The 40,973-nt window shown below is 31.3% G+C and carries 37 protein-coding genes, 1 tRNA gene and 1 pseudogene; 28 read left to right on the top strand and 11 right to left on the bottom strand.

The genetic code is table 11. The features are described 5' to 3' along the window. Positions 1-14 precede the first annotated feature (14 nt). Both ybaK and RH98_RS05230 read right to left on the bottom strand, forming a co-directional pair. Entirely contained in the window at positions 15-506 is a 492-nt protein-coding gene (gene ybaK / locus RH98_RS05235) for a Cys-tRNA(Pro) deacylase (protein ID WP_010251300.1), read from the bottom strand. Positions 507-541: 35 nt separating this feature from the next. After that, positions 542-778 (bottom strand): hypothetical protein, encoded by a 237-nt coding sequence (locus RH98_RS05230; RefSeq protein ID WP_010251298.1) that lies wholly within the window; start codon positions 776-778, stop codon positions 542-544. Positions 779-1,816: 1,038 nt separating this feature from the next. Between RH98_RS05230 and RH98_RS05225 the strand changes: the two genes are divergently transcribed. The 12 genes from RH98_RS05225 (at position 1,817) to RH98_RS05170 (ending at position 13,216) form a co-directional block, all read left to right on the top strand. Next, the gene (locus RH98_RS05225) at positions 1,817-2,764 is read left to right on the top strand and encodes an isopenicillin N synthase family dioxygenase (protein ID WP_010251297.1); all 948 of its coding nucleotides are present in this window, start codon (positions 1,817-1,819) and stop codon (positions 2,762-2,764) included. Between the two features lie 190 nt (positions 2,765-2,954). Continuing rightward, positions 2,955-3,302: a translation initiation factor gene (locus tag RH98_RS05220; protein WP_010251295.1), complete on the top strand. Its 348-nt coding sequence runs from the start codon at positions 2,955-2,957 to the stop codon at positions 3,300-3,302. A 16-nt stretch (positions 3,303-3,318) separates the two neighbouring features. Beyond that, positions 3,319-4,188: a nucleoside phosphorylase gene (locus RH98_RS05215; protein WP_010251293.1), complete on the top strand. Its 870-nt coding sequence runs from the start codon at positions 3,319-3,321 to the stop codon at positions 4,186-4,188. Between the two features lie 370 nt (positions 4,189-4,558). Continuing rightward, entirely contained in the window at positions 4,559-6,070 is a 1,512-nt protein-coding gene (scpC, locus tag RH98_RS05210; protein WP_010251291.1) for a succinyl-CoA:acetate CoA-transferase ScpC, read from the top strand. A gap of 114 nt (positions 6,071-6,184) precedes the next feature. Beyond that, complete coding sequence (locus RH98_RS05205; RefSeq protein WP_010251289.1) at positions 6,185-7,030, top strand: substrate-binding domain-containing protein; 846 nt, start codon at positions 6,185-6,187, stop codon at positions 7,028-7,030. Positions 7,031-7,062: 32 nt separating this feature from the next. Further along, a complete protein-coding gene (locus tag RH98_RS05200; protein WP_010251286.1) occupies positions 7,063-7,995 on the top strand; it encodes a transglutaminase-like domain-containing protein in 933 nt (310 codons plus the stop codon). Positions 7,996-8,000: 5 nt separating this feature from the next. After that, positions 8,001-8,384, top strand: coding sequence for a DUF423 domain-containing protein (locus RH98_RS05195; RefSeq protein ID WP_010251284.1), 384 nt, complete (start codon positions 8,001-8,003; stop codon positions 8,382-8,384). Between the two features lie 138 nt (positions 8,385-8,522). Then, a complete protein-coding gene (locus RH98_RS05190; protein WP_010251282.1) occupies positions 8,523-9,650 on the top strand; it encodes a redoxin domain-containing protein in 1,128 nt (375 codons plus the stop codon). A 149-nt stretch (positions 9,651-9,799) separates the two neighbouring features. Next, entirely contained in the window at positions 9,800-10,906 is a 1,107-nt protein-coding gene (locus tag RH98_RS05185) for a redoxin domain-containing protein (protein WP_010251280.1), read from the top strand. Positions 10,907-11,107: 201 nt separating this feature from the next. After that, complete coding sequence (locus RH98_RS05180; RefSeq protein WP_010251278.1) at positions 11,108-11,602, top strand: RNA polymerase sigma factor; 495 nt, start codon at positions 11,108-11,110, stop codon at positions 11,600-11,602. A gap of 13 nt (positions 11,603-11,615) precedes the next feature. Beyond that, a complete protein-coding gene (locus RH98_RS05175) occupies positions 11,616-12,224 on the top strand; it encodes a DUF8845 family protein (protein WP_010251276.1) in 609 nt (202 codons plus the stop codon). A 56-nt stretch (positions 12,225-12,280) separates the two neighbouring features. Then, on the top strand, positions 12,281-13,216 hold the full coding sequence (locus tag RH98_RS05170; RefSeq protein ID WP_010251274.1) for a LysR family transcriptional regulator: 936 nt from the start codon (positions 12,281-12,283) through the stop codon (positions 13,214-13,216). A 66-nt stretch (positions 13,217-13,282) separates the two neighbouring features. Here RH98_RS05170 and RH98_RS05165 read toward each other — a convergent pair whose 3' ends face one another. The 4 genes from RH98_RS05165 to RH98_RS05150 form a co-directional block, all read right to left on the bottom strand. Beyond that, on the bottom strand, positions 13,283-14,005 hold the full coding sequence (locus RH98_RS05165) for a response regulator transcription factor (RefSeq protein WP_010251272.1): 723 nt from the start codon (positions 14,003-14,005) through the stop codon (positions 13,283-13,285). A gap of 10 nt (positions 14,006-14,015) precedes the next feature. Further along, entirely contained in the window at positions 14,016-15,578 is a 1,563-nt protein-coding gene (locus RH98_RS05160) for a sensor histidine kinase (protein ID WP_010251270.1), read from the bottom strand. Positions 15,579-15,661: 83 nt separating this feature from the next. Beyond that, positions 15,662-16,267, bottom strand: a complete 606-nt coding sequence (coaE, locus tag RH98_RS05155; RefSeq protein WP_036495478.1) for a dephospho-CoA kinase — start codon at positions 16,265-16,267, stop codon at positions 15,662-15,664. A gap of 5 nt (positions 16,268-16,272) precedes the next feature. Next, positions 16,273-17,268 carry a glycosyltransferase family 2 protein gene (locus RH98_RS05150; RefSeq protein ID WP_010251266.1) on the bottom strand — a complete coding sequence of 332 codons (996 nt, stop codon included), beginning with the start codon at positions 17,266-17,268 and terminating at the stop codon, positions 16,273-16,275. Positions 17,269-17,406: 138 nt separating this feature from the next. On the opposite strand from RH98_RS05150, the gene porX reads away from it, so the two are divergent. The 5 genes from porX (at position 17,407) to RH98_RS05125 (ending at position 21,168) form a co-directional block, all read left to right on the top strand. Continuing rightward, a complete protein-coding gene (gene porX / locus RH98_RS05145; protein ID WP_010251264.1) occupies positions 17,407-18,960 on the top strand; it encodes a T9SS response regulator signal transducer PorX in 1,554 nt (517 codons plus the stop codon). 2 nt (positions 18,961-18,962) lie between these two features. Continuing rightward, positions 18,963-19,379, top strand: coding sequence for a tRNA (adenosine(37)-N6)-threonylcarbamoyltransferase complex ATPase subunit type 1 TsaE (tsaE, locus tag RH98_RS05140; RefSeq protein ID WP_010251262.1), 417 nt, complete (start codon positions 18,963-18,965; stop codon positions 19,377-19,379). Between the two features lie 20 nt (positions 19,380-19,399). Further along, complete coding sequence (locus tag RH98_RS05135; protein ID WP_010251260.1) at positions 19,400-20,596, top strand: alanine dehydrogenase; 1,197 nt, start codon at positions 19,400-19,402, stop codon at positions 20,594-20,596. Positions 20,597-20,658: 62 nt separating this feature from the next. Next, complete coding sequence (locus RH98_RS05130) at positions 20,659-21,039, top strand: DUF4258 domain-containing protein (RefSeq protein ID WP_010251258.1); 381 nt, start codon at positions 20,659-20,661, stop codon at positions 21,037-21,039. Positions 21,040-21,093: 54 nt separating this feature from the next. Next, positions 21,094-21,168, top strand: a tRNA-Val gene (locus RH98_RS05125). 75 nt (positions 21,169-21,243) lie between these two features. Here RH98_RS05125 and RH98_RS05120 read toward each other — a convergent pair. After that, positions 21,244-21,468 (bottom strand): DUF2798 domain-containing protein, encoded by a 225-nt coding sequence (locus RH98_RS05120; protein ID WP_010251256.1) that lies wholly within the window; start codon positions 21,466-21,468, stop codon positions 21,244-21,246. Between the two features lie 843 nt (positions 21,469-22,311). Between RH98_RS05120 and recG the strand changes: the two genes are divergently transcribed. The 7 genes and pseudogenes from recG (at position 22,312) to RH98_RS05085 (ending at position 30,428) form a co-directional block, all read left to right on the top strand. Continuing rightward, the gene (gene recG, locus RH98_RS05115) at positions 22,312-24,414 is read left to right on the top strand and encodes an ATP-dependent DNA helicase RecG (protein ID WP_010251254.1); all 2,103 of its coding nucleotides are present in this window, start codon (positions 22,312-22,314) and stop codon (positions 24,412-24,414) included. A 26-nt stretch (positions 24,415-24,440) separates the two neighbouring features. Continuing rightward, positions 24,441-25,015, top strand: a pseudogene (locus tag RH98_RS05110) (non-canonical purine NTP diphosphatase). A 341-nt stretch (positions 25,016-25,356) separates the two neighbouring features. Then, the gene (locus tag RH98_RS05105) at positions 25,357-27,216 is read left to right on the top strand and encodes a DEAD/DEAH box helicase (protein WP_010251247.1); all 1,860 of its coding nucleotides are present in this window, start codon (positions 25,357-25,359) and stop codon (positions 27,214-27,216) included. Positions 27,217-27,285: 69 nt separating this feature from the next. Further along, positions 27,286-28,044, top strand: a complete 759-nt coding sequence (locus RH98_RS05100; protein ID WP_010251245.1) for a carboxypeptidase-like regulatory domain-containing protein — start codon at positions 27,286-27,288, stop codon at positions 28,042-28,044. Positions 28,045-28,152: 108 nt separating this feature from the next. Next, positions 28,153-29,409, top strand: a complete 1,257-nt coding sequence (locus RH98_RS05095) for a dihydroorotase (RefSeq protein ID WP_010251243.1) — start codon at positions 28,153-28,155, stop codon at positions 29,407-29,409. A gap of 17 nt (positions 29,410-29,426) precedes the next feature. Next, entirely contained in the window at positions 29,427-29,771 is a 345-nt protein-coding gene (locus RH98_RS05090) for a hypothetical protein (RefSeq protein WP_010251241.1), read from the top strand. Positions 29,772-29,777: 6 nt separating this feature from the next. Then, positions 29,778-30,428, top strand: a complete 651-nt coding sequence (locus RH98_RS05085) for an alpha/beta hydrolase (RefSeq protein ID WP_010251239.1) — start codon at positions 29,778-29,780, stop codon at positions 30,426-30,428. Between the two features lie 76 nt (positions 30,429-30,504). Here the strand turns inward: RH98_RS05085 and RH98_RS05080 are convergent, their stop codons facing one another. The 3 genes from RH98_RS05080 to RH98_RS05070 form a co-directional block, all read right to left on the bottom strand. Further along, positions 30,505-31,032 carry a hypothetical protein gene (locus RH98_RS05080; RefSeq protein WP_010251237.1) on the bottom strand — a complete coding sequence of 176 codons (528 nt, stop codon included), beginning with the start codon at positions 31,030-31,032 and terminating at the stop codon, positions 30,505-30,507. 27 nt (positions 31,033-31,059) lie between these two features. Continuing rightward, complete coding sequence (locus RH98_RS05075; RefSeq protein WP_010251235.1) at positions 31,060-31,476, bottom strand: hypothetical protein; 417 nt, start codon at positions 31,474-31,476, stop codon at positions 31,060-31,062. Between the two features lie 92 nt (positions 31,477-31,568). Then, positions 31,569-32,333: an MBL fold metallo-hydrolase gene (locus RH98_RS05070; RefSeq protein ID WP_010251232.1), complete on the bottom strand. Its 765-nt coding sequence runs from the start codon at positions 32,331-32,333 to the stop codon at positions 31,569-31,571. 81 nt (positions 32,334-32,414) lie between these two features. Between RH98_RS05070 and RH98_RS05065 the strand changes: the two genes are divergently transcribed. Next, positions 32,415-33,863: a hypothetical protein gene (locus tag RH98_RS05065; protein ID WP_010251230.1), complete on the top strand. Its 1,449-nt coding sequence runs from the start codon at positions 32,415-32,417 to the stop codon at positions 33,861-33,863. Between the two features lie 65 nt (positions 33,864-33,928). On the opposite strand, the gene RH98_RS05060 is transcribed toward RH98_RS05065, so the two are convergent. Further along, complete coding sequence (locus tag RH98_RS05060; protein ID WP_010251228.1) at positions 33,929-35,197, bottom strand: acetyl-CoA hydrolase/transferase family protein; 1,269 nt, start codon at positions 35,195-35,197, stop codon at positions 33,929-33,931. Positions 35,198-35,852: 655 nt separating this feature from the next. Between RH98_RS05060 and RH98_RS05055 the strand changes: the two genes are divergently transcribed. From RH98_RS05055 to pheT, 3 genes are all read left to right on the top strand, one after another. Continuing rightward, the gene (locus RH98_RS05055; RefSeq protein WP_010251226.1) at positions 35,853-38,024 is read left to right on the top strand and encodes an endonuclease MutS2; all 2,172 of its coding nucleotides are present in this window, start codon (positions 35,853-35,855) and stop codon (positions 38,022-38,024) included. Further along, entirely contained in the window at positions 38,024-38,437 is a 414-nt protein-coding gene (locus tag RH98_RS05050) for a thiol-disulfide oxidoreductase DCC family protein (RefSeq protein WP_010251224.1), read from the top strand. Before RH98_RS05055 ends, RH98_RS05050 begins: the two co-directional genes overlap by 1 nt. A 98-nt stretch (positions 38,438-38,535) precedes the next feature. Continuing rightward, entirely contained in the window at positions 38,536-40,971 is a 2,436-nt protein-coding gene (gene pheT / locus RH98_RS05045) for a phenylalanine--tRNA ligase subunit beta (protein WP_010251222.1), read from the top strand. Positions 40,972-40,973 lie beyond the last annotated feature (2 nt).

Raw genomic sequence — 40,973 nt, 5'->3', positions numbered from 1 at the left:
AGTTTCACTTTCTGCTATAATACTATCTCAAAAACTTTTGCATTTGTAATTTTAATTAAATCTTGGGGTGTAATACCAATAGTCAATCCCTTTCTTCCTCCACTCACATAAACTTTTTCTAATAACATTACCTTCTCATCTATTAAAGTAGGTAACAATTTTTTCATTCCTATCGGAGAACATCCACCTCTAATATATCCTGTCACCTCCAATAAATCCTTTACCGCGAGCATTTCTATCTTCTTTTCGCCACATGCTTTCGCTGCTTTCTTTAGATCTAATTCATCTTCTATTGGTATAACAAATACATACTTATCACTACCCTTACCATGAGCTACTAAAGTTTTATAAGAAACATGAGCTGATAATCCAAGTTTATTACAAACCGACAAACCATCTATCAGTCCATCATCTACATCGTACTCATGTACCTCATATATCACCTTCTTACTATCTAAAAGCCGTAATGCATTCGTTTTCTCAATCTTATTTGCTTTTTTACCCATTCTTAATTTTTCTACAAATATACCGAGACTTGGTTTTATAATAAAGTTGTTTTATAACCAGTCTGTCTTAGACAAAACATAAAGTCATCCTCATTATCACATACGCAGTATACTCTAAGTGTAGAACCTACAGTTTTCTTAAAAATAGGCTTAAAACTTTTGGGTAATGTTCCGTAAAATTCATCCAAATTAGATATTGTATACTTAGGATCTACATCTATTGTTACTAAAACAATAAATTCATTTGCCTTTAATTCTATTGGTAGCTTCATAGTTTTCAATTTTTAATATTCTCCTGACAATTTATAAAAAAAAACTATACCATAAAACACATGAATAAAATAAATTCTATCAATTTTAATTAAATATTCACTAGTATTGAAAAGTTTAGCAAGAAAAATTAAGAATATAAGTTGACAAGAAATAATCTTATTTGGAGTATATAAATGAGTCTATTATAATAGTAAAACATTGTTCCAAAATTATTTTATAAACTCAATACTTATTTCATATTTGAATTGTATACAAATACTCCCCTCCCTATACCTCTTAAATATACGCTATACAAGAAACCATTTTATCTATTTACTGATAAGGTAACAAAGTGCACAAAATTACTGTTATTTGCCATTTACAACGTTAGCGTTTTCTTACAAAACCTAGCAAACACAAGACCTACAAGCAATTCAAAAAGTTAAAATCAGGAATTGTTCGGGTACTGTTCGAGATTCGTTGGGGTAAGCATTGCAAAACCGGGGGTCTTCCCGAACAAGACTGCAACCGTCCCCGAACTACACTGGGACTAAACCTGAATAAAATTTTGAAGAATCATAAAAAAATGCAAAAAAAAATTGACTTTTTTACAGTCAATTTAGCAGAAAAACTATACTTTGATTTGTGTAATTTTATTTTTATCTATCAGTTAGTACACTGATTAACAGTACAAAGTTACAATTTATTTCATTATCTATACTATTGTTTTCACACTAGTGTATTAAATAAATATAGAATATTGACTTTTATGAGATTAAAGAGTTTGCTACTCCTCTACTAAGTATACAAGTGAGTATAATTTATAAATTTTATAAAAATTTTCTTTTTATTACTAAAAATATTAAAAAAGCTATTTTTATACTTATTTCTACTATTTACAATATTAATAACTTTAGTAATATTCTCACTCTTATTCATATTTATAACTGCACACTATCAGACCTAAGTTTATATTTTAGATTCACTCCTATTTTTTTACATAAAAAAATATACTTTTGCTTGAAATTATTCAAGTAAGCATATATAACAATTAGAAAATGCAAAACATTCCTAGTGTTGACTTACGTGATTTCCTATCGGATGACCCGGTACGTAAACAAAAGTTTGTAAATGAAATCGGCAAAGCCTACGAAGAGATTGGATTCGTAGCATTAAAAGGACACTTCTTAGATGATCAACTAGTTGGTAATCTTTATGAAGAAGTTAAAAACTTTTTTAACCTCCCTTTAGAAACTAAAGAGAAATATGAAGTTCCAGGCATTGGAGGACAAAGAGGTTATGTAGCCTTTGGAAAAGAAAGTGCTAAAGGTAGAAAAGAAGGGGATTTAAAAGAGTTTTGGCATTTTGGACAATACGTTGAAAACAATCCAGAACTAGAAGCATCTTACCCTGCTAATGTAACTGTAGAAGAATTACCTAATTTTAATGCAATCGGTAAAGAAACATACAAAATGCTAGAAAAAACTGGTGTTTATGTTCTTAGAGCATTAGCTTTATTTTTAGGATTAGACGAATTCTACTTTGACAATTTTGTTAAAAACGGAAACAGTATCTTAAGACCTATCCACTACCCTCCTATTAAAGAAGAACCTAAAAATGCTGTAAGAGCAGCAGCACATGGTGATATCAATTTAATTACCCTATTAATGGGTGCTCAAGGTAAAGGACTTCAAGTACAAAACCACAATGGCGAATGGATTGATGCTATTGCTGCAGATGATGAATTAGTTATTAATGTCGGAGATATGCTTTCTAGACATTCTAACAATCGTTTAAAATCCACCATCCACCAAGTAGTAAATCCACCAAGAGAGTTATGGGGAACATCTCGTTACTCTATTCCATTTTTTATGCACCCAGTGAGCACTATGCCATTGAACTGTTTAGAAAACTGTGTAGATGATGAAAATCCAAAACTTTATGAAGATATTACTTCTGGTGAATTCTTACATCAAAGACTTGTAGAATTGGGCTTAATAAAATAATAACCTAATTCAAAAACAGATTATATTTAAAGAGGGAGCTATTTTACTCCCTCTTTACATTTTATATAATTTCATTGTAATTATTATAACTCTTTTTTAAGGTTTAAATATTTTAAAGCTTTAACATATTTTGTACCTTTGAGAGACACCATTTTAAAGAAAACATTACCTTCATTATCAATTTTAATATATGAGTAAAAAAATAAGTAGTTTAGAAGACTTAGGAGGCTTTGTATTTTCAACTAATAAAGACTTCGAGTTTGAACAGGGAGAAGAAATACAAACATTAGCTCCTCAACACCAAAAACTAGAGGCACATCTAGATAAAAAAAATAGAGGTGGAAAAATTGCAACTATTATTAAAGGTTTTGAAGGTGCTGAAGAAGATTTAAAAACTCTTGCAAAAAAATTAAAAACTCTTTGCGGAGTTGGAGGCAGTGCAAAAGATGGGGAGATTATCATACAAGGTAATTTTCGAGATAAAATAATGGATTATTTAACTAAAGAAGGCTACAAAGTAAAACGTGTAGGCGGCTAATTAAAATTTAAAGATTATGAAAATTAAATCATCTGAATTAATTCTAAATCCTGACGGAAGTATTTATCACTTAAACTTGCGACCTGAAAATGTAGCAAAAGATATCATTTTTGTAGGGGATCAGAATCGCGTAGACCGTATTACAAAACATTTCGATACTATCGAATTTACTACTCAAAAAAGAGAGTTCAAAACGACTACTGGTACATATAAAGGAAAAAGATTAACTGTTATTTCTACTGGTATTGGTCCAGACAATATAGATATTGCTGTAAATGAAATCGATGCATTATTTAATATTGACCTTGAAACAAGAGAAGTAAAAAAAGATCTTACATCTGTAAATATTGTACGTATTGGTACTTCTGGATCACTTCAATCAGACATCCCAGTAAATAGTTTTGTATTATCACAATATGGATTAGGATTGGACAACGTAATGCGTTCTTATGTCATCGATAAAATCGAAGATAAGGAAATGGAAGATGCTTTCATTAAACATACAAATTGGGATCCTAAAAAAGGGAAACCATATATCATACAAAATAGTCCAGAACTAGAAGCAAAACTTGAAAGTGAATTAACGCATAAAGGAATCACAGGTACAGCAGGTGGTTTCTATGGTCCACAAGGACGTGTGTTGCGTTTACCTCTTCAAGATCCAGATTTGAATCATAAAATTGATTCTTTCAAATATGGTGAACATAGAATTACAAACTTTGAAATGGAAACATCTGCAATCTATGGACTATGTAAATTGCTAGGTCATCACGCCGTTTCTTTAAATACTATTATCGCTAATAGAGCAAATGGTACATTCTCAGAGGATCCATATGCTGCAGTAGATAAATTAATTATCTATACATTAGACAAATTAAGTGCTTAAGATTTTAATCACGTTAAAATAAAATAAGAGGTGTTTTTTCATAAAAAGACACCTCTTATTATTTTATTAAATAGATTACTCTGCAAAAAGAAATTGTCAATCATACTGTTATTCAAAACGATAAATTCCACAATACTATCTACATTTAAAAACGCTTAAAACAGTCCAAATACACTAGAATAATGTAGTAAATTCAGTAAAAAGTAAAAATTACAATACTTCATTTTCTTTTTACTAAAATTTAGAATAAAAAAACACTCTTTTTTTATAATTATACAAAAAAATCACATAAATTACATATAATCTCATTTTATTTGCCTTATATAAATAAATATCCTTAGATTTAAGGTGCTTAAAATTTTTATTTGAAATGACGAAAGAAGACTCGAAATTAGAGAGAATAAAGTATGCTCCTTATAGAGAACGTATACTATCTGCTGAAGAAGCAGCTCTCTTAATTCATGATCAAGCTGTTGTCGGAGCCAGTGGCTTTACAAAAGCAGGAGATAGTAAATCAGTATTACCCGCTTTTGCACAACGCGCAGCTAAAGAAAATGTTGCAATCACCTTAATTACAGGCGCTTCATTAGGACAAACTACAGATGCCGATTTAGCAACTAACAATGCTCTTATTCGTAGAATGCCTTTTCAGGCAGACGCCGTTTTAAGAAAATCAATTAACAGTGGTCAAGTAAAGTACATCGATCAACACTTAAGTGAAACCATTGAGCAATTACAAGAGAAACACATTCCACAAGTTGATATCGCTATTATAGAAGCAACCTATATTAATGAAGATGGATTCATCATTCCTACTACATCTATAGGTAATTCAGCATACTTCGCTAGTGTAGCAAAAAAAATAATTATAGAAGTTAATCACGCAATACCTTTAAGTGTAGAAGGTATTCACGATAACTGCGTACCAAAAAAACAACCAAGAAGAGAAATTATCCCTATTCATGGTGTAGAAGATAGAATCGGTGAAACATTTATTCGCCTTAACCCAGATAATGTCGTAGGTGTTGTATTCTCTAGTATAGAAGACACTCCGGCACTGTTACCAGAACCAGATGTAAAAACTACTGCGATCTCAAAGCATTTATTAAAATTCTTTGAAGAAGAAGTAAACAAAGGAAAACTGCCAAGTTCTTTACTTCCTATACAAGCAGGAATTGGTAAAGTTGCTAATGCCGTATTAACAGGTTTTATCGATGGTCCTTTTCACGATCTAACAATGTATTCAGAAGTACTACAAGATAGTACATTCGACTTGATTGACTCTGGTAAAATGACATTTGCTTCAGGATCTTCAATTACAGTGACGGAAGAATGCTATAATAAATTAATCAACAATTTTGATCAATATAAAGATAAGTTAATACTGAGACCTCAGAATATCTCTAATGCACCAGAAGTTATTAGAAGATTAGGGATCATAGCTATTAATACTGCAATAGAGTTCGATATCTATGGTAACGTAAACTCTACTCATATTGGTGGAACTAAGATGATGAATGGTATTGGTGGGTCAGGAGACTTTGCAAGAAATGCTTATTTAAGTATTTTTGTAACCCAAGCTGCATCAAAAGAGAACAATGCTATTTCGCATGTCCTTCCTATGGTATCTCACGTTGACCATACAGAACATGATGTAGATATTCTAGTAACAGATATAGGTCTTGCTGACTTAAGAGGTCTATCTCCTCGAGAGCGCGCAGAAGTGATTATAGAAAACTGTGTACACCCAGACTATAAACAGGAATTAAGAGACTATTACGAACGCGCTAAACAAAATGGAGGTCACACTCCTCACCTATTAGACGAAGCTTTTAAATTCCATATTCGCTTTAAAGAAAACGGTTCAATGAAACCTTTATAATAATAAAATCTCTGCATTAAAACGCAGAGATTTTTTTTTATGATATTCTTAAATGACGGCTAAAAAACTCGCATTTTTACTATCTTAGCATAGGTATTAAAGAAAAGTTTAAGAATGAAAAAAGTTACTATCGTTGGAGTACCTGAACACTTCAATTTTCCTTGGAATTTATGCATTGATAATGGTGAGTTTGCAGAACATGGAATAGAGTTAGAATGGCAAGATATACCAGAGGGAACTGGCAGAATGTGCACAATGTTGCGCAATGGTGAAGCTGATTTAGCAGTTATCTTGTCAGAAGGCATAATTAAAGACATTTCACAAGGAAATCAAGTACAAATACTTCAGGAATATGTATCTTCTCCTCTACGCTGGGGAATTCACGTTGCTAATCAATCTGCGTTTAAAAACATAGAAGACTTAAAAGGCAAAAGAATAGCAATAAGTCGTTATGGATCAGGATCTCATTTAATGGCGATTGTACATGCAAAACAGATGAATTGGGACTTAAATCAATTAGAATTTGTAGTAATTAATACGCTAGACGGTGCTATAGCAGCCTTACATAATAATGAAGCGGATTACTTCATGTGGGAAAGATTTATGACGCAACCAATTGTCGATCAGAAAATTTTCAGAAGGATTGGTGAGTGTCCTACTCCATGGCCTTCTTTTGTTGTAGTAGCAAGAAAAGAATTTGCAGAGCAAAATAATGCTTTAATAAAACATTTACTCGAAATAATAAATACTACTACTTCTGAGTTTAAACATATACCAAGTATAGATCGCACGCTTGCTACAAAATACAATCAAAAATTAGAAGACATTCAAGCTTGGTTAAAACTTACTCAATGGTCTCAAAAACAGTTACCTGAAAGTAAATACCAAAAAATAACAGAGGAATTAAAAGCTTTGGATCTATTAGAAGAAGTAAAACCTTATAAAGAGGTAATTCTATAGTTATAAATAATAACTACTGCTATAATTACAAAATGAAAGAAGATAAAATTAGTAATGCTAAAAAATGGTATCATTACCTTAAGGTTCCACATCCTTGGGATAATCTTATCATACTATTACTTAATATTCTTCTTACTATCCCTATCTTCATTATTGCTCATCAGAATCTAATTGATCCAGAATGGGCATATCACGCAGATAGAATTATTTTATTTTTGTTAATTATAATAGCGGTTCAATTTTTGTTACAAAAGTTAAAAACCTTGCTTTTTATATTAATAATAATATATTTAGGAGTATTGACATGGGCTAGCATTGCAGGAGGCTATGGCTATCAAGCAATATTTGACGACTATCGTGCAATGATTTATACCATGGCAGAAAACCCTGCACCTCAAGATATTATTATATCTAAACTATTGCCTTTTCCTAATAAAACTAAAATAATAAAAGCGATTGAATATGATAATCCTTCTGTGCGAAACTTTGCATTACTTGCTACGACAAAGCATTTTACAAAGACAAAAGGCTATTATGAAAATCGCCGACTAATTCAGTCTATGGCAGTATTTAAGGAGATACGCACTAGATGGAATTATGTTAATGATCCCAAAGGAAGGGAGTATATTGCTACTGCATCAGAATCATTAATTCACTTTTCAGGTGATTGCGATGATTATTCTATTTTAATGGCAGCGGCAATTCGTGCTATCGGTGGAACTCCCCGACTTATTCATACAAAAGAACATATGTATCCTGAAATGCTAATAGACAATAAGGGAGATCTAGAACAGGCAATTTATCTTATAAAAGAACTACTTTTCAAAGAAGAAAGTAAAGGAAAAGAAATACATTACCATATCGATGAAAGAGGTCAAATATGGCTAAATCTAGACTATACTGCTAGATACCCAGGAGGTCCTTTTATGTCAGAAGAAATTTTAGGACAATTAACTTTAAATTAAAAATTATGATTATCACAAACTCAACCCCACTAATTGCTGGCTGTATCTTTGGTGCGCTAGCAGTTATATTTGGCGCATTTGGCGCACATGCTTTAAAAAAACGTATGAAAGCAGAGCATCTAACTAGTTTTGAAACTGGTGTAAAATACCAAATGTATCATGCTATCTTATTAGTTGCACTAGGATTAATGCCACATGTGGAAAAAATAACACACGCTGCTAACATAATAATTATTGGTACTATATTATTCTCATTTAGTATTTATGGGCTTACTTTAAGCGCAACTTTCGGCAAGAAAATAAAAGTTTTAGGTCCTATTACTCCTATTGGCGGCTTATGTTTAGTAATTGGATGGTGCATGCTATTGTTCTACTCAATAACTATTTAATTTTTTAACAAATATAAAAGGTAAAAATACCAAAAATATGGTATTTTCAATGTAATCAACAAGTACAAACAACTATCATATCAATTTTTATTTATATTTGTTTTAATAAGCAAGAATAATAATTAACACAATACTTTAATGAGAAAAATTTTAAGTGTAATAGGTGCAGTTGCTTTATTAGCATCTTGTAACCAAGAGAAAGGATATGAAATACAAGGAGAACTTACTGGTATTCCAGACGGTACTACAGTGTATTTAGAGAAAATTAACCAAGAGAGCAAACAGCTACAAGCAGTTGACTCAACTATAGTAAAAGATAACACTTTTGTACTTAAAGGTAAAGAAGAGTTTCCTGACTATAGTTTTATTGCCTTTAAAGATATTGAAGGTAGAGTGCCATTTATTTTAGAGAATGGAAAGATTCAATTAAAATACTATGCTGATAAAATTGAAGAAAGTGCTGCAACAGGAACTAAGAACAATGATGAATTTGCAACTTTCAATAAAAAACGCAATGAGTTTACAAAGAAATTAGTTGCATTTAGAGCTGCTAACCAAGAAGCATATGAAAAAGCTCAAGCTGAAAAAAATGAAGCTGAGATGGAGAAAATTTTCAATGCTTATAATGAGTTAGCAGAAGAAAGTAATAATTATGTTGATAATTACTTAGAAGAGAACCCTCAATCTATTGTAACTTTAGTAACAATGAATGAATATACTCAAAGAGGTTATTTAGGGAAAGAAGAAGTATTAGAAACATATAATAACTTAAATGATGAGCTTAAAGAATCAATGATTGCAAAATCAATGAAAAATTATGCTGACCAAATGGCTGATCCTAAAGTTAAAATCGGTGATAAAGCACCAGATTTCAGTGCAAAAACACCTGAAGGAACTGAGTTATCATTAAAAGATGCATTGGGAAAAGTTACAATTATAGATTTCTGGGCTTCATGGTGTGGTCCTTGTAGAGCAGAAAACCCAAAAGTAGTAGCTCTTTATGAGGATTATCATGACAAAGGACTAAATATCATAGGTGTATCTTTAGACAAAGAAGAAAATAAATGGAAAGAAGCAATTAAAAAAGACGGATTAACATGGTATCAAATTTCTAACTTAGCATATTGGCAAGATCCTATTGCACAAGAATATGAAGTTAAAGGGATACCAGCTACATTTATCTTAGATGAAAATGGAGTTGTAATTGCTAAAAATTTAAGAGGTAAAAAACTAAGAGAAAAAATTAGTTCTATCCTAGATAAATAAGACATAATTAAAGAAAAAGAGGAGGTTACTGCGTTCAGAAACCTCCTCTTTTTTATTTATTACAATATATTTTAATTAAATTGCTATAAATTAAGCTTTATGTAAAAGTAGAGCATAGATCATTTACCATTTATTAAAACAAATACTTTATGACCCGCAATATAATTTTAATGCTTTCAGTATTATTATTTATGAGTTTTAATACTCCCAAGAGCCCTTATCATATAAAGGGGAATACTATTAACGTAAAAGAAGGTACAAAAATATACCTCAATGTTTTAGATCCTAATACAAATGATTTTATTAAAATTGACTCAGCATTAGTGAGAAATAATTCATTCGAATTAAAAGGTAAAAACGTTTTAACTGGATATGCAAGTATAGACTTACCAGAATTTTCTGAACTTTTGATTCTAGAGCCTGGAACAATTCAAATTGAGTATAATGCTGAAAAACCATTAGAAACATTTACAAAGGGAACTGCAAATAATAATGCTTTATATAACTTTACAAAAGAAGTAAGAAATAGACAAATGAAAGCAGATGCATTTAGAGTAGATAATAAAGAACTAATTGATAAAGCTTTTGAAGAGAATGATGGTAAAACATTAGATTCATTATCTAATGAATTTTCAAAATTATTAGATAGTATTTCGCAATATATAGTTACGCAAACAAAAGAACATCCTGACTCTTATACTTCACTGGTTGTATTATATCAACGCTTATATAATAATATAGACCGAAATGAGGCTTTAATCAATTATACGTTATTGAGCAAAGAACTTCAATCAACAAATTTAGGAATAGCTTGTAAAAAAATGCTTGATAATTTTAATGAAATTAAAGTAAAAAAAGGAGAAATAGCTCCAAACTTTATACTTAAAGATTTAGACGGTAATGAAATAAATCTAAAAACAAGCTTAGGTAAATTAACCTTAATACATTTTTGGGAACCTTGGTGCCCAGTTTGCAAAGAGCGATTACCTATTGTGAAAGATCTCTATAAAAAATACCATGATAAAGGTTTAAATATAATTAGCATTACATCAGATAATTCTATTCCTGAAATTAAAGAGATAGTCAAAGAACAAAATATGACATGGCCACAAATTTCTGACTTCCAAACAACAAGTGTAATCTATGGCATTCGTGTAGTCCCAACTGTCATTTTACTCGATAGTGAAGGAAAAATATTAACCATTGATCATCTGGATGGAGATATAGAAGATATTATTTCATCCCATATCAAATAATTAATAATTTGACTAAAAAAAGCCTCTATAAGTTTATATTTATAGAGGCTTTTTTTATATACCCACAACACTAGCTGATTTACAAGCATTTATATTGAAAATTCTTATATTGAAAATATGTGTAAAGAATCTATTTCAATTTTTTTATTAAATATTACTCATTACATTGTAACAAAAAATTAAAGGCTGCGTCATATAGCTATGAACAAAAAGTTGGAACAAGAGTTTGTAGAATTATTGGATAAGAATCAAAATCTTCTCCATAAAATTTGTAGGCTATATACTACAGATGATGCTGCACATAAAGACTTGTTTCAAGAAATTTCTATTCAATTATGGAAAGCATATCCTAAATTTAAAGGAGAATCTAAATTTACTACCTGGGCTTATAGGGTAGCATTAAATACTGCCATATCTTTGTACAGAAAACAAACTAGAAGCCTAACCACTACTTCAATTGACTTAGCTAATTATAGATTCGAATACACAGAGTATAATCACCAAGAGGAAGAACAATTAACGTTGTTATACAATGCTCTGCATCACTTAAACGATATCGAAAAGGCTCTTATATTCATGTATTTAGAAGATAAAAACTATGAAGAAATAGCCGAAACATTAGGAATATCAGAAGTAAATGCAAGAGTAAAAATGAATAGAATAAAAACTAAACTCAAAAAAATATTAAATCCTTAGAAGAACGACAATTATGAAGGAGCTAGATTTATTAAAAAAACATTGGAATAGTACGCAGAATTTTCCTAAAATTACTGCAGATGAAATAAGAAAAATGATACATAAGAAGTCTTCATCTATAGTGATGTGGATTTTTATAATAAGTATAATTGAATTTACATGTCTTAACCTTGCAAGTTACTTTTTTATCAATAATGATGTTGATGATGATACACCAAAAGGGACAGCATTTACCTTTATGATAGACTATATCGATTACGTATCGATTAGCATATCTATAATTTTCATAATCTTATTTTACAATAACTATCGAAAAATTTGTACTAAGGATTCAACCAAATCTTTGATGAAGCAAATAATTAAAACCAAAAAGACTGTGAATTACTATATCTACTGTAATTTAGTCGTAATACTAGTAGGTCTATTAGTAACTATTTTTGATATTATTACTAATCAAGGACAAGTTAACCTAGCAGTTACATTGATTAGTATTGGGATAGTTTTAATCATCTGCTCTTTATTTTTATTTATTATTTGGTTATATTACAAAGTCATATATGGTTTCTTAATTAAGAAGCTTATGAATAACTACAAAGAGCTCGAAAAAATAGACTTTGAATAATATTATTCATATATTTTATCTAACTTACACACTAGAATAAGTAAGTTTTCAACACTATGACAATTACACAATTAATATACGCTTTAGCAGTAGCTGAGCACAAAAACTTCACTCTAGCTGCAGAAAAAATATTTGTTACCCAGCCTACATTAAGTATGCAAATTCAAAAACTTGAAGAAGAACTTGGTGTACTTATTTTTGATAGAAGTATAAAACCTATACAATTAACATCAGTAGGAGAAATCATAATAAAACAAGCAAAGAAAATAGTTGATGAATCAGAGCGTATAAAAGATTTAGTAGATCAGGAGAAAGGATTTATTGGAGGTATTTTTAAATTAGGTATTATACCTACTGTAGCTCCTACTTTACTGCCTATGTTCTTAAAAACGTTTCTAAACAAATATAACAAAGTAAACCTAGTTATAGAAGAATATACAACTGAAGAAATCATCGCTAAATTAAGAATGGGATATTTGGATGCAGCAATTGTAGCTACTCCATTAGAAGAACAAGATATAGTAGAAAAAGTCTTGTATTACGAACCATTTGTAGGATATATACCTAGTAATTTTAGACAAAATCTAGACAAAGAGATTACCCCAGAAAGCTTGGATTTAAAAAACCTTTTACTCTTACAAGATGGTCACTGTTTTAGAGATGGTATAATCAATATCTGTAAAAGTAGTATTCCTGATGACAAGAATTTCAAACTTGAAAGTGGTAGTTTCGAGACGCTTATTAACCTGTCTAAGGAAGGCTTAGGATATACTTTACTTCCATATCTACACACACTTAATTTAAATAGCGATGACAAAGCAAATTTAGTTGCTTTTAAAGATCCTAAACCAGCACGAGAAATTAGTCTTATCTACACCAAGAATGAACTTAAACTGCAAATAGCTAATGCACTCTACGAAGTGATATTAAGTGTTATAAGAGGAGCTATCGCCTTCCAAGATGTAAAAATAATCAGTCCAAAAAAGAAATAAAAAAACTAATATAAATAAAAAAGGCAACCATAATGGTTGCCTTTTTCTATACTACTATATGCAGTCTTATTTTTGTTCTTCTTTGTCTTTAACTACAAGTCTGAACCCTTCACCGTGAATATTTAAAATTTCAACTGCTTCGTCTTTTTTCAAATATTTTCTCAATTTAGCAATATAAACATCCATACTACGAGAAGTAAAGTAATTATCATCTCTCCATATTTTTGTTAAAGCTACCTCACGAGGCATTAAGTCATTCTCATAAATTGCTAACATTTTAAGCAATTCATTTTCTTTTGGTGAAAGTTTAATTGGCTCATCATTTTCAAAAGTAAGGAATCTTAATTTTGAATTTAAATGGAATTTACCAATTTGGAATTCAAATTTAGTGTTATCTGTTTTAATCTCAGATGATTTTCTATGAATGATTGCTTTAATTTTCATTAAAAGCACTTCTGAATCAAAAGGTTTATTTAAGTAGTCGTCTGCTCCCACTTTATATCCTTTTAATACGTCTTCTTTCATTGATTTTGCAGTTAAGAAGATGATTGGCACCTCTTTGTTTTTATCACGAATTTCCTTGGCTAGAGTAAATCCGTCTTTATAAGGCATCATAACATCTAAAATGCATAAATTAAATGTATCACGTTTGAATTTTTCAAACCCTTCCATTCCATTTTTTGCAAGTGTAACTTCAAAATCATTGATGGCTAAATAATCTTTTAAAATTGCTCCGAAATTTGGATCATCTTCTACTAATAAAATTTTTTTGTTGTTTGTTGTTTCCATGTTATATGTATTAATTTATTAATGGCATTTTTATAATAAACGTACTTCCTTTTCCCTTCTCACTTTCCACATACACTTGAGAATTATGGACTTCCACAATTTGCTGCACATAAGCCAATCCTAATCCATGACCTTTTACATTGTGCAAATCTCCTGTATGTTCTCGATAGAACTTGTCGAATATACGTTTTTGAGCATGTTTACTCATTCCTATTCCATTGTCTTTGATCTTAATTAATATAAAATCTTTGACATTCTCAGTGTATATATCAATAATTGGCTTTTCCTGTGAATACTTAATAGCATTATCAAGAATATTGACTATGACACTAGTGAAATGGAAATCATTTCCTAACACGTCAGTTCTTCGAGCGTCTAAGTGTAAATTAATCTCTCCTTCTCTATCCTGAATTATCAATCCTACGTGATCTACCGCATTTTCAATAATTTCATGAACATCCATTTGATCTTTATCTACATCGAACTCTCTTCTTTCTAATTTTGAAATTCTTAAAACATTTTCTACTTGAGCATGCATTCGCTTATTTTCATCGCGAATCATTTTTAAGTAACGATCTACCTTTTCAGCATCATTTATCACCTTTGGATTTTTTATAGCATCCAGGGCTAAATTAATCGTTGCTATAGGTGTTTTAAACTCATGGGTCATATTATTAATAAAGTCTGTCTTTATCTCTGAAATTTGTTTTTGTTTAATCAATTGATTTATTGCATTCAAATATGCCGCAATAATAACAATCGTAAACAAAATAGACAAAAACGTAATTCCTAATAACGATGAAAATAGATACTTACTTTTCTCTGGAAAAGTTAAGTACAATTGATATTTCGTCTTTCCATCATTATCTGTTAAGATTGGAACCCCATAGGTTGATCCATCTTCATAGACAAATTCATCTGACTTTATCTTTGTCGCTAACCCTTTGTTATATACACCGTATTCAAACTTTGCATTAACTCCATATTGTTTTAATTCCTTTCTAAGCAAGTCTTGTAACTTATCTTTAGAAATTCGTTCATCAATACTTCGCAATGCAACAATATCTTTAAAGTATATTTCAAATTGCGCTTTATCTAGTATGTCTAAGTTACCCGACTGCTCTTTTACCTCATCAGGATAGTTTTGTCTAATCGCATTGCGATCAAAACCATCACCTTTGTAAATCTCAGTCTTGCGTTTAGATACTAAATTTTTTACTTTTAAACTATCTGAAACCTTGCTGTCAAAGAACGAACCTTTTATATTATAATCTTCTAATATTAATGTATTAGAATACAATATTTCTTCATTCGTCTGTGGATTGCGCTCTATATACAAGTATTGCTTTAACTCACTTGTTTTGGGCGCAGTCCCTATACTATCTTTAAGTTTATTATAAAACTTATAAAACTCTGTGGCCTCATTCTGCTGCATCGAATTAGCAACATTTCCTAACACCTGTTGAACATGATACTTAAATTGTTCTTCATTATTATTATATGAACTTATAATCCAATAAAGCTGTACCACAATGATACCTATCAATGAAAAACTCATGATAGCTACCAACATTCTAAACTTAAATTTATTCATGAACTTTCAAAATTAACATTAAAAAAAACAACCATCCCATCGATTAACATAAAATTAACTAATTAAAATGAGCTTTTTATCTCTTTAATGTTATTAATAATACATTTTACTTCGTGTTTAACCTTTTTTATATCAATATTCTCAATAACATAATTGCTAAATTGTTTTTTATACTCATCAGATAGCTGATTATTCATAATTTGTCGAATATTGTCATTTGAGACGTTATCTCGTTTTTTAATCCGCTCTATTCGCAATTCGTCAGGAGCAGTTACTAAAATAACAAGATCACATTGCTTGTCTAACTTCTTTTCAAAAAGTATAGCTGTTTCTTTAATCACAAATGGTTTATCTAAATGACTTGCCACCCATTGTTCAAAATCTTTTTTGACCTCGGGATGTACTATATCATTTAGTTTTTCCAATAGTTCCTTATTTTCAAAGACCGTTTCTCTAATTACCTTACGATCTAATTTATAGTCGTCAGTAATTACATTTATCGGGAATATGTCCTGCACCCTGTCTACGATGTCCTTTCTATCCATAATAATCTTTGCACGATCATCAGCTATATATATAGGAATACCTTCCTCTTCAAACATCTTTGCGACAGTAGTCTTTCCACTACCTATTCCCCCCGTTAAACCAGCTATTAATGTTTTTCCCATAATTCTCATTTAAAGAACATTTCTGGCAATGCAACTTCTGGTTTTTGGTTAAGTATAAATACTTTGTACACTGATTTAACAAATCCCGTGCCATAACCATAAAATTGTATAAAAACTGCCAAAATTGATAAAAATCCTATTTTTATACTTCTATTTTTTATCGATGATATTACAAAAATTAATAAAAAATAGAATATATAAATATTAATTAACAAATAAACCCCCTTGAAAGCTGCTATTATACTAAATATCAACCCTATCAAAAACAAAAGGGGAAACCAATATGTTAATTTTGAATATTTTGGGTATCTCTTGTTCAATATGGGTCTTGCCTTTCCAAATTTATTTACCTGAGTATAAAACTTTTTCCAATCAATTCTACGCTTGTGATAGACATAAGCTTTGGGAAATAATTCAGACTCAAAACCTAACTCCCACAAACGTATTGTTAAATCTGGATCTTCACCAGGATGTATCTTCCCAAAACCTTTTGATGCTTCAAAAGCTTTCTTAGATATCCCCATATTGAAACTTCTTGGCTGAAATTTACTTAAACGCTCACTTCCTCCACGAATACCTCCTGTTGTTAAAAACGATGTCATTGAAAAATTTATTGCCTTTTGTACTGCACTAAAACTATCCAAAGCTGCATCTGGTCCTCCAAAACAATCTACGTATTTGCTATCTAAGTAAGTATTCACCTCTAATAAATAATTCTCTGGAATAATGCAGTCTGAATCCAGTATGATGTAATAATCTCCTTTAGCTCTCTGCATTCCATAATTCCTAGAGTCACCTGGACCCGAATTATCTTTATAATAATAACTTATATTTAAGCGATTACTATATTTTAAGACAATTTCTCGTGAATCTATTTTTGATCCATCCTCTACAACTACCACCTCAAATTCCCCACTATACTTTTGGCGACATAAACTTTCTAAAAGCTCATCTATTTCATCTGGGCGATTGTAAACAGGAATAATGAATGAATAGTACATTTATAGTTTTTTTTATAATACGGTCACAAAAATATCGTTAAGTATTGTAATACGAAAATTGATTGGTATATTTAACCGTACTAATTTAAATGATTTCAAATAAATTAGGAATACACACAATACAAAACATGACAAATTATGAATAAAATTAATATACTCTGGGTGGATGATGAAGTGGATTTATTAAAACCTCACATTTTATTTCTTGAAAAGAAAAACTACAATATCACTACGTGCACAAACGGTCAAGACGCTATAGAATTATTTGCAAAAGAAGATTTTGACATCGTATTCCTAGACGAAAATATGCCTGGCCTTACAGGATTAGAAACCTTAAACGAAATTAAAACCATAAAAAACAATATTCCTATCATCATGATTACCAAAAGTGAAGAGGAATATATTATGGAAGAGGCTATCGGTGCTAAAATATCTGATTATTTAATCAAACCTGTCAATCCAAATCAAATTTTACTGAGTTTAAAAAAGAATCTTGATGACTCTAGATTAATTTCAGAAAAATCAACACTAAGTTATCAAAAGGAATTTAGAAATATTTCATTGGACTTAATGGATGCGAGAACCTATGAAGATTGGATTTCTATCTATAGAAAACTTCTTTATTGGGAACAAAAACTCGAAAACATTGAGGATCAAAACCTCATCAACATTCTAGAAGGACAACGTAATGAAGCAAATTCTCTATTTGGTAAATTTATAGAGAAGAATTACGAGTATTGGATTAATAATCCTGAAGATAGTCCTGTTTTATCTCACCAGATATTTAGAAAATGGGTCGCTCCAGAGCTTAAAAAAGAAGATGCAAAAGTACTTTTTATTGTAATCGACAATTTGAGATATGATCAATGGAGAGCTTTTGAACCTATTATTACTAATCATTACAAAGTAGAGTCAGAATACAGCTTCTTCTCTATCTTACCATCTGCAACCCAATATGCACGTAATGCTATATTTTCGGGACTTACACCACTTGAAATGGCTACTCAACTTCCACAATATTGGAAAAATGATACAGACGAAGGTGGAAAAAACCTATTTGAAAATGAATTCCTTCAAGATCAATTAAAACGTCTGCGATTAGATGTCAAAAATGAATATCACAAGATTGTTAGTCAAAAAGACGGCAGAAAACTAGTAGAGAACTTCAAAAGTCTAAAAAACAACAAACTAATTACATTAGTTTACAATTTTGTAGATATGCTTTCGCATGCAAAAACAGAAATGGAAGTAATTAAAGAACTGGCGTCTAATGACAAAGCTTACCGATCATTGACTGTCAGTTGGTTTAAGAATTCACCTTTACTCGAAGTGATTCAACAAGCTCAACAACTTGGTTATAAAATTATTATAACTACTGACCACGGGACAATCAATTGCAAAAACCCATCTAAAGTAATCGGTGATAAAAATACCAGTCTTAATTTGAGATATAAAACTGGTAAAAGTCTCACTTTTGAAGCTAAGGATGTCTATCATGTTAAAGACCCTAAAAAGATTCAATTACCAAGTATTAATTTAAGTAGTTCGTTTATTTTTGCAAAGAATGATTTCTTCTTAGCATACCAAAACAATTTTAATTACTATGCTTCTTATTTTAAAAATACTTATCAGCATGGTGGTATATCATTAGAGGAGTTAATCGTTCCATTTATTGTATTAAACCCTAAATAAACATGGAAATTATTTTTTCAATTAGCGACATTGAGAAAACTGCTGAAATAGTTTTAAAAAATATAAAACACAAAATTGTACTTTTTGATGCACCAATGGGTACAGGAAAAACCACATTCATTAAAGCCTTGTCAAAACAACTAGGAATTACAGATATGACGAGCAGTCCTACATTTTCTATTGTAAATGAATACTACTCTGATACTATTAATCAACGCGTATATCATTTTGACCTATATCGTTTAGAGCAAGAAGAAGAAGCTTATGATATGGGGATGGATGAATACTTAGATTCGAATAACTGGTGTTTCATTGAATGGCCTGAAAAAACTCCTACTATTATTCCAGACGATCATTCTCTTATACAATTATCTGTATTAGAAAATGGCGATCGAAAACTAATATTAGTAAACAACTAACAAAATAAACGACTTTCAATATGGCAATTACTACTCCTTTTTCACAAAAAGATTTAATCCCACAAGAAGAATGTCTAATGATTGAGCGTCAAAAGAGCAGTCTTTTTGTAGGTGTTCCCAAAGAGAATTTCTCACAAGAGAAAAGAATCTGTATTACACCTGAAGCCGTTCAGACATTAAGTTCTTATGGGCATCGAGTCCTGATTGAAAAAGGAGCTGGAGAAGCCGCAAGTTATACTGATCTAGAATATAGTAAGGCAGGTGCAGAATTAACCTCTGATACAAAAAAAGTATTCAGTTGTCCTATTATTGTGAAAGTTGCCGCACCTACACTTGAGGAGATAAAAATGATGGCACCTTATACAGTAGTCTGGTCTACTGTTCAGCTAAAAACCTTGCAAAGTCAGTTCTTTGAAGCATTAGCCAAAAAGAAAATATCTGCGATAGGAATAGATTTCATTCACGAAAAAAACGGTTCTTATCTTACATCAAGTTCATTAAGTGAGATCGCAGGAATCTCTTCCATATTAATCGCGGCAGAACTAATGACTACAACAAATAATGGAAAAGGATTATTATTTGGTAATATTACAGGAGTAATACCTACAGAAGTAGTAATTTTAGGAGCAGGAATAGTAGCTGAATATGCAGCTAGAACAGCTTTAAGCATGGGGGCAAACGTAAGAGTATTCGATAATTCCATCCAAAAACTAAAACGATTACAAAAAAATCTCCCATCACTTGTTTCTACTTCTACCATACAAGACAAAATATTGCTTAAAGCACTAATGCGATGTGATGTAGCTATTGGAGCCATCAGAGGTAAAAACAGATCCCCTATTGTAGTTACTGAAACGATGGTAGAGAATATGAAAAAAGGAGCTGTCATAATTGATGTTGCCATTGATAACGGAGGATGTTTTGAAACTTCAGAACTTACTTCTCATGAAAATCCAACTATAGTTAAGAATGGCGTAATCCATTATTGTGTTCCTAATATCACTTCTCGTTATTGCAAAACAGCCTCTATGGCATTGAGCAATATCATTACGCCTATGCTTATTGATTATGCAGAAAATGGCGACTTAGACGGTGCTGTACATGGCGATACAATTATAAAAACAGGAATCTATAGTTATAAAGGATTAGTTACAAACAGAAGTGTAGCAAATTGGTTTAACTTAGAATATAAAGACATCTTATTATTTACTTTTTAAATTTTTACTAAATGACTAGTTTTCCAATGTCTTATTAGTATTTTTGCACAAAATCATAAAAAATGAAGTTTACCCAACGCTTAGCTTATTATCTATTTGGATTATTGATTGGATGTATGTTCTTGATCTATTTCTTTGGTGAAAAAAAGACAAAATTTTGTTACTTACCAAACTGTAGAGTTTTAAAAGACATTAGAAGCAAACCAGTAAAATATTCTGCGGAGGCAGATGAAATTTTAAAACAAGGTTGGGTCAATGAAGAAGATATTAGAAACACACTTACCTATGGCAAAGTAGATTTTTCTAATAGTAATGTAGAATTCGAAAACGGTAAGATCTATGTTATCAAAGGACAAAACACTAACAAAGAACAATTTACAATCGAAATTGTAAACTACACTGATAAAGCCGAATTAAAAAACATAATAAAAACAGAAAAATAAGTCATTTTCTGTTTTACTTTCAAATATAAATTCTATATTTGCAATCCAATTGAAGGGCGATTAGCTCAGTTGGTTCAGAGCATCTCGTTTACACCGAGAGGGTCGGGGGTTCGAATCCCTCATCGCCCACTACAAAAAAACATAAAATCTCTAGTATATCACTAGAGATTTTTTTATTTAATCACTTTTCTTATAAAGACATATTTAATTAATTTTTGTGATCTTCTCAGCCAATTTACGAGCATTTGGAATAATTAAAAATGCCGATACATAAGCCACAGGTAGCATAGCTGACCAAGCTTTAAAAAACTTAAATATCCATTCACTGTCAAATTCATGCGTCCTAGATACTCCAATTGTTGCCATAATCATTGTCATTGGAATAACCACAAACAATGTGTTTAAATACTTGTAATACTTTTTATTCATCTTTTTCTATTTTGATTTAATAAGACAAAACTAGTCTTACTACTATTCAACAGCATTGACACAAATCAAAAAAAGATTCCTCAAGCAACTTCTTAATTGCAGAATATACAAATCTCTTGCTCAAACAACTTTACTACATATGCAATAACTCTTCTTCTCCCCTATTTTCATCCCCATATTACATATTTGATTATTATACAATTATCTCTATCCATTTCTATATTATAGAGCATCGATATACAAAACCACTATAACTATTTACAGATAGGGCAAATAATGTCCAAAAATTGTCCTTTTTTACCATTCACAAAACAGAAATATCTTCTCAAAACCCAATGTTTATAATGCTTTAAGCAAACTTTAAAAATAAAAAATTAGATTTGTCTAGGTAGTGTGCGAGAATTACTGGTGTAAGCATTGCAAAAACAGGGGTGCACCCAAACAATACCCATGCCGTCCCCGATAAACACTAGGATAAAATGTAAACTAAATTTGAAAAAATAAGAAAAAAGGTGAAGTTAAAATTGACTTTTTTACAGTCATTTTTAGATAAAAATACAAAATTTGATTTGTGTAGTTTTATTTAAAATATACCAGTTAGTACACTGATTAACACTGCAAAATTACAAAAAAATAAAACAACTACTTGATATAAACGCAAAAGAAATAATTTAAAAAATACTTCACTTTCCTGCTATTAATTAAATTCAAAACAGTAACCAATTTATTAATGGACTAACTAGTATTAATCTTTTCTACTCTAAAATTAAACACGAATGCAAATCTTCATTTCTTCATAATTTTTAAAAAACCCTTATCTTAGTGCAGTATTTATTTAATGACATGTCTAACAATTTACTCGATACGCCAATTGAATATTTAAAAGGTGTTGGCCCACAGCGTGCTGACCTATTAAAAAAAGAATTGGGGATATTTAAATATAGAGATTTACTTCATCTATATCCTAACAGGTATATAGATCGCACACGCTTTTATAAAATAAACGAACTATCAAATACAAATAGTGAAGTACAAATCATAGGTAAAATCATCCATCTTAAAACAGTAGAGCAGAAAAGAGGAAAACGATTAGTAGCCACCTTTACAGATGGCACAGGAGAAATAGAACTTGTATGGTTTCAAGGTTTCAAATGGATTCAAGAAAATTTAAAGATAAATACACCTTATGTTGCATTTGGAAAATTAAATAGCTTTAATCACACTTTTTCTATTCCACATCCTGAATTAGAATTAGTAGAAGACAGAAATAAAAATGTCGCATCAGCAATGCAGGCAGTCTACCCTTCTACAGAAAAATTAGGAGCGCGAATTTCTAATAAACATATGCTTAAGATGATGGCTCAGCTGCTACAAGAGACACATCTTTTATTCACAGATACCCTACCACAAGAGCTAAGATCAAAATTAGGAATGATTAGTATGCAAGAAGCACTGATTAATATTCACTTTCCTAAAAATATGGAGATCTTAAATCGTGCAGAATTTCGCCTAAAATTTGAAGAGTTATTTTATATACAATTACAATTACTCATAAAAAACATTGCACGAAAAGGCAAGATTAAAGGGTTTCCATTTGAAAAAGTGGGAGAAAATTTTAATACTTTTTATACAGATCATCTGCCCTTTCCTTTGACCAATGCTCAAAAAAGAGTAATTAAAGAAATACGCAATGATGTAGGTCAGCCAGCTCAGATGAATCGCCTATTACAAGGTGATGTAGGTTCAGGTAAGACGATCGTTGCATTCATGAGTTGTCTCTTAGCGATAGACAATGGATTTCAGGCATGTATAGTAGCACCTACTGAAATCTTAGCTACACAACACTTTATCGGAATTTCAGAATTAGCCGAGCCATTGGGTTTAAATATCAAATTACTCACTGGTTCAACAAAAATAGCCGAAAGAAGGATAATTCATGAAGAATTAGAAAATGGAGAACTACAGATTCTCATCGGTACGCATGCTTTATTTGAAGATAAAGTTATCTTTAAGAATTTAGGGTTAGCTGTAATAGATGAACAACATCGTTTTGGTGTAGAACAACGTTCTAAACTTTGGCGAAAAAATGTTATTCCTCCTCATATATTAGTAATGACAGCTACTCCTATTCCCCGTACTCTAGCTATGACTCTTTATGGTGATCTAGAAGTTTCCGTTATTGATGAATTACCTCCTGGTCGGAAACCAATTCAGACGTTGCACTTCTTTGAAGGGAAAAGACTATCTGTATGGCATTTTATCAAAACTGAAATTGCTAAAGGACGACAAGTTTACATTGTTTATCCTTTAATTGATGAAAGCGAAACATTAGATTACAAAAACCTAATGGAGGGTTATGAAGGGATTTCAAGAGACTTTCCGCTTCCTGAATATAGCGTAAGTATTGTACACGGTCAAATGACACCAGCAGAAAAAGATAGAGAAATGGAGCGATTTGCTAAAGGTGAGACTAATATAATGGTTGCTACTACAGTGATTGAAGTAGGTGTAAATGTTCCTAATGCTTCTGTGATGATTATAGAGAGCGCAGAGCGTTTTGGATTATCTCAATTACATCAGTTAAGGGGGCGTGTAGGTCGAGGAGCAGAACAAAGTTACTGCATCTTAATGACTGGTGATAAATTAAGCAACGATTCTAAAATCAGAATGGAAACGATGTGTCGTACAAATGATGGTTTTGAAATATCAGAAGTAGATTTGAAACTTCGCGGTCCTGGAGATATTATGGGAAAACAACAAAGTGGGACACTTCCTTTAAAAATTGCTGACCTTATTAAAGATCAAGACATTTTACACTATGCGAGGCATCAGGCAGTACTTTTATTAAAAGAAGATCCAGAATTAAACAATCCAGAACATCAAAACATAAAAGCAAAACTAGCAATTCTCAATAGTAATACAACCATTTGGAATTATATAAGCTAATCAATAATATATACACAACAATAAAGATGAAATTAGTATTCGCATCAAACAACAAAAACAAAATAAAAGAAATTAAAAACCAATTACCCGATACAATAGAGATTTTAAGTCTTGAGGATATCGGTTGCATGGTAGATATCCCTGAAACAGCAGATACTATAGAAGGTAATGCACTCTTAAAAGCTGACTATATTAAAAGACATTATGGATATGACTGCTTTGCAGACGATTCAGGACTAGAAGTAGATGCATTAAATGGTGCTCCTGGTGTGTATTCTGCCCGCTATGCAGGAGAAAAAAAAATGACGACGCTAATATTGATAAACTCCTAGCTACATTAAATAAGGAAGAAAACAGAAAAGCTAATTTTAAAACTGTTATTACCCTGCATTTTCAAGGAGAGACTTATCATTTTACAGGAATCGTAAACGGCAGTATCTTAAAAGATAGACAAGGCAATGAAGGTTTTGGTTATGATCCCATTTTTATAGCAGATGGCATGGATAAATCATTTGCCGAGATAGGTATTAACGAAAAGAATGCTATAAGTCATAGAGGTAAAGCAGTAAAGCAATTGGTAGATTTTCTGCTATCAAAATAAATTTCCCTTTTAAAAGCTAATGTCTCTGCATTAGCTTTTATTCATTATGACTAATTCACAATCGATCAAAATATACAAATAAATCTCCCCCTATCTCATAAATTGAACGAATAGCTAAAAAATATATTGATTGTAAAACAAGACACAATTGTCATAAGATAAAGAATTAAAAACATTAAAAAAACAAATATAAAGAATTTTGATATTCTTAGTAATCAAAGACTTTCCCCCCTATGATGATGACAAGAACGTACTAAAATTAACTTATTTTTAAAAAATAACAAAAAAATAGCATTTCATCAAAAAGAATAACTTATATTTGTACCTATTTTAATATTTATATGAACAATTTCGAACAATTAGGATTAAACGAATCTCTTTTATCAGCGATTAATGATTTAGGTTTTACAGATCCATCAGAAATCCAACAAAAGGCGATTCCTTTACTATTAGAAAAAAAAACCGATATTGTTGCGTTAGCCCAAACGGGAACTGGGAAAACCGCAGCATTTGGTTTTCCTTTGATCCAGAAGATAGATGTGTCTAATAAGAACACACAAGCGCTTATCTTATCGCCGACTAGAGAGTTATGTTTGCAAATAGCAAACGAAATTAAACAGTACTCTAAGTACGTTAAAGGTCTTCATACTGTTGCTATATACGGTGGTGCTAGTATCACTGAACAAGCAAGAGAAATAAAACGTGGTGCTCAAATCATTGTAGCTACTCCTGGTAGAATGCAAGATATGATCAACAGAGGTATGGTTAATATCAAGAATATCGAATACCTTGTTTTAGATGAAGCAGACGAAATGCTTAACATGGGCTTCTACGAAGATATCACAGCTATTTTAGCTGATACTCCAGAAGAAAAAGACACTTGGTTATTCTCTGCTACAATGCCTGCTGAAGTGGCAACTATAGCAAGAGAATTCATGAAAACACCTGAAGAAATTACAGTTGGACACAAAAATCAAGGATCTACAACAGTTAGCCATGAGTTTTATGTAGTTGGTGCGAGAGATCGTTACTTAGCTTTAAAACGTTTAGCTGATGCTAGTCCGGACATTTTCTCTGTAGTATTCTGTAGAACAAAAAGAGATACGCAAGCAATTGCTGAAAAGTTAATTGAAGATGGTTACAATGCCGCTGCATTGCACGGAGATTTATCTCAAGCGCAACGTGATGCTGTAATGAAATCATTCAGAAGTAAACAAATTCAGCTTCTTGTAGCAACTGACGTTGCTGCACGTGGTATTGACGTAGACAGTATTACTCACGTAATCAACTACCAACTACCTGACGAGATCGAGACATACACTCACCGTAGTGGACGTACTGGTCGTGCTGGTAAATCTGGAGTTTCAATGGTGATTATTACCAAGAGTGAAATCAGAAAGATTAACCAAATCGAACGAATCATTAAAACAAAATTTGAAGAGAAACAAATTCCTTCAGGTATTGAGATTTGTGCGATTCAATTATATCACTTAGCTAACAAAATCAAAGATGTAGAAGTAAATCCAGCTATTGAGACTTACTTACCTGCTATCTCTGAATTATTAGCTGACTTTGACAAAGATGAAATTATTAGAAAAGTAGTTTCTGTTGAATTTAATCGTTTCTTGGATTACTATCAAAAACCTGCTAATAATCTAACAGCTATAGCTTCAGGTCGCGGGGAGTCTCGTGAATTACCTAAAGACGGTGCTGTACGTTTCTTTATTAACTTAGGTTCAAAAGACAACTTAGATTGGATGTCTTTAAAAGACTATTTAAGAGAAACGTTAGATTTAGGACGTGATGATTTATTTAAAGTTGACGTTAAAGAGGGATTCTCTTTCTTTAATATTGAAGCAGAACACGCTGAAAAAGTAATGTCGATTTTGAATAATGAAACTTATGAAGGTCGTCGTGTAAACGTTGAAATCTCTAATAATGACGGAGGAAGAAACGCTGGAAGACGTGATCATAATAGAAGAAGTGGTGGTGGTAGTCGCAGCTTTGGGGGTGATAGAAATGACAGAGGTGGTGATAGAAGATCATCTAGCAATAGATCAGGTTCTGGAGAAAGAAGAAGCGAAGGACGCGGAGAAAGAAGAAGTAGTGATAGCGGAAGCAGAGCTCCACGTAATGAGAGAGGTTCTAGAAGAAGTAGCGAAGGAGGATCATCTAGACGTACAAACACTAGAAGAAACTAATTTGTTAATTTTTTTAAAATAACACTTAAAACTGTAAAATATCTTTTATTTTTAGGCAATCTTAAGAATATGAGAAATTTTACAGTTTTTTTGTTTTTACTCCTTTCTACATTCTGTGCAACTGCGCAAGATAAAAAAGAAGTAAAAGGAACAATAATGAATGACAAATCATTCCTACCTGTGGATGATGTTAATATTATAAACCTTACTAAAGTTAAAGCTACTGTTAGTAAAAGGGATGGTACCTTTACTATTGAAGCTGCTTTAAACGATTCTATTCACTTTTCGTCGCCAGGATATACACCTATCAAACTGAAAGTAACTAATGACTGGCTTAGCAACGAGAATTTAAAAGTTTACTTAAACGAGCAATCAATTGAATTAGATGAGATATTCATCAAAAAATTCAATTTGACAGGTTATCTACAAGTAGACACAAAATTAATTGAGCTTAATGATAAGATGCAGTTTGATTTCTACAAGCGTAATCAAACTCCCTATTACGGAACATCAATGGGCAATTTCTTTAGTCCAGTGGATTTAGTCTATAATTTATTTAAAGGAAAAGACAAGAAACTAAAAAAGATTGAAGCTATTAAGGAAGATCAAAATATGATTGCTTTAATGCAGACAAGGTATGATCGTGAAATAGTCTGCGGTCTATTAGATATTACTAGAGAAGATATAGTCAAATCTTTACAGAATTGTAGTTATAGCGATAAATTTATTTATACAGCGACAGACTTTCAAATCTATCAAGCTTTAAATGACTGTTTCAACAATTCAAAGGTATTGACCTCACAGAAAAAGAATACATCCTCTAATTAGGATGTATTTTTTTGTTTATCCCCTACTCTTTCTTTTAGAAATTTTAGAAAATAAAAGTATTTTTGTACAACATAACAACACATCAATTTTTAAACTACTTCACGAAAAATGAACATCATTTTAAAATCCGCAAAAGTCATTGATGCAACAAGTGCATTTAACAACAAAACTGTTGATCTATTAATTGAAAATGGTATCATTAAAAGTATAGCTGACAAGATTGAAACACCTGCAGGTTTTCAAGAGTTATCATTTGATGATTTACACCTATCACAAGGATGGATTGATAGTTCAGTTTGTTTAGGCGAACCAGGATATGAAGACAGAGAAACCATCGCACACGGTTTACAAGTCGCTGCAAAAAGTGGTTTTACACAAGTAGCGGTGGAGCCTAATAATCACCCACTAACCGACAATCAAAGTATTGTAAGTTTTATAAAGCAAAAAGCTTTTGGGGCTACTACCCAAGTTTTTCCTATAGGTGCATTAACCGTTAAATCTGAAGGAAATGATTTAGCTGAGTTATATGATATGAAAAATGCAGGAGCAGTTGCTTTTGGAGATTATAAAAAATCAATAGACAATGCTAATGTTCTTAAAATAGCCTTACAATATGTACAAGATTTTGACGGGCTTGTTATTGCCTTTTCACAAGATAAAAGCATCAAAGGAAAAGGAGTTGCTAATGAAGGCATAGAAGCCACTAAATTAGGTTTAAAAGGTATTCCTGCATTAGCCGAAGACTTACAAGTAGCAAGAAACTTATTCCTTCTTGAATATACTGGAGGAAAAATGCATATCCCTACTATTTCTACTGCAGCCTCAGTGGATTTAATTAGACAAGCTAAACAGAAAGGCTTAAATGTAACATGCAGCGTTACTGTACACCATTTAACGATGACTGATGAAGTCTTAAACGATTTCGATACACGTCACAAAGTTCTACCACCTCTACGAGATGAAGCAAATAGACAAGCTTTAATAAATGGCGTTATTGACGGAACTATAGATTGCATTACTTCAGAACACAATCCTCTTGATATTGAACACAAAAAACTAGAATTTGATCAAGCTACTTTTGGTACAATTGGTCTAGAATCAGCTTTCGGAGCATTAGCAACAGTGTTACCACTAGAAGTGATTATTGATAAACTAACTAAAGCAAGAGAAATTCTTAATATAGAAACTACTTCTATTGCTGAAGGTAATAAAGCTAATATTACTCTATTTTCACCTAAAAATGAATGGGTGTTTAAGAAAAACAATATATTGTCTAAATCTAAAAACTCTGCTTTTTTAAACCATAAAATGAAAGGAAGAGTTTACGGGACTCTTAATGGTGATAAAGCAACCATTAACGAATAAAAATAATTAATTTTAATATGCTGAAGACTTTTAACGAAAGAGAAATTGAGACAGGAAAAACAATGGCAATCCTATCTCACCTAACAATCATTGGTTGTTTAGTTGCCATATTTATGAATCTAGATCCTAAAAATAAATTTGCAGGTTTTTATATTAAACAAACCTTTGGTATACATATCTTATTTTATATGCTAGCTTATTTTATTGGGATAACTGATACTTGGTTAGTAACTATACCATTTTACATTTGTTTCTTTATTCTATGGATCTATAGTTTTTTGGGTGCAGTAAATGGAGAAATAAAACCATTACCAAAAATTGGCGTATATTTCCAAAAATGGTTTGACAAAATATCAGCTTAATAAATTATGGAAACATCATTATCACTTTCGTATTTAATACAAGAGCCTAAAGTAATTAAAGACAAAAATCCCTTAATATTACTACTTCATGGATATGGTAGTAATGAAGAGGATTTATTCTCTTTTGCTTCAGAATTATCAGATGAATATTATATTGTATCAGTTCAAGCTCCCTACACCGTACCACCTTATGGATATGCATGGTATGCAATACACTTTGATGCTGATGCAAATAAATTCTCAGACGATAATCAAGCAATAGAATCAAGAGAACTAATTGTTAAGTTTATTGACGAATTAATCAAGAAATATCCAATTGATCCAGATAATATAAACTTAGTTGGTTTTAGTCAAGGAGCGATACTTAGTTATGCAATAGCATTATCTTATCCTGAAAAAGTTAATAAAGTAGTAGCTCTAAGCGGTTATTTCAATGATAAAATAATTGCAGAAAATTACAATCAAAATGACTTTTCAAAACTTAAAATGTTTGCTTCTCACGGAACTGTTGACCAAGTTATACCAGTAGATTGGGCAAGACAAACACCTACTATTCTAAAAAGTTTAAATATTGAACATGAGTATAAAGAATACCCTGTCGGTCATGGAGTCCACCCTCTTAACTTTAGAGATTTCAAACTGTTTTTAGAAAAATAGTTATACAACAACTATTACATATAGAAAAGGGGCTGTCAAAATTGACAGCCCCTTTTCTATATACTTGTGTAAAATACTATTCTTCATCAGTCATTTCTTGATCAGAGTTAATTATCCTTAGATCAATGGCTCTTGCAGCCGTATATGCAACTTCTCCCTTACGTTTCAAAACAAAGTCTTTACGAATATCTAATTCCCAACCTTCATTACTTAAAACACCTTTTAAATTCTTTTTCTCAAGTAAGATACTTTCATCTTTATTAGGTAAGAATATTTCAGCCTTTTTTTCATCTCCTGAAAGAATTACAAAACAACTTATCCCATTACTATCAATATCATTTTGTTCTTCAAAAGAATCTATACTGTTTATTGGGTTTAATCGAAAGCCTTCTTCAAACGGACGTATGCACGCTGATTTTAATTTACTCCAACGATATCCAGCGGAAATAGTGCATCCAAAGTTATCTTCTTCTCCTACTATCGTAGTACTTCCGTCAGTGGTAACGATATCAGTATCCTTGCCCTTTACATTATCTTTTAATATAAAATCACAAGAGCTAAAAAACAAAGCTATTATGACTAAAAAGCTAACTAACTTACTCATAGAGTATCTATATTAAATTAAAAAATATTATTTCTTAGGATACAATACTGTATCTAGCGTTTTAAATTCTGTAGCCTTATCACCATAATAGAAATACTTAATCAATACTTCTCCATGAATATCGCCAGCATAGAAATCTGCAATTATCCAACGATGATTTAAGATTTCAATCTTATTAATAATACATTTATCTCCATTGATAACGCCATAAGGTACTAGCGAATTTCCTTCTGCTTGATGGTTTAATGCCAAAATCTCTTCGCGAATACGCTTTACATCTGCATCAATTGTTTTGTAATCAAAATATTCTTGTGCATCGTCGTTATAATCCAATGTAAAGTATTGTGCTTCTCTTAAATCTGCCACAGCACTTTTTAAAGAATCTCTTACAACTTCTATTCTCTTGTGGGCTACTGCTACCTTCTTCTCTTCCACTTTATACATATTATTATTACTCGCATATAGTAACACAAGAATCAAAAGTGAAAATAAAAATAAGTAAAAAAAAGCTTTATGTCTCATATTTTGGGGTAAAATTAAAATTCTATTCGCAAATTATCGTACGCCAAATATACGTCTTTCGGTAAGATTTTTTCTATTTCTGCATGAAAACCTAAATCTTGAGCAATATGAATAAGATAAGATTGCTCAGGTTTTATTTCTTCAATGAAATCAAGTGCTTCCTGTAACGTAAAATGTGTAGGATGATCTTTAATTCTCAATGCATTAACTATTAAAACCTTACATCCTTTTATTTTCTCTTTTTGCTCTGGGCTTATTGTTTTTGCATCCGTGATATAAACCAAATCTCCCATGCGGTAACCAAAAATTGGCAACTTCCCATGCATTATATCTATCGGTTCAATTACCTTACCTTTTATCTCAAATTTTTTGTTTGACTCAATAATATGAGGATCTACTGCTGGCGCGCCAGGATATCTATTCTCTTTAGTAAAAATATATTCATATCGCTTTTCTAAAGCTGTCATTACTTGCTCTGATGCATAAATTGGAAGTGGTCCATGCAACATACTAAGTGGTCGTATCTCGTCGAGTCCTGCAATGTGATCAGCATGTTCATGAGTAAACAAGATAGCATCTAAATAACTACAATTATTAGATAGCATCTGCTGTCTAAAATCGGGACCACAATCAATTAATAAAGTCAAATCATCCCACTCAATCAGAACAGAAGTACGCAATCTTTTATCGCGAGGATCTTCACTTGATGCTACGGGGTGATCAATTCCAATAATAGGGATTCCTTGAGAGGTACCTGTTCCTAAAAAATATACTTTCAAAACATTTAAATTTATTACAAAAGTAGCGTTTATCTTTTTTTCTTGTACGATATTTGTTAGGTTTGTTTAAAATAGCTAACAATGGAAAAATTTGCAGAAGATTTAGTATTAGAAGGGGATAGATTTATAGAACATCAACCTGCTATTTCAGATAAAGCACTGCGTATCAACTTAAATAATGATATTTATGGTACGTTTGCAGAAATTGGAGCAGGGCAAGAAACTGTTCGTCACTTTTTTAGAGCAGGAGGTTCATCTAGAACTGTAGCAAAAGCAATGTCTGCCTATGATAAAGCATTTAGTGATGCCATCTACACAGTTGAAGACGACAACAGATATGTAACTGAGAGTAGGCTTATTAAAATGCTGGAATACGAAACTCGTAAAATTGAAGCACGTATAGTACGTGAAAGCAATCCTACCAAAACATTTTTTAGTTATGCCAATACAGTAGCGACAATTGACTATGCTAAAAAGAATAAAGGTCATGGATGGGTAGGAATACAGTTTCAGTCAAAACCAAATGAAGAATACAGCATGATTGTGCTTCATATTCAATTTAAAGAAACTGATTCTAAACTACAACAAGAAACTTTAGGAATATTAGGGGTTAACTTAATATATGGTGCTTACTACCAACATCACGATCCTAAAAAAATTATTAGTAGTTTATACGACCACCTTGATAAAGATCAAATAGAAATAGATAGTATTAATTTTTCTGGTCCTCTTTTCGAAAAAGTAGATAACAGATTAATGAGCTTATATTTAGTTAGAAATGGACTAACTGATGCTGTTATGTTTGGCCCAGACGGGCAAAGTAAATTACCTGCAAATGTACTTTATAGACAAAACATATTAGCACTTCGTGGTAGTTTCAGACCGGTAACGATTGTAAATATGAACATTTACAAAGAATCTATAGAAATGTTCATGCGTGAAAACAATCTTAAAAAAGAAGAAACAACAGTAATTTTTGAAGTTACACTTTCTAATTTAATTAGTGAAGGATGTATTGATGAAATAGACTTCTTACACCGTGCAGATTTATTATCTTCTCTTGGGCAAACTGTAATGATTTCTAATTTCCAAGAGTATTATAAACTAACGGAATACTTCTCTAAATTTACCGACAAGCATGTAGCATTATCAATGGGAGTGAGTAGCTTATTAAACATCTTTGAAGAAAAATATTACAAAAACCTTACAGGAGGAATCTTAGAAGCATTAGGTAAATTATTCAGAAACAATATGAAGATTTACTTATACCCTATGAAAGGTGAAAATGGAGAAATAATAAACTCTACAAATCTAAAAGTAGATTTACATATTAAAGAGCTTTATAAATACTTCAAAAAACAAGGACAGATCGTAGATATTGAAAACTTTGATGAACGTAATTTAACTGTTTTCTCTAGAGACGTTCTAAAATTACTACAAGAAAATAAAGAAGGTTGGGAAGATAAATTACCTGAAGGTATTTCTCAGATGATAAAAGAAAAAGAGCTATTTGGCTATAAAGCAAGATAAATCTTTTATATAAATAAAATTAAAAAGGGTTGTAAACTAATTAGATTACAACCCTTTTTAAATACTTATTGCTTGATACTATCATGATATGTCTTTAATATCTCCTCTCTAAAATTAGGATGGGCAATATTTACTAATGCTTGTACACGTTGCTTTAATGACTTTCCATATAAATCTGCTACACCATATTCTGTAACAATATACTGTGCATGTGCACGAGTAGTTACAACACCAGCTCCTTGCTTTAAAAATGGTACAATACGGTTATGTCCTTTATTACTAGTAGAGGCCAATGCTATAATTGCCTTCCCTCCTTTACTTAAAGAAGCACCTCTTACAAAGTCCATCTGCCCTCCTACTCCTGAATACATCTTAGAGCCAAGCGAGTCAGCACATACTTGACCAGTCAAGTCTACCTCTAATGCTGAATTTATAGCAACTACTTTTGGATTTTGGCGAATTACAGACGTATCGTTTACGTAACTAGACTCTTTCAAAACGATAAATGGATTATTATCTACAAACTTGTAAAGTCTTTCTGAACCAATCAAAAATGTAGCTAATGCCCTACCTTTTGTCACTGCTTTCTTAGAACAATTAATTACTCCATTTTCAATTAAATCAATTACACCATCAGAAAACATTTCGGTATGTAATCCAAGATCTTTATGGGAAGTTAACTTTGATAAAACGGCATTAGGAATAGAACCTATTCCCATCTGTAAGGTACTCTCATCTTCTATTAGCTCAGCAACATAATTTCCTATTAAGTTTTCAGTATCAGTAATTGGTGCAAGTTTAGAAGCATAAATTGGAGTATGATGTTCTACTGCCATATCTATTTTGGAAACATGCAATATACTATCTCCAAATGTTCGAGGCATATGTTTATTAACTTGAGCAATTACATATTTAGCTGACTCCATTGCTGCAACTGTAGCCTCTACTGATACCCCTAAAGAACAAAATCCATGCTCATCAGGTGGTGATACTTGTATAAGTACTACATCTACATTAAGAGCTCCCTTTCTAAACAAATTTGGAACCTCACTTAAAAAAACTGGAGTATAAGAACCATTTCCTGCTGAAATAGTATGGCGCACATTGGCACCTATAAAAAAAGAATTGACATGAAAACTTTCTGATAAAGCTGGATTAGCATAAGGGGCTGCTCCTTCTGTGTGAATATGACAAAACTCTACACCTCTTAATTCTTCTGCTCTATCACTAATAGCCTTTGTTAAAATATTTGGTGTTGCAGCAGCTGCGTGAACATAGATCCTATCTCCTGATTGCACTACTTTTGCTGCTTCTTCAGCGGTTACGTACCTCATAAAAGTTTACTTTTAAAAATAACAAATAATTTTTTTGAACGTCTCTTTTTACTATATACCAATAACAAAGAATACTTCTTAAGTACCGAATATTATTTCATATTTAGTATATAATATTAGTTAAATCAATTGCATGATTTAACCTACACAAAATACAAATAATTAAAGTAATTCCAGCTATATAATAAAGCTTCTCATATTCAATTACAAATACATTAACAAATACACTAACAAATTTTGTTAATTCATAAAAAAACACACATTGATATAAAATTCTTATTATTTTTTTACTCAAATAAGTAGCTTTTATATATTATATTTTACTATATATCAGCTATTCTACACACCTTTTTGTCGAACTTAAAACTGCCATATCGCCTAATTCATTGACTACTATTAAACTTTTATGAAATACCAATTATTAATGCATGCCTACTTTTATTATTTGTCTATTATATCATCTACTAAAAAACACGCACATTACATAATACTCAATAAAACGAAAGAAGAATTATTCACGCTAAGACTATTTAAAGAATTAATTATTTTGTCCAAAGAGAATGATTACTACCCTATCAAAAATAGATGTTACCTTGACAAACATCTATTTTTTACTTAAATAATAGTATTTTTGTAGATATTATCATTTCATATAATGACAACAATAAATAAAAAAACATTACAAGACCTAGAGTTTGAAACAGTACTTGCAATCATATCTGAATTATGTGTAACAGAATCAGGTAAAGAAATGGCTATGGAAATTGCTCCCCTTCACACAGAGGAAGCAACAATAAAAGCACTTAAACAAACTTCTGAATATGTAGCATCATATACCAATAATAATGTTATTCCCAATCACTATTTTGATAGCATTGATTACGAATTAAAATTTTTAGGTATCGAAGATAGTTTTCTTGAGGTTAGTAGCTTTAAAAAGATATTCAACTTAACAGAAACAACCTTAAATCTTCTAACATACTTTAGAAAGTTTCAAGAATACTATCCTTATTTATATGAGGATGCAGCACCAATTGTTCTAGAAAAAGACATTATAAAATCGATTGAGAATGTATTAGATAAATATGGAGAAATAAAAGATAATGCTTCTCTTGATTTACTAAACATTCGCAAGAATATAAATCTAGTAAGAGGAAAAATAAATCAAAGCTTTGGCTCTGCATTAACTCAATACAATAGTGCGGGATATTTAGATGACATTAGAGAAACTGTAGTAGAAAATCGTCGCGTGCTAGCAGTAATTGCTATGCATAGACGTAAGGTTAAAGGAAGTGTATTAGGTCAATCGAAAACAGGAAGTATTGTATATATCGAACCAGAAGCAACTCTTAGATATTCTAGAGAATTAAACAATCTTGAATATGAGCAGAGAGAAGAAATTGTACGTATTTTAAAGAACTTAACTAATATCATACGTCCATTTCGTTCTACGTTACTTGAATACCAAGAGTTCTTAACTCATATAGATATAACAGCTGGAAAAGCTAAATATGCTAACAAAATAAATGGTTTATTACCAGAGATCACTAAGGAGCGTACATTGTACTTTAGAGAGGCTTACCATCCTATCCTGTGGTTAAATAACAAAGCAAAACACAAACCTACTTATCCTCAGACTATTTCTCTGGATGAGAACGGAAGAATTATTGTGATTTCTGGACCTAATGCTGGAGGTAAAAGTATCACTTTAAAAACTATAGGGCTACTGCAATTAATGTTACAATCAGGACTTTTAATTCCTGTACACGAGCGAAGCAAAACCTTTTTATTTGATCGTATATTAACAGATATTGGTGATAATCAATCTATTGAAAATCACCTAAGCACCTACAGTTACCGCTTAAAAAACATGAATTATTTCTTAAAAAAATGTAATGATAAAACATTATTTTTAATAGATGAATTCGGTACAGGTTCTGATCCAGAATTAGGAGGTGCATTAGCAGAGGTTTTTTTAGAAGAACTTTATGATAGAAAGGCTTATGGTATCATTACTACTCACTATACTAATCTAAAGATTCTTGCTAATGAGTTGCCTTGTACCACAAATGCCAATATGCTCTTTGATGAAAAATCACTTGAACCGATGTATAAATTAAATCTAGGTCAAGCTGGTAGTTCATTTACTTTTGAAGTAGCTCAAAAAAACGGTATCCCTTTTAGTCTAATTAACAGAGCTAAAAAGAAAGTAGAAGGTGATAAAGTGCGCTTTGATAAAACGATTGCTAATCTGCAAAAAGAAAGACATAAATTAGAACGTACTTCTAGTAATCTAAAAGAAGAAGAAATTCGTGCAAGAGAAGAAAGTAAAAAATTAGAATCGACTAACGCCAAGATTCAAGAAAAGCTAGAAAGATATCAAGAGCTTTTTGATTCTAATCAACGATTAGTTTCGCTAGGTCAAAAGCTTGATGATTTATCTGAAAAGTACTTTAATTCCAAAAGTAAAAAAACTTTGTTTGGCGATGTTTTAAAAATAGTAGAGATAGAAAACTCTAAACGCAAAAAAACTACACCAAAAGAAAAGAAAGTAAAAGCAATAGAGCAAAAAGAAATCATCAAAGAAGTTGAGGAAAAAATAGAGGTAATTCGCCAAGAGAAAAAAGTAGAAAAAGAAAAGAAAAAACAACAAGAGGCTAATAAACCTAATTTCCCACTAAAAGTTGGAGATAGAGTTAGAATGATTGATGGTCGCTCTGTAGGAACGATAGATGCTATAGAAAAAAACAAAGCAACTGTAAATTACGGTTTCTTTACTTCTAAAGTAAGTATAGATCAGCTAGAAATGGTAGAACGTAAAAAATAATGATAGATATACCAAAAGATAAAAAGATAGTCTTATTTGATGGGGTATGTAACTTTTGTGATAATACTGTGAATAAAGTAATCAAAGCAGACCATAAAGATTTGTTTAGATTTACTTCACTTGACTCAGAAAAAGGAAAAGAAATACTAGCTTACATAGGTGTAGATCGCACCAAAATTGACAGTATTATCTTATATGAACCAGGAAAAGCTTACTACATCAAATCGGAAGCTGCCTTAAAAATTGCCTCTTATCTGGGAGGTTGGTATTCCCTATTAACTATTTTTACTATTTTGCCAAAGTCATTTACTAATTTATTCTATGACTATATAGCTAGAAATCGGTATAAATGGTTTGGAAAAAAAGAGAGTTGTATGATACCTGATCAAAAAATCAGAAATAAATTCTTTTAAAGTAAAATCTACAAACTGTATTATGCAATTTTAGCAATAAATTATTTCCCTTAAACTGTAGCAATGCTTATATTTGCGTACTCATAAAAATTATACGAATGCATATTTCATACAATTGGTTAAAGCAATTCATTAAATTAGACGTTACACCAGAAGAAACTTCTGAAACCTTAACTGACTTAGGTCTTGAAGTAGAAGGAATTACTCACTATGAGAGTGTAAAAGGTGGTTTAAAAGGAGTTGTTGTTGGACATGTATTGTCTTGCACAAAACATCCTAATGCTGATAAATTAAATGTAACTAAAGTAGATTTAGGAACAGAAGAGCCAGTACAAATCGTTTGTGGAGCTCCAAATGTAGCAGCAGGACAGAAAGTACCTGTAGCAACTATTGGTACTGAATTATTTGATGCAGATGGAAATGCATTCCAAATCAAAAAAGGAAAAATCCGCGGAGAAGAAAGCTTCGGGATGATTTGTTCTGAAGTAGAACTAGGAATTGGTACTAATGGTGATGGTATTCTAGTACTTGACCCTTCTATTGCAGCAGGTACTCCTGCGGCGGAAGTATTCAAAGTAGTTACTGACGAAGTATTTGAAATTGGTTTAACACCAAACCGTTCTGATGCAATGAGTCATTGGGGTGTAGCTCGTGACTTAAGAGCAGGTCTATTACAAAATTCAAACAATGAAATTCAACATAAAGAGTTAATCACTCCTTCTGTTAGTAAATTCAAAGTAGAAAGACGTACTTTAAAAATGGACGTTTCTGTTGAAGATTACAAAAAAGCGCCTCGCTATTGTGGTGTTACAATTTCAGGAATTGAAGTAAAGCCTTCTCCAGAATGGTTACAAAACAGACTTAAAGCTATCGGTATAGCTCCTAAAAATAATATTGTTGACGTTACGAATTATGTATTACATGATTTAGGACAGCCTCTACACGCATTTGATGCTGCAAAAATTAAAGGGTCAAAAGTAACTGTAAAAACAGTAGCTGCTGGTACAAAATTTACAACATTAGACGGTGTTGAAAGAGAATTACATCAAGATGACTTAGTAATATGTGATGAGAATGGTCCAATGTGTTTAGCTGGTATCTTTGGTGGTACGAGAACTGCGGTATCAGAAAACACAACAACAATCTTCTTAGAGAGTGCTTATTTCAATCCTGTTACAATTCGTAAGGCTGCAAAAAGACATGGTCTAAATACTGACTCTTCTTTCCGTTTTGAAAGAGGTATAGATCCTTCTATAACTGAATACGCATTAAAACATGCTGCATTGTTAATTCAACAAGTTGCTGGCGGTGAAATCACTTCCGATCCTGTTGATTTATATCCTAAAAAGATAGAAGATTTCTCTGTTTTCTTAAACTTCAATAATATCAACAGAATATTAGGGGAAGAAATATCAAAAGAAACTATTAAGAAAATACTTGTATCACTAGATATCAAAGTGCATAGTATGTCTGACATTGGTTTAGGAATTACTGTTCCTGCATACCGCGCTGACGTAACTAGAGAAATAGACGTTATTGAAGAGATTCTTCGTGTATATGGTTTTAATAATATTACCTTCTCTTCTAAACTAAATGCTACAATATCTAATAATTCAAGAACTGAAGATCACAGAGTTCAAAATATTATCTCTAACTTACTTGTTTCACAAGGCTTCTATGAGATTATGTCAAACTCTTTGACTACACCAGATTACACTAATTTAACAGAAGATATTAAATCTAACTTCCAAGTAGATATATTAAATCCACTGAGCCATGATCTATCTGTAATGAGACAAACATTACTTTTTGGAGGTTTAGAGGCAATTTCATATAATATCAATCGCAAGAGAGGTGATTTAAAATTATTTGAGTTTGGTAAGTCTTACCACAAGATGATTACTAATTACGAAGAAAACAAACACTTTGCATTATTTGCTACGGGTAATAATGTGAAGGCATCTTGGAATAGTAAACAATCATTAACTGATTTCTTCGAATTCAAAGGATATGTAAATGGTATCTTAGCACGTTTAGGAATTACAAAATTAAATACTCAGCCAGCTGAATCTGATATATTTTCTGAAGGTATTTCTTACTATCTAGGAAAAGATAAGTTAGTTGAATTTGGTATCCTTAAAAAGGCTATTTTAAAAGAATTCGATATTAAACAAGAAGTATGTTATGCTGATTTTAATTGGGAGAATATATTAAAAGTAATCTCACAAAAAATAAAATTCACAGATATTAATAAATTCCCATCAGTAAAAAGAGATTACGCTCTATTAATCGATGAGAATATTACATTTGATCAAATATACGCTCTAGTTAAACAAGTTGACAAAGCAATCATTAAAGATGTAACTCTTTTTGACGTTTATCAAGGAGATAAAATAGAGCAAGGTAAGAAATCATACGCTATTTCTATATTAATGGAAGACAGCAGTAAAACACTTACTGATAGCCAAGTTGAAAAAATAATGGGTAAAATTAAATACCAATTAGAAAATAACTTAGGAGCTCAACTAAGATAAAA

Origin of the sequence: Myroides injenensis M09-0166, assembly GCF_000246945.1 — a bacterium.
GTDB lineage: Bacteria > Bacteroidota > Bacteroidia > Flavobacteriales > Flavobacteriaceae > Flavobacterium > Flavobacterium injenense.
This window is presented reverse-complemented; position numbering and strand designations above follow the sequence as displayed.

Excerpts from the sequence above, each read along its gene's own strand:
- RH98_RS05075 (WP_010251235.1), bottom strand. The coding sequence starts at position 31,476 with ATGTATAAAGTGGAAGAGAAGAAGGTAGCAGTAGCCCACAAGAGAATA.
- RH98_RS05175 (WP_010251276.1), top strand. The coding sequence starts at position 11,616 with ATGAAGGAGCTAGATTTATTAAAAAAACATTGGAATAGTACGCAGAAT.
- RH98_RS05120 (WP_010251256.1), bottom strand. The coding sequence starts at position 21,468 with ATGAATAAAAAGTATTACAAGTATTTAAACACATTGTTTGTGGTTATT.
- RH98_RS05085 (WP_010251239.1), top strand. The coding sequence starts at position 29,778 with ATGGAAACATCATTATCACTTTCGTATTTAATACAAGAGCCTAAAGTA.
- RH98_RS05130 (WP_010251258.1), top strand. The coding sequence starts at position 20,659 with ATGAAGTTTACCCAACGCTTAGCTTATTATCTATTTGGATTATTGATT.
- RH98_RS05050 (WP_010251224.1), top strand. The coding sequence starts at position 38,024 with ATGATAGATATACCAAAAGATAAAAAGATAGTCTTATTTGATGGGGTA.
- RH98_RS05230 (WP_010251298.1), bottom strand. The coding sequence starts at position 778 with ATGAAGCTACCAATAGAATTAAAGGCAAATGAATTTATTGTTTTAGTA.
- RH98_RS05195 (WP_010251284.1), top strand. The coding sequence starts at position 8,001 with ATGATTATCACAAACTCAACCCCACTAATTGCTGGCTGTATCTTTGGT.
- RH98_RS05060 (WP_010251228.1), bottom strand. The coding sequence starts at position 35,197 with ATGAGGTACGTAACCGCTGAAGAAGCAGCAAAAGTAGTGCAATCAGGA.
- RH98_RS05135 (WP_010251260.1), top strand. The coding sequence starts at position 19,400 with ATGGCAATTACTACTCCTTTTTCACAAAAAGATTTAATCCCACAAGAA.
- RH98_RS05200 (WP_010251286.1), top strand. The coding sequence starts at position 7,063 with ATGAAAGAAGATAAAATTAGTAATGCTAAAAAATGGTATCATTACCTT.
- RH98_RS05170 (WP_010251274.1), top strand. The coding sequence starts at position 12,281 with ATGACAATTACACAATTAATATACGCTTTAGCAGTAGCTGAGCACAAA.
- RH98_RS05095 (WP_010251243.1), top strand. The coding sequence starts at position 28,153 with ATGAACATCATTTTAAAATCCGCAAAAGTCATTGATGCAACAAGTGCA.
- RH98_RS05185 (WP_010251280.1), top strand. The coding sequence starts at position 9,800 with ATGACCCGCAATATAATTTTAATGCTTTCAGTATTATTATTTATGAGT.
- coaE (WP_036495478.1), bottom strand. The coding sequence starts at position 16,267 with ATGGGAAAAACATTAATAGCTGGTTTAACGGGGGGAATAGGTAGTGGA.
- RH98_RS05090 (WP_010251241.1), top strand. The coding sequence starts at position 29,427 with ATGCTGAAGACTTTTAACGAAAGAGAAATTGAGACAGGAAAAACAATG.
- RH98_RS05190 (WP_010251282.1), top strand. The coding sequence starts at position 8,523 with ATGAGAAAAATTTTAAGTGTAATAGGTGCAGTTGCTTTATTAGCATCT.
- pheT (WP_010251222.1), top strand. The coding sequence starts at position 38,536 with ATGCATATTTCATACAATTGGTTAAAGCAATTCATTAAATTAGACGTT.
- RH98_RS05205 (WP_010251289.1), top strand. The coding sequence starts at position 6,185 with ATGAAAAAAGTTACTATCGTTGGAGTACCTGAACACTTCAATTTTCCT.
- scpC (WP_010251291.1), top strand. The coding sequence starts at position 4,559 with ATGACGAAAGAAGACTCGAAATTAGAGAGAATAAAGTATGCTCCTTAT.
- ybaK (WP_010251300.1), bottom strand. The coding sequence starts at position 506 with ATGGGTAAAAAAGCAAATAAGATTGAGAAAACGAATGCATTACGGCTT.
- RH98_RS05065 (WP_010251230.1), top strand. The coding sequence starts at position 32,415 with ATGGAAAAATTTGCAGAAGATTTAGTATTAGAAGGGGATAGATTTATA.
- RH98_RS05180 (WP_010251278.1), top strand. The coding sequence starts at position 11,108 with ATGAACAAAAAGTTGGAACAAGAGTTTGTAGAATTATTGGATAAGAAT.
- porX (WP_010251264.1), top strand. The coding sequence starts at position 17,407 with ATGAATAAAATTAATATACTCTGGGTGGATGATGAAGTGGATTTATTA.
- RH98_RS05215 (WP_010251293.1), top strand. The coding sequence starts at position 3,319 with ATGAAAATTAAATCATCTGAATTAATTCTAAATCCTGACGGAAGTATT.
- tsaE (WP_010251262.1), top strand. The coding sequence starts at position 18,963 with ATGGAAATTATTTTTTCAATTAGCGACATTGAGAAAACTGCTGAAATA.
- RH98_RS05105 (WP_010251247.1), top strand. The coding sequence starts at position 25,357 with ATGAACAATTTCGAACAATTAGGATTAAACGAATCTCTTTTATCAGCG.
- RH98_RS05160 (WP_010251270.1), bottom strand. The coding sequence starts at position 15,578 with ATGTTGGTAGCTATCATGAGTTTTTCATTGATAGGTATCATTGTGGTA.
- RH98_RS05150 (WP_010251266.1), bottom strand. The coding sequence starts at position 17,268 with ATGTACTATTCATTCATTATTCCTGTTTACAATCGCCCAGATGAAATA.
- RH98_RS05165 (WP_010251272.1), bottom strand. The coding sequence starts at position 14,005 with ATGGAAACAACAAACAACAAAAAAATTTTATTAGTAGAAGATGATCCA.
- RH98_RS05220 (WP_010251295.1), top strand. The coding sequence starts at position 2,955 with ATGAGTAAAAAAATAAGTAGTTTAGAAGACTTAGGAGGCTTTGTATTT.
- RH98_RS05055 (WP_010251226.1), top strand. The coding sequence starts at position 35,853 with ATGACAACAATAAATAAAAAAACATTACAAGACCTAGAGTTTGAAACA.
- RH98_RS05100 (WP_010251245.1), top strand. The coding sequence starts at position 27,286 with ATGAGAAATTTTACAGTTTTTTTGTTTTTACTCCTTTCTACATTCTGT.
- RH98_RS05080 (WP_010251237.1), bottom strand. The coding sequence starts at position 31,032 with ATGAGTAAGTTAGTTAGCTTTTTAGTCATAATAGCTTTGTTTTTTAGC.
- RH98_RS05225 (WP_010251297.1), top strand. The coding sequence starts at position 1,817 with ATGCAAAACATTCCTAGTGTTGACTTACGTGATTTCCTATCGGATGAC.
- recG (WP_010251254.1), top strand. The coding sequence starts at position 22,312 with ATGTCTAACAATTTACTCGATACGCCAATTGAATATTTAAAAGGTGTT.